The 57,671-nt window shown below is 51.6% G+C and carries 51 protein-coding genes (1 of these 51 running past the window's edge); 17 read left to right on the forward strand and 34 right to left on the reverse strand.

The genetic code is table 11. The features are described 5' to 3' along the window. The first annotated feature begins 179 nt into the window (after nucleotides 1-179). On the forward strand, nucleotides 180-1,865 hold the full coding sequence (locus tag J1781_RS15170; protein WP_129953605.1) for an NAD-dependent malic enzyme: 1,686 nt from the start codon (nucleotides 180-182) through the stop codon (nucleotides 1,863-1,865). Between the two features lie 49 nt (nucleotides 1,866-1,914). On the opposite strand, the gene J1781_RS15175 is transcribed toward J1781_RS15170, so the two are convergent. Further along, nucleotides 1,915-2,688 carry a DUF3750 domain-containing protein gene (locus J1781_RS15175; protein WP_217233824.1) on the reverse strand — a complete coding sequence of 258 codons (774 nt, stop codon included), beginning with the start codon at nucleotides 2,686-2,688 and terminating at the stop codon, nucleotides 1,915-1,917. A 348-nt stretch (nucleotides 2,689-3,036) separates the two neighbouring features. Here J1781_RS15175 and J1781_RS15180 point away from each other — a divergent pair, with 348 nt between their 5' ends. The 7 genes from J1781_RS15180 (at nucleotide 3,037) to mtr (ending at nucleotide 11,788) form a co-directional block, all read left to right on the forward strand. Beyond that, nucleotides 3,037-3,714, forward strand: a complete 678-nt coding sequence (locus tag J1781_RS15180) for an SDR family oxidoreductase (protein ID WP_217219138.1) — start codon at nucleotides 3,037-3,039, stop codon at nucleotides 3,712-3,714. Between the two features lie 87 nt (nucleotides 3,715-3,801). Continuing rightward, on the forward strand, nucleotides 3,802-4,404 hold the full coding sequence (locus J1781_RS15185) for a TetR/AcrR family transcriptional regulator (RefSeq protein ID WP_217233825.1): 603 nt from the start codon (nucleotides 3,802-3,804) through the stop codon (nucleotides 4,402-4,404). A gap of 73 nt (nucleotides 4,405-4,477) precedes the next feature. Next, nucleotides 4,478-5,401 (forward strand): alpha/beta fold hydrolase, encoded by a 924-nt coding sequence (locus J1781_RS15190; protein WP_217233826.1) that lies wholly within the window; start codon nucleotides 4,478-4,480, stop codon nucleotides 5,399-5,401. Between the two features lie 137 nt (nucleotides 5,402-5,538). Continuing rightward, entirely contained in the window at nucleotides 5,539-6,777 is a 1,239-nt protein-coding gene (locus J1781_RS15195; protein ID WP_217233827.1) for an MFS transporter, read from the forward strand. 287 nt (nucleotides 6,778-7,064) lie between these two features. Beyond that, complete coding sequence (locus J1781_RS15200; RefSeq protein WP_217219141.1) at nucleotides 7,065-8,798, forward strand: ABC-F family ATP-binding cassette domain-containing protein; 1,734 nt, start codon at nucleotides 7,065-7,067, stop codon at nucleotides 8,796-8,798. A 70-nt stretch (nucleotides 8,799-8,868) separates the two neighbouring features. Then, nucleotides 8,869-9,603, forward strand: coding sequence for a pirin family protein (locus tag J1781_RS15205; protein ID WP_129953612.1), 735 nt, complete (start codon nucleotides 8,869-8,871; stop codon nucleotides 9,601-9,603). A gap of 940 nt (nucleotides 9,604-10,543) precedes the next feature. Further along, nucleotides 10,544-11,788, forward strand: a complete 1,245-nt coding sequence (mtr, locus tag J1781_RS15210; RefSeq protein WP_217219701.1) for a tryptophan permease — start codon at nucleotides 10,544-10,546, stop codon at nucleotides 11,786-11,788. 199 nt (nucleotides 11,789-11,987) lie between these two features. Here mtr and J1781_RS15215 read toward each other — a convergent pair whose 3' ends face one another. Together J1781_RS15215 and J1781_RS15220 are read right to left on the reverse strand one after the other, a co-directional pair. Further along, on the reverse strand, nucleotides 11,988-13,310 hold the full coding sequence (locus J1781_RS15215) for a 6-phospho-alpha-glucosidase (protein WP_129953749.1): 1,323 nt from the start codon (nucleotides 13,308-13,310) through the stop codon (nucleotides 11,988-11,990). Beyond that, complete coding sequence (locus J1781_RS15220; protein ID WP_217233828.1) at nucleotides 13,310-14,959, reverse strand: alpha-glucoside-specific PTS transporter subunit IIBC; 1,650 nt, start codon at nucleotides 14,957-14,959, stop codon at nucleotides 13,310-13,312. The genes J1781_RS15215 and J1781_RS15220 overlap by 1 nt, the downstream gene beginning before the upstream one ends. Before the next feature lie 307 nt (nucleotides 14,960-15,266). On the opposite strand from J1781_RS15220, the gene J1781_RS15225 reads away from it, so the two are divergent. Next, nucleotides 15,267-15,971 carry a GntR family transcriptional regulator gene (locus J1781_RS15225; protein WP_217233829.1) on the forward strand — a complete coding sequence of 235 codons (705 nt, stop codon included), beginning with the start codon at nucleotides 15,267-15,269 and terminating at the stop codon, nucleotides 15,969-15,971. Between the two features lie 126 nt (nucleotides 15,972-16,097). Here J1781_RS15225 and J1781_RS15230 read toward each other — a convergent pair whose 3' ends face one another. Genes J1781_RS15230 through J1781_RS15250 form a run of 5 tightly spaced genes read right to left on the reverse strand, consistent with a single transcriptional unit; the run spans nucleotide 16,098 to nucleotide 20,162 of the window. After that, entirely contained in the window at nucleotides 16,098-16,685 is a 588-nt protein-coding gene (locus J1781_RS15230; protein ID WP_129953616.1) for a flavin reductase family protein, read from the reverse strand. Nucleotides 16,686-16,742: 57 nt separating this feature from the next. After that, nucleotides 16,743-17,597 (reverse strand): metal ABC transporter permease, encoded by an 855-nt coding sequence (locus J1781_RS15235; RefSeq protein WP_217219698.1) that lies wholly within the window; start codon nucleotides 17,595-17,597, stop codon nucleotides 16,743-16,745. Beyond that, nucleotides 17,594-18,448 (reverse strand): metal ABC transporter permease, encoded by an 855-nt coding sequence (locus J1781_RS15240; protein WP_129953618.1) that lies wholly within the window; start codon nucleotides 18,446-18,448, stop codon nucleotides 17,594-17,596. The genes J1781_RS15235 and J1781_RS15240 overlap by 4 nt, the downstream gene beginning before the upstream one ends. Further along, nucleotides 18,445-19,224 carry an ATP-binding cassette domain-containing protein gene (locus J1781_RS15245; RefSeq protein WP_129953619.1) on the reverse strand — a complete coding sequence of 260 codons (780 nt, stop codon included), beginning with the start codon at nucleotides 19,222-19,224 and terminating at the stop codon, nucleotides 18,445-18,447. Before J1781_RS15245 ends, J1781_RS15240 begins: the two co-directional genes overlap by 4 nt. Then, nucleotides 19,221-20,162: a metal ABC transporter substrate-binding protein gene (locus J1781_RS15250; protein ID WP_217233830.1), complete on the reverse strand. Its 942-nt coding sequence runs from the start codon at nucleotides 20,160-20,162 to the stop codon at nucleotides 19,221-19,223. The genes J1781_RS15245 and J1781_RS15250 overlap by 4 nt, the downstream gene beginning before the upstream one ends. A gap of 187 nt (nucleotides 20,163-20,349) precedes the next feature. On the opposite strand from J1781_RS15250, the gene mntR reads away from it, so the two are divergent. The 3 genes from mntR (at nucleotide 20,350) to J1781_RS15265 (ending at nucleotide 21,939) form a co-directional block, all read left to right on the forward strand. Then, a complete protein-coding gene (mntR, locus tag J1781_RS15255; protein WP_129953751.1) occupies nucleotides 20,350-20,793 on the forward strand; it encodes a manganese-binding transcriptional regulator MntR in 444 nt (147 codons plus the stop codon). A gap of 259 nt (nucleotides 20,794-21,052) precedes the next feature. Beyond that, the gene (locus tag J1781_RS15260; RefSeq protein WP_129953620.1) at nucleotides 21,053-21,385 is read left to right on the forward strand and encodes a hypothetical protein; all 333 of its coding nucleotides are present in this window, start codon (nucleotides 21,053-21,055) and stop codon (nucleotides 21,383-21,385) included. Nucleotides 21,386-21,399: 14 nt separating this feature from the next. Next, nucleotides 21,400-21,939 (forward strand): glycine zipper family protein, encoded by a 540-nt coding sequence (locus tag J1781_RS15265; RefSeq protein ID WP_217233831.1) that lies wholly within the window; start codon nucleotides 21,400-21,402, stop codon nucleotides 21,937-21,939. A gap of 62 nt (nucleotides 21,940-22,001) precedes the next feature. On the opposite strand, the gene J1781_RS15270 is transcribed toward J1781_RS15265, so the two are convergent. From J1781_RS15270 to J1781_RS15280, 3 genes are all read right to left on the reverse strand, one after another. Next, a complete protein-coding gene (locus J1781_RS15270; protein ID WP_129953622.1) occupies nucleotides 22,002-22,814 on the reverse strand; it encodes a Cof-type HAD-IIB family hydrolase in 813 nt (270 codons plus the stop codon). A gap of 116 nt (nucleotides 22,815-22,930) precedes the next feature. After that, nucleotides 22,931-24,103, reverse strand: a complete 1,173-nt coding sequence (locus tag J1781_RS15275) for an MFS transporter (RefSeq protein ID WP_129953623.1) — start codon at nucleotides 24,101-24,103, stop codon at nucleotides 22,931-22,933. Between the two features lie 87 nt (nucleotides 24,104-24,190). Beyond that, nucleotides 24,191-25,189 (reverse strand): ROK family protein, encoded by a 999-nt coding sequence (locus J1781_RS15280; protein WP_129953624.1) that lies wholly within the window; start codon nucleotides 25,187-25,189, stop codon nucleotides 24,191-24,193. Between the two features lie 46 nt (nucleotides 25,190-25,235). On the opposite strand from J1781_RS15280, the gene J1781_RS15285 reads away from it, so the two are divergent. After that, nucleotides 25,236-25,427, forward strand: a complete 192-nt coding sequence (locus J1781_RS15285) for a VOC family protein (protein ID WP_129953625.1) — start codon at nucleotides 25,236-25,238, stop codon at nucleotides 25,425-25,427. 14 nt (nucleotides 25,428-25,441) lie between these two features. On the opposite strand, the gene J1781_RS15290 is transcribed toward J1781_RS15285, so the two are convergent. Continuing rightward, nucleotides 25,442-26,329 carry a serine hydrolase domain-containing protein gene (locus J1781_RS15290; protein ID WP_217233832.1) on the reverse strand — a complete coding sequence of 296 codons (888 nt, stop codon included), beginning with the start codon at nucleotides 26,327-26,329 and terminating at the stop codon, nucleotides 25,442-25,444. 378 nt (nucleotides 26,330-26,707) lie between these two features. Here J1781_RS15290 and J1781_RS15295 point away from each other — a divergent pair, with 378 nt between their 5' ends. Further along, on the forward strand, nucleotides 26,708-27,589 hold the full coding sequence (locus J1781_RS15295) for a hypothetical protein (protein WP_217233833.1): 882 nt from the start codon (nucleotides 26,708-26,710) through the stop codon (nucleotides 27,587-27,589). Between the two features lie 45 nt (nucleotides 27,590-27,634). Here J1781_RS15295 and kup read toward each other — a convergent pair whose 3' ends face one another. The 19 genes from kup to tssB form a co-directional block, all read right to left on the reverse strand. Continuing rightward, nucleotides 27,635-29,509, reverse strand: coding sequence for a low affinity potassium transporter Kup (kup, locus tag J1781_RS15300; protein WP_129953628.1), 1,875 nt, complete (start codon nucleotides 29,507-29,509; stop codon nucleotides 27,635-27,637). 469 nt (nucleotides 29,510-29,978) lie between these two features. Further along, a complete protein-coding gene (locus J1781_RS15305) occupies nucleotides 29,979-30,449 on the reverse strand; it encodes a hypothetical protein (protein ID WP_217233834.1) in 471 nt (156 codons plus the stop codon). A 90-nt stretch (nucleotides 30,450-30,539) separates the two neighbouring features. Then, on the reverse strand, nucleotides 30,540-31,301 hold the full coding sequence (locus J1781_RS15310; protein WP_238483557.1) for a M35 family metalloendopeptidase: 762 nt from the start codon (nucleotides 31,299-31,301) through the stop codon (nucleotides 30,540-30,542). 158 nt (nucleotides 31,302-31,459) lie between these two features. After that, entirely contained in the window at nucleotides 31,460-32,794 is a 1,335-nt protein-coding gene (locus J1781_RS15315) for a VasL domain-containing protein (protein WP_129953630.1), read from the reverse strand. 20 nt (nucleotides 32,795-32,814) lie between these two features. Continuing rightward, entirely contained in the window at nucleotides 32,815-35,385 is a 2,571-nt protein-coding gene (gene tssH / locus J1781_RS15320) for a type VI secretion system ATPase TssH (RefSeq protein WP_129953631.1), read from the reverse strand. A 45-nt stretch (nucleotides 35,386-35,430) separates the two neighbouring features. After that, the gene (locus J1781_RS15325) at nucleotides 35,431-38,868 is read right to left on the reverse strand and encodes a type VI secretion system protein (RefSeq protein ID WP_217233835.1); all 3,438 of its coding nucleotides are present in this window, start codon (nucleotides 38,866-38,868) and stop codon (nucleotides 35,431-35,433) included. A 6-nt stretch (nucleotides 38,869-38,874) separates the two neighbouring features. Next, complete coding sequence (locus tag J1781_RS15330; RefSeq protein ID WP_217233836.1) at nucleotides 38,875-39,501, reverse strand: DotU family type IV/VI secretion system protein; 627 nt, start codon at nucleotides 39,499-39,501, stop codon at nucleotides 38,875-38,877. Then, the gene (tssK, locus tag J1781_RS15335) at nucleotides 39,498-40,892 is read right to left on the reverse strand and encodes a type VI secretion system baseplate subunit TssK (RefSeq protein WP_217138865.1); all 1,395 of its coding nucleotides are present in this window, start codon (nucleotides 40,890-40,892) and stop codon (nucleotides 39,498-39,500) included. Before tssK ends, J1781_RS15330 begins: the two co-directional genes overlap by 4 nt. After that, the gene (locus J1781_RS15340; RefSeq protein WP_238483115.1) at nucleotides 40,892-41,455 is read right to left on the reverse strand and encodes a type VI secretion lipoprotein TssJ; all 564 of its coding nucleotides are present in this window, start codon (nucleotides 41,453-41,455) and stop codon (nucleotides 40,892-40,894) included. The genes tssK and J1781_RS15340 overlap by 1 nt, the downstream gene beginning before the upstream one ends. A gap of 8 nt (nucleotides 41,456-41,463) precedes the next feature. Then, nucleotides 41,464-42,528 (reverse strand): type VI secretion system protein TssA, encoded by a 1,065-nt coding sequence (tssA, locus tag J1781_RS15345; protein WP_217233837.1) that lies wholly within the window; start codon nucleotides 42,526-42,528, stop codon nucleotides 41,464-41,466. A gap of 11 nt (nucleotides 42,529-42,539) precedes the next feature. Further along, nucleotides 42,540-42,839, reverse strand: coding sequence for a PAAR domain-containing contractile injection system baseplate protein (locus tag J1781_RS15350; RefSeq protein ID WP_217219099.1), 300 nt, complete (start codon nucleotides 42,837-42,839; stop codon nucleotides 42,540-42,542). After that, nucleotides 42,839-43,354, reverse strand: coding sequence for a DUF6931 family protein (locus J1781_RS15355; protein WP_217138861.1), 516 nt, complete (start codon nucleotides 43,352-43,354; stop codon nucleotides 42,839-42,841). The genes J1781_RS15350 and J1781_RS15355 overlap by 1 nt, the downstream gene beginning before the upstream one ends. 13 nt (nucleotides 43,355-43,367) lie before the next feature. Further along, nucleotides 43,368-45,281, reverse strand: a complete 1,914-nt coding sequence (locus J1781_RS15360; protein ID WP_217233838.1) for a type VI secretion system Vgr family protein — start codon at nucleotides 45,279-45,281, stop codon at nucleotides 43,368-43,370. Between the two features lie 2 nt (nucleotides 45,282-45,283). Then, nucleotides 45,284-46,231, reverse strand: coding sequence for a type VI secretion system baseplate subunit TssG (gene tssG / locus J1781_RS15365; protein WP_129953640.1), 948 nt, complete (start codon nucleotides 46,229-46,231; stop codon nucleotides 45,284-45,286). Then, the gene (gene tssF / locus J1781_RS15370; RefSeq protein ID WP_129990975.1) at nucleotides 46,222-48,024 is read right to left on the reverse strand and encodes a type VI secretion system baseplate subunit TssF; all 1,803 of its coding nucleotides are present in this window, start codon (nucleotides 48,022-48,024) and stop codon (nucleotides 46,222-46,224) included. Before tssF ends, tssG begins: the two co-directional genes overlap by 10 nt. A 12-nt stretch (nucleotides 48,025-48,036) precedes the next feature. Then, nucleotides 48,037-48,453, reverse strand: a complete 417-nt coding sequence (locus J1781_RS15375; protein ID WP_217219101.1) for a GPW/gp25 family protein — start codon at nucleotides 48,451-48,453, stop codon at nucleotides 48,037-48,039. Between the two features lie 52 nt (nucleotides 48,454-48,505). Continuing rightward, nucleotides 48,506-48,997, reverse strand: coding sequence for an Hcp family type VI secretion system effector (locus J1781_RS15380; RefSeq protein WP_217218677.1), 492 nt, complete (start codon nucleotides 48,995-48,997; stop codon nucleotides 48,506-48,508). 29 nt (nucleotides 48,998-49,026) lie between these two features. Further along, nucleotides 49,027-50,508 carry a type VI secretion system contractile sheath large subunit gene (tssC, locus tag J1781_RS15385; RefSeq protein WP_129953644.1) on the reverse strand — a complete coding sequence of 494 codons (1,482 nt, stop codon included), beginning with the start codon at nucleotides 50,506-50,508 and terminating at the stop codon, nucleotides 49,027-49,029. After that, nucleotides 50,505-50,984, reverse strand: a complete 480-nt coding sequence (gene tssB, locus J1781_RS15390; RefSeq protein WP_129953645.1) for a type VI secretion system contractile sheath small subunit — start codon at nucleotides 50,982-50,984, stop codon at nucleotides 50,505-50,507. The genes tssC and tssB overlap by 4 nt, the downstream gene beginning before the upstream one ends. Before the next feature lie 932 nt (nucleotides 50,985-51,916). Here tssB and mntP point away from each other — a divergent pair. After that, the gene (mntP, locus tag J1781_RS15395; protein WP_129953646.1) at nucleotides 51,917-52,492 is read left to right on the forward strand and encodes a manganese efflux pump MntP; all 576 of its coding nucleotides are present in this window, start codon (nucleotides 51,917-51,919) and stop codon (nucleotides 52,490-52,492) included. A 73-nt stretch (nucleotides 52,493-52,565) separates the two neighbouring features. On the opposite strand, the gene J1781_RS15400 is transcribed toward mntP, so the two are convergent. Beyond that, entirely contained in the window at nucleotides 52,566-53,486 is a 921-nt protein-coding gene (locus J1781_RS15400; protein ID WP_217138857.1) for a LysR substrate-binding domain-containing protein, read from the reverse strand. Between the two features lie 95 nt (nucleotides 53,487-53,581). On the opposite strand from J1781_RS15400, the gene J1781_RS15405 reads away from it, so the two are divergent. Then, a complete protein-coding gene (locus J1781_RS15405) occupies nucleotides 53,582-54,442 on the forward strand; it encodes an aldo/keto reductase family oxidoreductase (protein WP_129953648.1) in 861 nt (286 codons plus the stop codon). 102 nt (nucleotides 54,443-54,544) lie between these two features. Here J1781_RS15405 and J1781_RS15410 read toward each other — a convergent pair whose 3' ends face one another. Further along, a complete protein-coding gene (locus J1781_RS15410; RefSeq protein WP_217233839.1) occupies nucleotides 54,545-55,459 on the reverse strand; it encodes a LysR family transcriptional regulator in 915 nt (304 codons plus the stop codon). A gap of 118 nt (nucleotides 55,460-55,577) precedes the next feature. Between J1781_RS15410 and J1781_RS15415 the strand changes: the two genes are divergently transcribed. Further along, entirely contained in the window at nucleotides 55,578-56,021 is a 444-nt protein-coding gene (locus J1781_RS15415; protein ID WP_217219061.1) for an ester cyclase, read from the forward strand. 42 nt (nucleotides 56,022-56,063) lie between these two features. Here the strand turns inward: J1781_RS15415 and J1781_RS15420 are convergent, their stop codons facing one another. Beyond that, on the reverse strand, nucleotides 56,064-57,671 hold the 3' portion of the coding sequence (locus tag J1781_RS15420; RefSeq protein ID WP_336369457.1) for a mechanosensitive ion channel family protein. It continues 27 nt past the right edge of the window; the window shows 1,608 of its 1,635 coding nt (coding positions 28-1,635); its start codon lies off the right edge, out of view; the stop codon is at nucleotides 56,064-56,066.

A 57,671-nucleotide genomic window follows, 5' to 3' on the forward strand; every position in this document is an offset into this window, starting at 1 on the left:
CCTTGTCATGTTATAAAAAATAAAACAATAATTATTTATCCGCATCAGGCAGCTATGGCCATTACCTTTTTAATATTTATGCTGGTTTTGCTGGTTATAAGATTTTACTGTGAGGGGATCCGGCAACAGAAAATAACATGCCGGGAATTAACTGAGTTCAAATGTTCTAAGGCTTAAAAATGTTAAAAAAACGCCCGCTCTACACCCACTACACAGGTTCATTGTTACTCGAAAATCCGCTGCTCAACAAAGGTTCCGCCTTCAGCCGTGATGAACGTCTGGCACTTAATCTCAACGGGCTGTTGCCCAATCAGGTCGAAACCATCAGCGAACAGACCGACCGGGCATATTCCCAGTTTTGTGATTTTAAACGCGATATTTCCAGGCACGTTTATCTGCGTAATATCCAGGATACTAATGAAACATTGTTCTATAACCTGGTGAATTCACATCTGGAAGAAATGCTGCCGATTATCTACACCCCGACGGTCGGCGAAGCCTGTGAGCACTTTTCAGATATCTACCGCCGCGCGCGGGGTCTGTTCATCTCTTACCCTGACCGCGCTCATATCGACGAAATGCTGCAAAATTTCTCCAAAAACGACATCCGGGTGATCGTCGTCACTGACGGTGAGCGTATCCTTGGACTGGGCGATCAGGGGATTGGCGGTATGGGGATCCCTATCGGCAAGCTTTCGCTTTACACTTCCTGTGGGGGCATCAACCCGGCCAATACACTGCCAATCATGCTTGATGTCGGGACCAATAACGCCCGGCGACTCGATGACCCGCTGTACATGGGCTGGCGCCATCCGCGTATTACCGACGGCGAATATAATGAATTTATAGATATGTTCATTCAGGCGATAAAGACCCGTTGGCCGGATGTGCTCCTCCAGTTCGAAGACTTCGCACAGACCAATGCCATGCCACTTCTGGAGCGCTACCGTGAGGAGTTGTGCTGTTTCAATGATGATATTCAAGGCACCGCCGCGGTCACGCTGGGCTGTCTGATTGCTGCCAGTCATGCCGCAGGCACCCAACTGCGTGATCACCGTGTGACCTTCCTTGGCGCAGGCTCTGCCGGTTGCGGTATCGCTGAGAAAATCATCGCACAGATGGTGGCAGAGGGGGCGACAGAAGACGAAGCGCGTAGCCAGGTTTTCATGGTGGATCGCTTTGGCCTGCTGACAGATGACATGCCGAATTTGCTCGATTTTCAGCGCAAACTGGTGACAGATAAAGATAAAATCACTCACTGGAATGTGGATAGCCAGAATATCTCGTTGCAGGACGTGGTGCACCATTCCAAACCGACCATTCTGATTGGCGTGTCCGGGCAACCGGGATTATTTACCGAAGAGATTATCCGTGAGATGCACCACAACTGCCCTCACCCTATCATCATGCCGCTCTCGAACCCGACTTCCCGCGCAGAAGCACGGCCACAGGATGTCATCGCCTGGACTGAAGGTGCCGCGCTGATGGCGACAGGCAGCCCGTTCGCACCGGTACATTATCAGGATCACACTTACCCGATCCCGCAATGCAACAACGCTTACATTTTCCCGGGGCTGGGATTAGGCATTCTGGCTTGTGGAGCACGCCGTGTGACCGATGGCATGTTGCTGGCCGCCAGTCAGGCTCTGGCCAGCCTTTCTCCGCTGGCGACGACAGGCAAAGGCTCATTATTACCGGCTATTGCCGATATTCAGCATGTGTCTAAAGTCATTGCCGCAGAAGTTGCCCGCGTCGCACAACAGGAAGGCGTGGCGGCGAACGTTACAGAGGAGGAATTACAAAGCCGTCTTAATGCCGAGTTCTGGAAACCGGAATACCGGTCTTATAAGCATTCGTCATTCTGATGTATGTGTGGCCGGTATCTCCATGCCGGCCTGTTTCGTAATGACACCGTTAAAGTTCCGCTTTTCCCGGATTATCGAAACCTACACGCCCGACAAACGGCAAACGCAGTGCCGGATCCTTCACATCAATACCTAAATTCAATCCTAACACATTGATTTCCAGTCCCTCTTCCACACCGAGCGTCACGCCCAATACCCCCAGTAAAGAGACCTGCACGCCGCGCCCCGATGGCGGTAAACCGATCGGATTCGTGATCCCGCGGTAATCTTTGCCGATCGCATTGGAAGGAAGATCAAGCGCCAGCCCCGGCACTACGCGCCCGATGTGCGCCATAAAGGTATTGCTGTTTGGGCCCGGCCACGCATGATAGGTATGCGGATACGGATAGCTTTTGATTGCCGCTTCTATTTTTGGGATCATCATTTGCGCCTGCGCACCACGGTGATCAACCAGTATGCGTGGCTGCGAGCCAAACCAATATCCGTCTGCAATCGCGTAATTTCGGCGCACTACGTCAGTGCTGCCCCAGCTGATTACGTCATAGCGGGTAAATTCCGTCTCCCCTTCACGTTTATAAATTATCCACGGATGAACCGCCACCAGCCCGCGCCAGCCATAGGTCGGTGCGGCATAAATCTGGATAATGGCGATGTTTTTGAGTCTGGAGGGATCCGGGGCAATACCGGCCGAAGTGCGTCGTGCCGTTGACCAGCTCTGGCCGGCGGGTTCTGCCCGGGTTTGTGTCGCTTTGGCGTAGCTGTATCCGAAAGATAGCAATAAAACCAAAACAAACCCGAAACTTACCCATTTTATGGCGATCATACTTTTATTCACCTTTGACATGAGTTCGGAAGTTCACAACTGCACAACTGATTTACAGGACAACTTATATGTCCGAAGACACGCCGTAGCTGAAAGAATTATTTGTACCTCATTAATTCCCCCCTGTCGTGCTGTCATTCGTTGTAAAGGCATCGGTTTAAGCCAGACTCCGGCAAGGCGTGACGAATTTATCCAGTAAGCCACGTTATGTAATCCGGGCAAAATCAGACTCCAGCCCATTGTTGCACCCGCTATGCTGGCTCATACTGCCTGCAATACTGAAGAGATTTCGCGCATTAAATGGAAACAATAAATTCACATTAACGCATTGATTATTAAAGGATGAATATGACTGACTCTAAGAAGGCATTAATCATCGGCGCATCACGCGGTATCGGTCTGGGTGTGGTCGAGGTCCTCGCAAAACGCGGCTGGCAGGTGACCGCCACCACGCGTGATGCCGTTCCGGCCAAAACCCCGGCGTCTGTTGAATGGGTAAAACTGGATATTAATAAATCCGAAGCACGACAGGCGGTGAAAGACGCACTTTCAGACAGCCATTTTGATTTGATTTTTGTGAATGCAGGCATCTTTGGTCCGGATCATCAGCATATTCATCAGGCCAGCGATGAAGAAATTATTCAGCTGTTTTTGACTAATGCTATTTCCCCGGTCCGTTGCGCCGGTGAATTACTGCCTTTCCTGAACCACCGCACCGGTGTTCTGGCGCTGATGACCTCTGAACTGTCGAGCCTCAATGAAAATGAAGCGGCGACTTATTCGCTTTATTCCGCCAGTAAAGCCGCACTGAATATGCTGACCCGCGGGTTGTATCAACAGATCGAAAAACAAGAACTGACTCTGCTTTCCGTTCATCCGGGCTGGGTACAGACCGATATGGGCGGTGAAAATGCCACATTGACCATCACTGAAAGTGCCACCGGCATTGTCGATCAGTTCGAAGCCTGGCGCGGCAAAGGCGGCCATCATTTTGTTGAGTATTCAGGCCGTGAATTGCGCTGGTAAAAAGGGTTTGAGCTGACAAACGGCTTGATCGGTTTTTGTGTTAATGCCACCATTAGGAAATAAACGCTTCCTAATGGTGGTTTTTTTATGACATCTTCCTGCCCGAAGGATCGCGGTCGTCCGCGTGAATTTGATACTGAACTTGCACTGGATAACGCCATGACGGTGTTTCGTGAAAAAGGCTTTCATGCGGCATCCATCAGTGATCTGAGTCAGGCCATGAATCTGACTGCAGGCAGCATTTACAAAGCCTTCAGCGATAAGCGCACCCTGTTTCTCACTGTATTTGAACGCTACACCTCGCTGCGCAATACACAGTTACGCCAGCAAATTGAGCGTGTCGCCACCGGCCGTGAACGCATTGCCGAGGTGCTGCGCTTTTACCTGCGTTCTTCCCATGAAATTGAAGGCCGTCGCGGATGTCTCGTCGTCGGCAGTACCGTCGGATTACTCACGCTGGATGAAGAACTCGCCACACTGGTGCGTCAGGCCATTTTGCGCAACAAATTGTTCCTGGCCTCCCTCATTGAACGGAGCCAGCAGGACGGTTCTGTCCCGCCGGGCATTGATGCGCAGGCCGCCTCGTCCCTGATGTTATGGATCGTTTTAGGCATGCGTGTCGCCGGTAAAGTTGAAAACAATGAAGCGAGCGAAGCTACGCTGAAACTGGCACTAAAAATCCTCGATTAAAAATTTTTCCCCATTTAGGAATCAATCATTTCCTAATTATATTTTTAATCCACTGACGTTAAGGAAACTTATTATGACTGATATCGTCCCGTCCGCGGTGATAACTGCCGCGCCTTTTGCTGCCGCTGACCCTGCCCTTTCCGGTTTTACGCATCGTTACGCCACCGTCGACGGTGTACGGCTGCATTATGTCAGCGGCGGAAATCCGGAAGGCAATGTATTGTTGCTCCTGGCGGGTTTTCCACAAACCTGGTACGCGTGGCGCAATGTGATGAAATCGCTCGCAAAAGATTACTGGCTGGTGGCACCGGACCTGCCCGGACAGGGCGATTCGGACCGGCCGCAGACCGGTTACGACACACGCAGCCTGGCGCAGAAAACCCACGGATTAATGCAGCTTCTCGGTCACAAGCATTATTCGCTGGCAGCACATGATGTCGGTGCGTGGGTGGCGTATCCCTATGCCGCGATGTATGGCGGGGAAGTGCAGCGGCTTGCACTGCTGGACGCAGGGATCCCCGGGATCACGTTGCCGGACGCGCTGCCCGTTACACCTGACAAATCGTGGAAAACCTGGCATTTTGCTTTCCACACATTGCCTGATCTGCCTGAAGCGCTGATCGCCGGTAATGAACGGGTGTATCTCGACTGGTTTTTACGCCGTAAAACTGCCGCGCCGGATGCTTTTACTGACGACGATATCAGCGAATATCTGCGCACGTTCCTGAAAAGTGGCGGCCTGCGTGCCGGACTGGCGTATTACCGGTCAGTCACAGAATCGGCTGAACAGAACCGCGAACTGAACCGTCACGGAAAATTAAAAATGCCGGTACTGGCGGTCAGCGCCGACCAGGGGTCAATCCCGGACATGGCGATTCCCCTGCGCGCTTTCGCCGAAAATGTAACCGGCATCATCATCCCTCACAGCGGCCATTTCATTGCAGAAGAACAGCCGGGAGTTTTAGCGCGCGAATTGCATAGTTTCTTCACAATGTGAGATGAAGATTTGCTGAATTTTTTGTGATAAATATACAACTCAGATTGTTTGTTAATTATTTGTTCATAAAATAATTGCCGGGCTAACGAGTCGTTACCGACCGCAGACACGGCATCTTTCATATTCAGGGATTTGTCATGTCTGCTTCTTCCGTTAATTCGGATTCGCTGTTACAGCACCGTTCATTTGTGGCTTTCTGGATTGCCCGTGCCGCATCCAGCTTTGGTTTTCAGATGCTCTCCATTGTGGTGAGCTGGCAGATTTACTCGATCACCGGCCGCGCATTTGATCTCGGGCTGATCGGACTGGTGCAATTTTTACCCTCCGTTGCGCTGGCGCTGGTCGCCGGTCACGTGGCTGATCAGTTTGACCGCCGCCGCGTGGTGCTGCTCGGGCAAATCGCCGAATGGGTAGCGATTGGTGCACTGGCCTATCTGACACTGACGCATCATGTCAATGAAGTGATCGTGCTCAGCCTGATTTTTGTGATTTCCACCGCTAAAGCCATGGAAGCTCCGTCCTTGCAGTCGATGTTACCCGCACTGGTGCCACCGAATTTGCTGGCCCGCGCCATGGCCGCCACCAGCGTTTCCGGACAAGCTGCATCGATGGTCGGCCCGGCGCTCGGCGGCTTTTTGTATGTTGCGGGAGCGGGCGTGGCCTATAGCGTATGCGCCTGCCTGTACCTGTTATCTATCATGATGGTCAGCCGTTTACGCTATAAACAGGCTCCGCCGCGCCGTGTTCCGGCAACCTTCAAAACGTTGTTTGCGGGCATTGGCTTTATCCGCGCCCGACCGGATGTACTGGGTGTGATTTCGCTCGATCTGTTCGCCGTTTTACTCGGTGGCGCAACAGCTCTGCTGCCAATTTTCGCTCACGACATTCTGCATACCGGTCCGTGGGGATTAGGCCTATTGCGCGGCGCACCGGCGGTCGGCGGTTTGATCGTCGGGTTCTGGCTAAGCCACCGCGCACTCAACCGTAATGTCGGGAAGATTATGTTCGCTGCGGTTGCAGGGTTTGGTGCCGCCACGCTGGTCTTTGCGTTTTCCACCTCGCTCTGGTTATCAATGCTTGCACTGTTCGCTCTCGGCGGTTTCGACATGATCAGCATGGTGATCCGCGGCGCCCTGGTGCAGCTCGACACACCGGACGACATGCGCGGGCGCGTCAGTGCGGTGAATTCCATCTTCATCAATACCTCAAATCAACTCGGTGAATTTGAATCCGGTCTGCTGGCTGCCTGGGCAGGCGCGGTTCCCGCCGCAGCCATTGGCGGTATCGGCACGCTGATCGTGGTCGGATTGTGGATGACGTGGTTCCCGGGCCTGCGTCAACGGCAGAAACTGGAAAATGAGGTGCTCACACCGTAAACGCAGTGCGGGATTGTCAAAACTGGAATAATTCGATAATTCTCAATATAATCAGCTTATTCATTCATCAACGTTATATAAGGAGGATTGCCATGCTGACCCGTGAAGTTTTTTTAATTTCACTCGTTCTTAGCGATCGTCATTGCTCAGGCATTTCCGGCACCTTGCTGCGATAACCGGCTTGAGCGAAGCTAACTGACACCTTGAGTACTTCCCTCCGGCTTACCGGTTATCGTCCGCTTTTTTGACGATAGGCACTTTTGCGCCTGAAAACCTGAGTAAGCATCATGACAACTTTATTATCTGCACAATCTTTATCTTTCGATAATGCCTTTGGCCCGTTGCTGGCTGACATTTCCTTTGGCCTGAAAAAAGGCGACCGCATAGGTCTCATCGGCCATAACGGCTGCGGTAAAAGCACCCTACTGAAAATTCTCAGCGGCGAACTGGCGGCCTCCTCCGGCACTTCGACGCTGGCGAATCATTGCCTGATGGCGCGCGTCGAACAACAACTTCCTGCCGGACTCAATGATTGCACCCTGCTGGAATCGGTGCTTGATCATCTCCCCGGCGGCTTGCATCAGCCTGAAGTCTGGCAGGCGCAGGTGCTGCTTTCGAATCTTGGTTTTGACGAGAATGCCTGGGAACTGACGGCGGGCACGCTCAGCGGCGGCCAGCATACCCGACTGTTGCTGGCGAGGGCACTGATCCGCCAGCCAGATTTACTGCTGCTCGATGAACCGAGTAATCATCTGGATTTGCCGACATTACTGTGGCTGGAACAGTTTCTGAAAAACTGGACGGGCAGCTTCGTTCTGGTATCCCATGACCGCAGCCTGCTGGACAGCGTAACCAACGCCACCTGGATCCTGCGCGATAAAACGCTGCAATTTATCCGCCTGCCCTGTACTAAGGCACGACATGCGCTGGAAGAAAAAGACATGGCAGACGCGCTGCGCCGCAAGGCCGAACAAAAGGAAATTGACCGTGTGACGCTCAGCGCCAAACGTCTGGCTATATGGGGCAGCGTTTACGACAACGAAGGGCTGGCGCGTAAAGCCAAGCAAATGGAAAAACATGTGGTGCGCATGAAGGAAGATCAGACCGATGTCACCGCAGGCAGTCAGTGGAAACTGCGACTGACCGGAGAGGTGCTGGCGGCGGATCGCGTGCTGGCACTCTCTGACTTGCTGGTGCGGCCGGCAGCTGATGCACCCGTGCTGTTTACTCTTGATGAAATGCGGGTAAAAAGTGGCGACCGCATCGCGCTTGTCGGGCGTAACGGCTGCGGTAAATCATCCCTTCTGCACAGCGTATGGCAGGCTTTTATTCACCCGGAAACCGCGGTCAGTGGTGTGGTTTTCCACCCGCGTGTACGGATAGGGTATTACGATCAAAACCAGCATCAGTTGCAGGATAACGATTCGCTTTCTGCTGCACTGGCACGTTTCGCGCCGCTGACCGAAGAACAGCGAAAAATGGCGCTGATCGGGGCGGGATTTCCGTATATCCGTCATCAGCAAAAAGTGAGCACACTTAGCGGTGGCGAACGGTCACGTCTGCTATTTATCGGCCTGACGCTGGCAAACTATTCCCTTTTGTTACTTGATGAGCCGACCAATCATCTCGATCTGGAAGGCAAAGAGGAACTGGCAGAAACGCTGAAAACCTTCAGCGGTGCAGTGCTGATGGTTTCCCATGACAGGACGTTGATCGAGCAAAGTTGTAACCGCTTCTGGCTGATAGATCAGCAGCGTCTGGAAGAATGGCATTCACCCGCACCGGTGTATGCCATCCTGGCGGGCAGCGCTCCGCCTGCCCACACGCCGGTGTCTGAAGTTATGCGGGCAGACGTGGCGATTCAGGATGCAGAAGAGGAACAACTGCTGACGCGACTGACGGATCTGGAAAATAAACTGGAAAATGACCTGGCGCGAAAGCCAAAGCACCAGAAACCGGAACTGCAACGCCAGTGGCAACAACAGATTGCTGAACTGAATGCGTTGCTGGATCTGCTTTAAAGACCTATGTTAAGCAACAGAATATTTATTTTTACTGACACAATGCATACCTGTTCCTGCCGGAGATATTATGTTTAACGTTTTACGTGCTGAACCTAAAACCACTTTCGAATACGGTCCGTTCCGCATCCGCCGTATGCGTCCCGGGAAAATAGTGCCAGAAAATAGCGATGAGGCGTTCGGGCCGCTAAGTGTTATCGATCATGCCAATCTGGAACTGGGTACGCTGGTGAAAATGCATGAGCATACCAACGATGAAATTTTCAGCTATATGTGGCGCGGGTCGATGGTACATGAAGATTCTGCCGGTCATCGTGTCTCGCTTTCGCCGAAAAAACTGATGATGATGAATGCCGGAGAAAGCTTCTGGCATGAGGAATCCACGCCGCTGGTACCGGCTGAAATGTTGCAGATTTTTATTCGTCCGCGCAAGGCAGACCTCGAAGGCCGCGTGCAGTTTATGGAGCGCCCGGACGGCGTTAAGCAAAACGAATGGACGCTGCTGGCCGCGCCGGAAGGGATTGAATCTCCGCTTGAAATCCGACAGGCGGTCTATATTTATGATATCCGTATGGATGAAAACAGTACCACGGAGATTCCGGCACATGCGGGATTTGCACAATGGTTGTATGTCATGGATGGCGAAATCAGCATTGCGGACGTCAGTCTGTCAAAAGGTGATGCGATCAGCGATGAGGAAAGTGCGTTGCCTGCCGCCTCGGCAAAACGAGAGACTACCCTGGTCTGTTTCCTCGTTTGCCTGGGTGCGGAAGCCATTCTGGAAGGGGCAATCAGCGGGAAGTAAAGAAATCTGATACTTAAAATATAAAAGCCCCAGTCGTTAAACCGGGGCTTTTAAGGTACTACCAAATTAATATTTAACATTCATCAACTTAATTGCATATTACAACTTCTAAAGATGCACATATTTTCACAGGATATATTTTGAAGCCAGGTAACGCTATCCTCCTATAATTTTGTGGAATAACATCGATATCCTGTTCATTTCATCCATACCGGTTTTCAGTCGGGATAAATGAGTACATCACCCTCGCGATATATACTCTTTGATGCGTGACCTTACTTTCGTCGCGACATTCTCGATTTCAGACTTAACGTACCCAAATCGCGAACATTACTCTGACTAACAAGGCGTTACATCATCGCGTTTTCTTCCACATCATGCGATCGTACAGCTGTACTGCGTGGCCTTAAAGCATCATCTCACGGATTTTAATTAAATCCGGTATTGAATCACCCAAACTAAAATACTTCGTGGCCTTTATCGCATCTCGTTACTGGCAAGTTTATCAACTTGCTAAATGCACCGCGAAATAAAATTTTCATTCCATTTCTCTCTGGTGCTGAGTTCTAATTTACTCGCTAAAAATCGTCTGTCAACCCTGTATTTACGAACAGGTTTTTTAAGACGTGCCATATAAGAAAACATAATGCAATCTGTGACCTATACCAAAGATTTTGATGAGGCATGCAACCAAAAAGTCGAATTTAAATAATCTCGTGTAAACATCTACCGCCCTCCCCGGCATGCTGACCGCCATATCATCCACCTTGTATCAGTAAACTAGTTCAACAGTGTACTTCTCCCTGTAAATCCACTATATTGCTGCGCTCAGGGCCTTAATCGCAGCACAAATGCGCGATATCCGGTCACTTTTCATACCACATCTTTTACAGCAATTCATTTGACGAATCGTGATAAAAGCCACGCGAGGATACGCACTATGGCGACGCTTTCCGTGACCACCCCGCAACATTCTGTATGGGGCGGCGCAATGATTATCGGTGGAACTATCATCGGTGCAGGGATGTTTTCTTTGCCGGTGGTGATGTCCGGGGCCTGGTTTTTCTGGTCAGTGGCTGCACTGATTGTTACCTGGTTCTGTATGCTGCACTCCGGCCTGATGATCCTCGAAGCGAATCTTAACTATCCGACAGGTTCGAGTTTTCATACTGTCACCGGCGATTTGCTGGGGAAAAACTGGAACCGGCTGAATGGCATCACTATCGCTTTCGTGCTGTATATTCTGACTTACGCGTATATTTCTGCCAGCGGCTCAGTGATTCAGCATACGTTGCGGGAGATGTCAGTGAGCTTTTCGCCCCGTCTTGGCGGACTGCTGACCGCGCTGGCGGTTGCCTTCATTGTCTGGATCAGCACCCGTGCGGTGAGCCGCATGACCGCCATTGTGCTGGGTGCCAAAATCATTGCTTTCTTCCTGACATTTGGCAGCCTGCTGTGGCACATCAAACCGGTAAATTTGCTAAACAGCGTTGAGCTGAACCCAAGTTACGCGCCGTATGTGCTGGCGACGCTGCCGTTTTGCCTGGCCTCGTTTGGCTATCACGGCAACGTACCGAGTCTGATGAAGTATTACGGTAAAAACCCGCATATCATCAAAAAATGCCTGTTGCTGGGCACGCTGATGGCGCTTGGGTTATATGTCATCTGGATGCTGGGCACGATGGGTAACATTCCGCGCCCGGCATTTATTGATATAGCCGAACGTGGTGGCAACATTGATGTACTGGTGCAATCGCTGAGTCAGATCCTCAACAGCGCAGGGCTGGATTTGCTGCTGACGATTTTTTCCAACTTCGCCGTAGCCTGTTCATTCCTGGGCGTTACACTGGGATTATTTGACTATCTGGCTGACCTTTTCAAATTCGACGACAGCCGTACCGGCCGTTTTAAAACCGCGCTGGTCACCTTTGTGCCGCCGGTCATTGGCGGCGTGATCTACCCGGATGGTTTCATTTACGCGATTGGTTTTGCCGGTCTCGCCGCCACAGTCTGGGCAGTGATTGTTCCGGCCCTGATGGCGCGGGCATCACGGCAGCGTTTCGGCAGCCCGCTCTACCGCGTGTGGGGCGGCAATAAAATGATTGTGCTCGTGCTGCTGTTCGGCATGATAAATGCGGTGGTGCATATATTATCGAGTGTAAATATGCTGCCAGTGTATCGTTAAGGCGGTCTGAATTTGCGGACTTACCGGCCCCTGAATAGCACGCTAACCGCTAAAGTAATCAGGATTCCGCAGTGAAATGGTGGTGACAAATAACGTCTGTCAGGCTGAATACGGGTGTGCTGACGGCATTTTGACTGCGAATTGCAAATAAAAATGGCGCTCCCCGAAGGTGGCGCCATTCACTAAAGCAATCCTTCTGCTATTTCAGGTCAGGCCAGTAGTCTTTATTGGCTGCGATCAGATCATCGAGAATGGCTTTGGCTACGGACGCACTTGGCACGGTTTTCGACAGCGTGATCGCCTGCCACAGTTTCAGGTAGGATTTTTCAACCCACGCTTCAACCACCAGTTTTTCGACAGCCACCTGCTGGCTCATCAGACCCTGCTGGAACAACGGGATTTTACCGACCGTCAGCGGTTCCGGACCGTTGCTGCCGACCAGGCACGGAATTTCCACCATCGCTTCCGGGTCAATATTGTTGATAGCTCCCTGATTCGGCACAATCAGCAACATTCTTTCCTGCGTATTGAAGGCGATGGCCGTCGCCAGATCAACGATGTAAGAAGCATGTTCGTCAATTTCAAGTTCACCAGCGGAGGACTCCCCCGCTTTGGTAATGGCGGCACAAGAGCTGAACACATGTTTTTCACGATGCTCCATCACCTCATTAGCACGGGTGTGTTCAGGATTGGAATGTGCTACCACGTAATCAGGGAACAGGTAATATTTCAGGTACGTATTCGGGAAAGTGGAAGGATCCAGCGCCCAGACATCTTTGGCTTTGGCAAAAGTATCATTCCAGCTGGCTTCTACGCCCGGTTCATCGGCAGAGGGCACATAGCCGTATTTTGCCACATGTTCGCGGATTTTAGGCATCAGATCGTTGCCATGTGCGTCTTCAACCAATGTCCACCAGCCGAAGTGATTCAGACCGTAATAACGTACACGCATCTCTTTGCGGGATTTAAGCCCTGCAATCTGCGCCATGCGCCCTTCAATGCCGATTGGCATATCGCAAATGTTAAGGATCTTAGCGTGCGGACGTAATCTGCGCGTCGCTTCCGCCACGATGGCCGCCGGATTCGAATAATTGAGCATCCACGCGTCCGGCGAGTATTTCTCCATATAATCGACGATTTCCAGCACACCGCCGATAGAGCGCATACCATAGGCAATCCCGCCCGGCCCGCAGGTTTCCTGCCCCACAACACCATGGCGAAGGGGGATTTTTTCGTCCTTTTCACGCATCGGATATTTACCGACCCGGATATGTGCCATGACGAAATCCACATCGGTAAATGCCGTTTTCGGGTCAGTGGTATAGCTGAATTCTATCTCCGGAGCCTGCTCCCTGAGGATCACTTTGCACGCTTCGGCGATAGTCTCCTGACGTGCGCCGTCGTTGTCATAAAACTTGATGGCCCGCAGCGGGAAGCGTTCCTGATGCTGCAATAACATCAACACAATACCCGGCGTAAATGTGCTGCCACCGCCTGCCACAACCACTGAAAATTTCTTCATCATACTGCCTCCGTAATGGATGTTTCTGTCGGGGAACGCGCCCCGGATAAGGATGATTTTGCGAGAGCCTCCTGGCTCATCAGCGTTTCTATCTGGTCCCGCACCTGCGGAACGTGCAGACCCACGATGATCTGAATGGCGTTGCCGCGCCGCACTACACCGTGTGCACCGAGGGCTTTGAAGATGTCATCACTTTGCGTCAGCGCCATATCTTCGAGAGTGATACGCAACCGTGTCGCGCAATTGTTGAGGTCAAGAATGTTGCTGTTGCCGCCGAGGGCCTGCAGATAACCCGCAGCCTGGCCTTGTAGGGAAGACGGCACCGGCGGCTCGCCTGCCGGATTTTTCTTTGCCTGATAATCGGCTTTGCTGTAGAGCTTGATTTCGCTGTCTTCACGTCCCGGCGTTTTCAGGTTTAAACGCAGGATCAGCGTGCGGAACACCAGGAACCAGACACCGGTGAACACCAGACCGATACCGATCTGGGTGAACATCATCGAGGCATGATTGTGATACATCGGGATCCAGTTTTGCGGCAGGAACTGATCCAGCAGACCACCGCCCATATTGCCGACAACGCCCGCCATGAACATCAGCGTGGCAACGGTGGCGGCAAGGAGCGCGTGAACGGCAAACAGCAGCGGTGAGATAAACAGAAAGGTGAATTCCAGTGGCTCGGTAATACCGACCAGCACTGCGGTCAGCGCCGCCGGGATCAATAGCCCCGCGACCTTGACGCGATTTTCCGGCGCGGCTGTGGCATAGATCGCCATCGCAATACCCACCGAGCCAAAAACTTTAGAGTTACCATGCAGCGCAAAACCGCCTTGCGGGAATAACGTTTTCAGCGGCTCAGTGCTCTGGCTGAATGCCTGCAGATGCTCTGCCCAGTAAACCTGGATCCCACCCTCGACCGCTGCCGGACCGAAAACAAACGGACCGTAGACGAAGTGATGCAAGCCGGTCGGGATCAGAATACGTTCAAGGAAGGTGTAGACCCATACGCCGAGCGAACCGGACACCAGCATAAAATGTTGCATCGAGAGAATACCTGTCTGCACTTTTGGCCATACCAGCAGGGTCAGCCATGCGCAGGGTATCATTAGCAGAAAGCCGACAATGACCACGAATGAACTGCCCTGAAAAATACCGAGAAAGACAGGAAGTTGTTTATCAAAAAAATGATTGTGCAGCGAAGTGACAATCCCGGAAATAACTATCGCCCCAATAATACTGGTATCAAGGGTTTTAATTCCGGCAATCATCGCCAGACCACTTTGCCCCCCGGGCTCAAGATTAAAATTAACACCGAAATAATTTCCCCAGGTTAATCCCATAGCATTAATTAAATAATTCCAGGTCATAAAACTGACCAGTGCCGCCAGGCAGGCGCGGCCTTGTGCATGTTTCGCCAGCCCGATAGGCAGACCGACTGCGAAGATCAGCGGCATGTTGCGGAATACTGTCCATCCTCCTTCTTCAATAATATGAATAATTTGTGCAAAGAGATTATCCGGTTCGGAGAGCGTTTCGCCGACGAACATCGGATTCTGAAGCATAATCGCGATACCCACGACCATTCCTGCGAATGGAAACAATAGGACAGGTGTAAACATCGCACCGCCAAAACGTTGAATTTGACTGAGCATATATATTCCTTATATTACTTCCGGATCAGAGTTTATTATTGGAACACTTTCAGACATGTTTTTATTTTCTGATCAGAGAGTAGGAATAATGAAAAATAACTTCGCAGAGTGATTAATCATTTCGTGATCGCATTCATGCTTTTTCTGCCGATCAAGTGGTCTACTTTTGAGGCAATTTCCAGACACGCCAAATGACGGGGCAAGGACAATCTGAGTCCGGGGCATAAGAAACCGAGAATTTACAGGGCAGTAACCGGTTTTACGGACGCAGTTATAAGGATTCACTCATCGATAAAGAGGTCTGCCAGTGATCTACAAAATGCTCGCTGAACGTCTGAGAATTCGCATCAATTCTGTCGATTTTAATATCGGCGACGCATTACCCAGTGAAAAAAAGCTGGCCGCCGAATTGGGTGTCTCGCGAATGACACTGCGAAAAGCGGTGGATTTGCTGATCGAATGGAAACTGGTACGTCGCTGTCATGGCAGCGGAACCTTCGTTGCACAGAAAGATGTCCAGCATGAAACCCGTGGGCTGATGGGTTTCTCAGAGCTGATGAAACAACTGGGTCGTCCGACGGTGAGTGAGGTATTGGAGTTTAAGATCATGGGCGCGCCACCAGCCATCGCCAGCCAGCTGCGGATGAAAACTGACGAACGTATTTATTATTCACGCCGCCTGCGCTCGGTCGGGGGAAAACCGCTGGTACTCGAAGACAGCTACATGCCAGGCCGGTTATTTAGCAATCTTTCAGTGGCACATCTGGAAGGCTCAAAATTTTCGTATATTGAAGATGAATGCCATATCTGTATCGCGGGGAATTACGAAAGCTTCAGCCCGGTTCTTGCGGACAGCACTGTCGCCACCTTATTACACGTCGACGAAGGCACGCCGTTGCTGCGCCTGACATCGCTGTCCTACAGCGACACCGGTGATTACATCAACTACTCTGTGATGATCAGAAACGCCAACGAATACCATGTGGATTACCATTTGCAGCGTAATAAATAGCGCTCAGAACGGGCACGGCTGGCATAAAACATCGGCACATTTTTCGGCTCAGAACCAAAAATACCTTCCGGCCCGTTCAGTTCGAAATCTCCGGCTTCGCCGTGCCCATCCTTAACTTTTTAACTTTTACTTCAAATCAGTCTTCGCGTTCAGCGGTTCACCGGTGGCGTAGAACTGACCACCGGCAATGTAATGCAGGCTGCGCAGGGAAGACCCGGCATCTTCGAAATGCCAGTGGCCGTCTTTGAAGACCCGGGTATCGGCCCATGCACCGACAATCTCGCCGATGAATAAATCATGTGCCTGCTGGTTGTGCGGTTCAGGGATTACCCGGCAGGCCAGCCACGCGGTGCACCCCGCGACAAACGGTAAATCGCCGTGATCTTCCATGCGGAATAACCGGGTACCGCAATGTTGCAGTTTATCCGGATCAGTTCTCAATGTGCGATTACCCAGATCGTAAGTCATCTGCAACTGCGCGACGGTCGGTACCTGAATCACAAAATAGCCGCTTTCTTCGATAAGCTCGCGTGTGCGCGCAATTTTGTCGATCACCACCATCAGTTTCGCCGGTTTGAAATCCAGCCCGCATACCCAGGAGGCAGACATGACGTTATCCACACCCTCATGATGGGCAGAAACCAGCGCGGTCGCGCCGTGGTTGATCAGGCGGTAAGCTTTTTCCAGTTCGACAGGGGCAAATTGAGGTGTCATCAGAATCTCTCAAAAAAGGAATGTGGCGTGCAGCATGGCAAACCTGCCGGAACGCGACTATGCATTCGGTGCGCCCTGACGCGGTTTTATCGATTTATGCAATAAATTCACCGACAGCGCCAGCAGAAAAATCATCGCCTGCGCCAGCACGATCGTCGGGCCGGTCGCTGCATCAATATAGAAACTGATAAAGGTGCCTGAGATCGCTGCCATAAGTGACGCTGTCACAGAAACCATCAGCATTTTTGATAACGTCTTACACAGCATAAACGCCGTAATACCTGGGGTGATCAGCATCGCCACCACCAGCACGACGCCGACGGCCTGCAACGCCGCAACGATGGTCAGTGCCAGCATACACAACAGCGCGTAATGATAAACACGCACCGGTAACCCGATGACTTTCGCCTGAACGGGATCAAAGCAAAACAGCATCAGATCTTTAAATTTGAGAATAATCGCCAGCGTGACGACAGCGGCGATGATCAGGGTTTGCAGCATTTCACTGTCGGTTACACCCAGCACATTGCCGAACAAAATATGGCTGAGATGCTGTTCAGTATTCACCCGTGAGAACAGCACCAGACCGGCAGCAAACATGCCGGAAAAGACAATCCCCATGACTGAATCTTCTTTTACCCGACAATGTTCTTTAATAAAACCCGTCGCTACGGCGCAAAACAGACCGGAACCGAATGCGCCGAACACCAACGGAATTCCTGCAAGATACGCCAGCACCACACCGGGAAGCACTGCATGAGAAATGGCATCCCCCATCAGAGACCAACCTTTGAGCACCAGAAAACAGGAAAATATCGCGCAGACGATACTGGTGGCCGCAGCCGTCAGCAGCGCGCGTTGCATAAAATCAAAGCTCAGCGGTTCCGTCAACACATCAAACCAGGACATCATGCGCGGCTCCGGTTTTTAATACGAAAATGGTTAATCAGCCAGCCGTGTTTCGGCGCAAACAAGAACGCCAGCAAAAAAACAGTCGTTTGCAGGCAGACAATTACCCCGCCGGTGGCACCATCGAGGAAATAACTCAGCCATGCCCCGGCGGCACTGGTCACCGCACCGATAAATACAGAAATAATCAGCAGATGTGAGAAACGATCCGACAGCAGATAGGCCGTTGCGCCTGGCGTGATCACCATGGCGATCACTAAAATCGCACCGACGGTTTGCAACGCTGCCACGCTGCACGCACTGAATAGGGTGAAGAAAATCACTTTCAGCCACAGCGGTGAAAGGCCGATAGAAACAGCATGCGCCTCATCGAAAAACACCGCCAGCAAGTCGCGCCAGATAACACACAGCACCAGCAGCGAAACGCCAACAATAATCTGTACCTGCAAAATATCGGTGTCATCAATCCCTAAGATATTGCCGAACAGAATCGACTGCACGTTGACTGCTGTCGGGTTAAGCGAGACCAGTAACAGGCCGAGGGCAAAAAACGTGGAGAACACGAAACCGATGATAGCGTCTTCCCGCAGTTTGGTGAAATGGCGCAGCAGAGTCATGGAAAGCGCGGCCAGAATGCCGGTGCCGAACGCGCCGATGGCATAGGGAAAGCCCAGCGCATAAGCACCCGCGACACCGGGTACCACCGAATGTGATAGTGCATCGCCCATCAGCGACCAACCTTTGAGCATCAGATATGCCGATAAAAATGCGCATACCGCGCCGACACCTGCACTCACCCAGATAGCTTTTACCATGTAGTTATACTGAAACGGCTCAAGCAGCAGTTCGGTCATACCACCCGCCTCACCGGTTCCTGCGGCACTAAATAGCCAATATTGCGCAATGCGCCGCCAAAGGTATTTTCGAGATTCTGATGAGTAAAGGTGGTTTCCAGAGGACCGGAAGCCATTACCGTGCGGTTAATGAGTACCACACGGTCGCAGAAATCCGGCACGCTGGCGATATTATGCGTCGACACCAGGATCAGATGCCCTTCCTCACGCAGTTGTCGCAGTAATTCGATGATGGCGTTTTCAGTTTTGATATCCACGCCGGTAAACGGCTCATCAAGCAACATCACCCGCCCCTGTTGCGCCAGTGCACGCGCCAGAAAAACGCGTTTTTTCTGACCGCCGGAAAGTTCACCAATCTGGCGATGCGCAAGTTCCGTCAGCCCGACACGCGCCAGTGCGGAAGCGGCCTGTTTTTTATCTTCCTGCGAGGGAATACGCAAAAATGACATTTTGCCATAGCGTCCCATCATCACCACATCCCGCACCAGCACCGGAAAATTCCAGTCCACGTCTTCGGACTGCGGCACATACGCGATCAGGTTTTGTTTCAGCGCTGTAGCCACACTGAGACCATCAAGCGTCACCCGTCCGTGCGTGGGGCGGATAATCCCCATGATGGTTTTAAACAGCGTGGATTTACCGCTACCATTCACGCCCAGCAGCGCACAAACAGATCCGCCGCGCAGCGTGAACGAGGCATTTTCAATCGCGGTATGCCCGTTATTGTAGGTCACCGAAATATCATCAACATGGAGATGCAGCGCGTCGTCAGTCATTGTCCGAACCCTTTTGCGATGGTGCCTGCCGTGACTTTCAGCAAATCAATGTAGGTCGGCACCGGGCCCCCAGCGGCAGACAGGGAATCGACATACAACACGCCGCCATATTTGGCCCCCGTTTCTTTGCTGACCTGCCGGGCCGGTTTGTCCGAGATGGTACTTTCACTGAAGAGCACCGGAATATTTTGCTGACGCACCAGATCGATGATTTTTTTCACCTGCTGCGGCGTACCCTGCTCATCGGCGTTAATCGGCCACAGATAAGCCTCGTTCAATCCATAATCTTTTGCCAGATAACTGAACGCGCCTTCACTGGTCACCAGCCAGCGCTGACCGGCCGGGATTTTCGCCAGACGTTCGCGCAGCGGTGAATCGAGCAGGCTGATTTTTTCGGCGTAATTTTTGGCATTGCGGTTATAAACGGCGGCGTTATCCGGGTCATATTTCACCAGCGCTGCGCGGATATTTTCGATATAAATCAGTGCATTTTTCGCGGACATCCAGGCATGAGGGTTTGGATTTCCGACATACGGCCCTTCCTGAATAGGCAGCGGTGCGATACCGTCCGTGACAGTCACCGAAGGTACATTTTTGATATTCGCGAAGAAACGACCGAACCAGCGTTCGAGATTAAAGCCGTTCCACAGAATCAGATCCGCAGACTGTGTTTTCACAATGTCGCGTGGCGTTGGCTGATAGTCATGGATTTCCGCACCAGGTTTGGTGATTGATTCTACCGTGGCGGCATCACCGGCAACATTCTGTGCAATATCCTGAATCACCGTGAAGGTGGTAACGACGGTAAACTTCTTTTTATCTTTTCCGGCCGCCTGCACATTCCCGCTAATCAGCGCCACAATCATACCAACCAGCATGAGCCGCAAACGAAACGGTGAATAGCTGAATAATTTTAAGATGCGTCGTCCTTTTTCCATGAAATTTCCCCTGTCGCTCTGCGCATTAATCGCCGGTTTATTATTCAGGTATAGCACAGGCTATACTCCATAGCCAAGGCAAAGTTTTCAGAAATTGGTAGATGTGTGCACTTGGTTTACAATGCCGGAGTTGTCGTGATGTCCGCGGCGGCGGTAAAAACCGTTGAGCAAGAAAGAGGCAGGCGTAGTGAAAGAAAAAAAAATAAATCCATTACTGGATGTGGAAGAACACGCTCAGGGTTTTTTACAGGTGCGCGAGGCGCATCGCCGGGAATTAATGGACGATTACGTTGAGCTGATTTCAGACTTAATTCGTGAATTTGGCGAAGCACGTCAGGTCGATTTGGCCGCGCGTCTGGGGGTTTCACAGCCCACCGTTGCAAAAACGCTCAAACGACTGGCCAATGCCGGACTGGTCCATCAGTTGCCCTATCGCGGTACCTTCCTGACGCCTGAAGGTGAGCGGCTGGCAGCAGAAAACCGTGAGCGTCATAACGTCGTAGAGGCATTTTTTATCGCACTTGGAATCAGCCACGAAACCGCCCGCCTCGATGCAGAAGGCGTTGAGCATCACGTCAGCGATGAAACGCTTGAAGCGTTCAGACGTTTTACTGCCGGAAAAAAAATCTGATCTCACCGTACATCCTATCCGCCGCCAGGTTCGTTTTTTGACCGGATCTGGTGGTTTTCCCCCGTATTCCCGCGCCTCCTGGTTTAATCGTAAAGCAATCTTTCCATAGGAATTTTTTGTACACAATTGCTGGCGTTACCTTGTCAGAATCCCCCTGATCTCCCGCCAACCTTTTCCCTCAGCTCAGCGTACCTTTATCCTCAGGAGTGATGGCATTTATGCCCCTCCCTGTATCCGGTCATTGCGCTTCGAGGTTTTTATGAAAAGGCTCTTATTGCTGATGTTGACTGCCGGCACCCTGATGTCTGCCAGTTTCGCATCGTTTGCCTACGGCTACTACGGGCATGGGTATTATCACGGTGGGTATGGAGGCCCGCGTATTATTGTCGGTATCCCCTGGGGACCGCCCCCTCCGGTGTATTACGGGCCGCCGCCGGTGGTCTACGTCACGCCTGCACAACCGCAGACGTATGTTGAGAAAACCCCTGACTATGCCTATTACTGCCAGAATCCTGCGGGCTACTATCCGCACGTGCAGCGCTGCCCGCGCGGCTGGATGAAGGTCGTTGTAGGTGATTCCGCACCGCGTTAACAGGTAATAATTTCATGAACAGGTTCACTCCGCTGGCGGTTATTACCCTGGCTGCAGCGCTTTCAGGCTGCGTATCTTCTCCCACCCGGCCCGGTGTGATGGTGTTACCCGGTACCGGCAAAGATTATCAACAGTTCCGTATGGATGAAATGGCCTGCCGGAGTGACGCCTACAGCAGTGTTAACGGCGGCGCGCAAACGGCTAATAATAACGCGGTCAATACTGCCGCAGCGGGCACCGTTGTGGGTGCGGCGGCAGGGGCTCTGTTAGGCGCAGCGTCTCATCAGGCCGGAGCGGGCGCGCTGGTTGGCGCAGGCAGCGGTTTACTGCTCGGCAGTGCCATGGGCAGTAACGGCGCAGGCGTCAGCAGTGGCAATTTGCAGGACCAGTACGATACGGTGTACACCCAATGTATGTACGCCAAAGGCAATAAAGTGCCGGTCGATGCCCGCTATGATTATGGTTTGCAATCTCACACGCAGCCAGAGGTGCCACCGGACTACTATCCGGCACAGACAGGCAACAACGACGTTCCGCCGGATTATGTACCTTAAGTTTTTGCCTAATCAGAAAGGCTGCCCGCTGCATGGCAGCCTTTTGTTCCCTTTCCAGCCGTTCAGGCAAACGGCGCACGGCCATTAAGTACATCATCGATAACTTTCAGCACACCTTCTTCGCTGTTTGATGGTGCCGTGTATTTTGCGGCCGCTTTGGCCGGTGCAGAGGCGTTTTCCATTGCAAAACCAAATCCGCAATAGCTGAGCATTTCGAGATCATTACCGCTGTCGCCGAAAGCCAGCACTTCCTCATCGCGGATGCCATAGATTCTCTGGATTTTTTGCAGGCCGCAGGCTTTGTGATTCCCGCTGATGATAAGATCCACCGAGCCGTGTCCGCTGGTAACCGGTGCAACAATATTACCCAGATGGCGGGTAATTTCGCCCATCAGCGGGTAAACGTCATCCTCCCTATAGCTCAGCGCGAATTTGAAAATTGTGTCGCTGATTTCGGCATAATCGCTCACATTGCTCAGACGGTGATAGTAACGACGCATCCGGCGGATAAAGGCTTCGTCGGTGCCGTTCAGCACATACGCGCCATTTCTGCCACAGACGATAGTGTTAATGCCGGGTGTCCGGCTGATCCAGTGTAAAACGTCAGCGACCTGTTCAGGTTCGAGTTTGCCGCAGTAAATTTCTTCTTTTTTGTCGACGACATACCCCCCGCCTTCCGCAACGTAGGCAATCTGTTCATCGATATCATCGAAGAAAGATTTCAGCTGGTAATACTGATTGCCGCTGGCTACCACAAACTTGATTTCGCGTGCCAGCAGTTGCTGATATTGCTCGCGAAAACGGGTTTTATTATATTCGTGTTGCGGGTTCAGAAAGGTGCCATCCATATCTACGGCAATAAGTTTTACGGGCATTGCAGTTCCTTACAGGGTCGGATGTTTATCAGTCAAAGTAAAAGATGGCTGGCGGGGTTCAGGCGCCAGCTGGCAAATTTGCCACTCAGTTCTAAATCTTCAGTCTTAAAAAATAATCAATATTTCAGTTTGTATGCGCCGAACGTAATGATAAGGAACGCAGCCGCCACGGCTGAAAATGCCACATACAGACTGGATAAATGCGCGATAAAACCAATCAGCGCCGGCCCGCCCAGCACGCCGAGATACCCGAGCGTCGCGACCATCGCCACAGACATATTTACCGGCATCACTTTCTCCTGACCGGCGAGCGTAATCAGCACCGGAACGATATTTGCCGCCCCGATACCGACCAGCGCAAAACCGCATAATGGCAGGATCCAGCCCGGTAACAGTACCACCATCAGGTAACCTGCGATCCCCAGAATACCGCCTGCCACCAGTATGCGTTTACGCCCCAATGCGCTGACAATCACATCGCCGGTCAGGCGCATCAGCGACATCGCGACAGCAAACACCGCAAAACCCCAGCCCGCGTGTTCCAGCGCCAGCCCGCGTTCACGGGTCAGAAACACGCCGCCCCAGTCGAGCACCGCGCCTTCGGCCATAAAGCAAATCATCGCCATCACGGCCATCAGCACGAGACGAAAATTCGGCCTCGCTTTGGGTTTGCCCTCAGCCCCTTCTTCCTCATGCGCGCCAAACGGTAACATGCCGCGAAAAGACCAGGCGGTCACGATGACAACCAGCGCCACGGCAAAAAACGTGCTGCCGAGCGGCGTGATGCCCGCACTGAGCAATAACGCGCCGCCACCGGCTCCGGCGATCCCGCCGACGCTCCACAGGCAGTGAAAGCCGGACATCAGCGGTTTATCCGCGGCCTGTTCGACCAGCGTTCCCTGCACATTGACCGCGACATCCGCCAGGCCAATACCCATACCGAAAATAAACAGGCTCAGCGCCAGCAGCCAGATATCACTAAAAACCGCCAGCACCGGTAACATCAGGCAATACAACACCACAGCGGCTACAATGACCGCACGGCAGCCGAACCGGCCAATAATCCGCCCGGAACCGAGCATCGACAACAGTGATCCGGCGCCCAGGCACAGCAGCAGTAAGCCGAGATCACCCGCTTCGGAATGCGTACGCAGTTGCGCATAAGGCACCAGCGCTGCCCACAACCCCATCGCCATACCGGTAACAAAAAAAATCGCCCGCGTAGCGATGCGTCGGGCAGGGCTTCCGGCATGCGAGTTCAGACTTTCTATTTCAGATGACAGTGACATCAGATTCTCCCGGCAAGAAATTAGTTATTAAAAGTCTTTTAATAACTACTCAGTATAGAGATGCCTGCAAAACAAAGTCAATGCGGATCACTCGCCGAAAGCGACGTGCAAATTATAATTATGCAAGGTCAGTTCAGTGATGCCTCGCAGATAATCCTGACGCATGGAAGGCCGGTAAATCAGCTCAGGCATATGTTGAACAGGAATATACTGCCGGCAAAGTTCAGCCAGCTGCGGCATCAGCGCGGTGCTGATTTTAGGGCCGGATAGCGCAATGGTAGCCGGGTTGATAATTGCCGTCAGTGACACAATCACTTTGGCCATTTCCTCCGCGACCGGCAGCGTGTTCATGTGTTCAAACGGCAGATTGGAGACCTCACCGGCAAACTGGCTCGCGCCCTGCAACACCTGGCCATTAATCACCATTCCACATCCGAGACACGGGACATCCGGTTTAAAAACGTAGGCCACCGGCGCGGTAACGCCCGCACAACTGCTGCGGTAAAATCCCCAGGCGGTGTAGTTCATGTCATTATCAACCTGTACGTACAGACCAAGCCGCTCACGCAACTGTTGCTCAATGGCAACGCCAGCAAACGCAGTGATATCACAGGTTGCAACGGTGCCTTTCACCACTACACCCGGCAATCCTACGCCCAGCGCTTTGATATTCGGGTAATCTGCCAGCAGGGATTCGATCTGCTGATAAAACCTTGCCAGCGTCAGCGGCAAAAAGCGTACCTCGCCCTGAGCCAGGCTTTCACCTGTGGCTGAATTTACCGACCAGATAATCTGCGCTGCCGCATCACTGCCCTGCGCGTACAGGCTCAGTACGGAAAAGAAATCCGGGTTATATGCATAGCGCTGCGCCGGACGCCCGCCACGTGAAACCTCCATTTCCAGCGCCATGACTTCATGACGCAGACTCAGTTCATTAAGCACCGCGCCACATGTCGCAATACTCAGTCCGGTGGCAACCGCCAAATCCGCTTTTGTCGCCGAGCCCAGTGATTTCAATGCATTAGTGACCATCACCACATTATTGATCTTCATTTCACGGGTAGTACGGTTGAGCGGAGTAAACATATTGCCTCGGGGATACGGGTAAGAATGAGGGGTAATTTAGCACAAAGTGGAGGCGGCCTTACTGGCAACGTCACGTCAGGCTGTAGACCGGATCTATGCATACGCGATTGCCCATGGCGCAACGGACGAAGGGGCACCGGGTTTACGCCCGCATTACCATGCGGATTATTATGGCGCGTATTTCCGCGATGCCGATGGTAATAAACTGTGTATTTACAGTCATGAACCCCAGGTATGAATACCCTCCCCACTTTATCTGACGTTTTGCACAAGTCTGACGAGTTCTGTCTCGGCTTCCCCTTCGTCATGTCCGTCAGTAAAGCAGGCGCCGCTCACCGGTTCGCTGAGATCGGGGAAATGATAGACCGCATTGACACACGACGGGCCGCCGCCGGAGTGACCGGCTGAGCGCCCGGCCTTTCCCATAGCGCCCTTCATCAATCCGAGCGCGTAGCCGCATGCCGTCCACGGCCGGCCCTCAAGAGCGCCCCCGAGCGGATATGTCACCCGCATTTCGGCAAGCCATGCGGCGCTGAGGAGTTTTCCGGTGAATAAGTCGTGCAATAATCGGGCGGCGTCCCGCACATTCCCTGCCAGACAGCCATGATACACCCAGCCCGGATGGTACTTTCCGGCAGCCTCACAGTGTAGTTGGGCAAATTGTTCGCGTGTGGTGACAAAAGAAATGCTGTTAAGCCCGAGTGGTGTTGAGATAATCTCTGCGACAAGTTGCGCAAGATCCAGGCCAGACGCGGCTTCAATCTGCTCACGTACCAGCATGTAACCTACATTGGAATAGGACCAGCCTTCGCCGGGTGCAAACAGCATACCCTGAGCCAGGGCGGCACTGAGCAATGTTTGACGATCCCAGGGTTGCTCACCGGCGGCGACGGCGTCGTGATAGGCTTTCAGCGTGCCGTAATCCGGCAATCCGGCTGTGTGGTTAAGCAGTTGCCGCAGCGTATACGCTGCACCGTCGACAGGGCTGTCAGGTTGCAAGATACCGCGTTCACAAAGCTTCAGTGCGCAAATCGCTATCGCGGTTTTGGTGAAACTCCAGTAAGGGAAGCGGGCGTCAAAATTTCCTTCCCCCCTTTCTTCCCCCGAGGCTGAAATACAATAAGAATGGAATTTATGCATGACTAACCTCATCACAAGAAAGAAAGCAGGCAGGCACCCGGTGAAAATTAATGCCTTCGGCGTAACTGTTATTTTATGCTCTTGATTTACATGAAAATACCCAATTCAACGAAGCGCTTCAACCGAAAGTTCTCCTTCAGGTGACCTCTGTAAGGTCTTTTCCAATGGTTTTTACTGTCTGGCGGGGCAAAATTCAGCATACCGGTTATGATGAGGGCGGGCGAAGTTAACCGCGTTGGGCGGAGATGATCAGTGATTTCGTCAGTAAAACGGATAACGGACTCCTCTGAGTTCCCGGCATGCGCATTCATCTCTGACCGCAGATCGGGTATATTGATACGCAGATCACAAAAATCCCTTAAAGGAAGACGTCGCATTATGAGTTATCGTTTCACCCTGGTTGCCGTGGCAGCTGTTTTAACCCTGACAGGATGTGCAAAATCGAAAACCGCCGATCAGGCACCGGCTTTCGATTTTGGCTCCACACGGGTGACCGTAACGCACATCCCGACGAAAACCGATGATGGTACCAAACTGTATGTGACCATTGATGGTAAAGATGCCGGTGCTCTTGGAATTGGTGAGAGCATGGAAGTACAACTTCCTGAGGGTAAACATAAAGTTGGCGGTTATGCGCGTTCACTGATTGGCCGCGTGACCATTTCGCCTGTCGACGTTGCAACATCCCGGGATGCGATAAGCCACGTGACCTATTCTGTTGCAAACCTTAAACCTACCTTCCTCGTCCGTGCCTCAACACCGGTTCCTAAGCCTAAATCAGAATCGATTCCGGCAGAACCCGTTCCGAGCATGCCGAAACAAATTGAAGATCCTGTCACAGCAGAACAGACGCAAGCCGCAACGCCTGCTGCGCCGGTAACCCCTCAGCAAACGCAAGCCGCAACACCTGCTGCACCGGTAACAACTCAGCAAACGCAAGCGGCAACGCCTGCCGCGCCGGTGACAACTCAGCAAACGCAAGCGGCAACGCCTGCCGCGCCGGTGACAACTCAGCAAACGCAAGCGGCAACGCCTGCCGCGCCGGTGACAACTCAGCAAACGCAAGCCGCAACGCCTGCCGCGCCGGTGACAACTCAGCAAACGCAAGCCGCAACGCCTGCTGCGCCGGTGACAACTCAGCAAACCCAAACGCCGCAAGTTACCGAACTGACACCGACCACTCAGTCGCAGACATCACAAGCAACGCAAGGTTCTGCAACGCCTGTCATCACTGATCTTACTTCTACTCCTCAAGCTTAACCCGGTTTCTACTGCCGGTGCCTGATGCACCGGTGGTGACTTTCCTCAGAATTTCACTACCGCACCCAGTTCAATCACCCGGTTTGGCGGAATATGATAATGTTCCGGCGCGCGTAGTGAGTTTCGCTGCAATACCTGGAACAGTTTTCCGCGCGCCTTCAGGTACCACGGACGCGGTTCACCAAGAATAAACGTGTCACGCGACATGAAAAATGAGGTTTCATTCATGTTGCTTTTAAGCCCTTCCAGTCCGCAGCGATAAAGGATATCTGTCACATTCGGCTTCTCCCTCCAGCCATAACGGGCAATAACCCGCCAGAATGCCGGTGAAAGTTGCTCGATAATGACCCGCTGGACGTTATGCACATAGGGTACATCTTCCGTTACGATGGTCAGCAGCACCACGCGCTCATGCAGAATCTTGTTGTGTTTGAGGTTGTGCAGCAACACCAGCGGCACTTCATATTGCCCGCGCGACATGACTACAGCCGTTCCCGGCACCCGTTGTGGCGGCGATTTTTCAAGTGAGGTAATCAGCGCCTCCAGCGCTTCCGGATCCTGACGCAGGCGGCGCAACAACCGCGAACGTTCCGTTTTCCAGGTCAGCATAATCACCAGAATAGCCACACCAATTGTTACCGGCAGCCAGCCCCCCGAGAAAAGTTTGCTCAGGTTGGCAGCAAACAACGGCACATCAATCAGCAGCATCGCCATAATCACCAGGCCACCTGCCCAACGTTTCCATCCCCAATTTTTGATCATCACAATGCCGATCAACACAGACGTGATCACCATCGTACCGGTGACTACAATGCCATACGCCGAGGCGAGGTTGCTGGAATGCCGGAAGCTGACGATCGCAATCAGTACGGCGAAATACAGCAGCCAGTTGACAACCGGAATGTAGATCTGACCGGACTCCACATCCGAGGTGTAAATAATGCGCATAGGAGGCAAATAGCCCATGCGCACAGCCTGACGCGTCAGGGAGAACACCCCCGAAATCACCGCCTGTGAGGCAATAACGGTCGCCAGCGTGGCCAGCACTAATAGCGGAACGAGCGCCCAGTCAGGTGCCAGCAGGAAAAACGGATTCTTAATGGTCTCAGGCTCGCTGAGTAATAACGCACCCTGCCCGAAATAATTCATCACCAGCGAGGGCCCGACCAGTATAAACCAGGCGATGCGGATGGGTTTCTTACCAAAATGCCCCATATCTGCATAAAGCGCTTCGCCGCCGGTAACTGAAAGCACCACCATACCGAGCGCGAAAAAAGAGACTGTTTTAAATTCCACAAAGAAATGCATCGCCCAGTAAGGATTGAGCGCCTGCAATACTTGCGGATTATGCACGATCCCGCTGATACCCAGCGCCCCGAGGGTGAGAAACCATATAACCATCACCGGAGCGAAAATTTTCCCTACGCTGCCGGTACCATTTTTCTGAATAAAAAACAGCAGCGTCAGGACGGCAATGGAAAATGGAATGATAAAGCGGTCTAATGACGGCTCAATAATTTCCAGCCCTTCAATAGCCGAAAGCACCGAGATGGCGGGCGTGATAACACCATCACCATAGAAAAAGCTGCCGCCAACCAGCCCGATAAACATAATGAAGGGGATCCAACGCGGATTGAGATTGCGGATCGCCAGTGCCATCAGGGTCAGGATCCCGCCCTCACCGCCATTGTCGGCGCGCATCACAAAACTGATGTATTTGACGGAAACCACCAGCATCAGCAGCCAGAAAATTAAGGACAAAAAACCGAAGAGAGAGCTTTGTGTCATGGTAATGCCCGCCTGTCCGGTCAGGCATTCACGTAGGGTATACAACGGGCTGGTACCAATATCGCCATACACGACACCGATACAAGCCACTGTTACAGTCAGCAGCGATGATTTATTTTTTGTTTGCTTCATGAGTGGCTTCACAATTTCCGGGGACGACGTTGGTCGTCCCACCAAAAGAGTATAGCTGCTTCGCGGGAGGATCTCAGGCCCAATATGAAACGGTTACATTCATTATTGTCTTATATATCAGGTATTCACTTACAAACATGGCCTACATGTCTACAGACTACCAGGACTCTATCTGCGTGCGGGGTTTTGGATAATATCTCGGTATAAACCTTTCACAGGTTCAGTTAATAACTTATTAATTGATGAGGTCCCCAGAGCGGCTTCTTTTTTCATAAGGGATGCGTAAGCGCGCAGATCAGCGTTCGAAGCAAGATCCCGTCTCATACATTTGAGAATAATGGTGTTGGATTGCCGGGTCATTTCATAGCCGAAACTGAGCAACCCTAATATTTCTCTGGCTGTTACGATATGGTAAGCGCATTCATAATTCCACAAATTCCCGGGCGATAGATAAGACATAAGATGAAAATCAGCATATCTGTGTATTCCCCCCCAACACCCAGGCATCATTAACAGTGGCGACCCACTTATCCATGACCAAAACATTTCCCCGGGTATGTTTAGCCCATAAATTATCACCTTTAGCTATACAATACTTTGCCAAAATCTCAGGTTTCCATAAATCACTGGCTCTGCCAATACGCATTGAACCGTAGGTGAATTTTGATTTTTTATATACCTGCCAGCAGTACCCGGCTAATTTATTAAAGTTGTTATCCTTACCCATCCCATAAGGATAAGATGCTTTCAGATGCGGATGAACTTCAGCATTTTCCTCCCATGAAAACATATTCTCCTTGGTTTTAAGACCAAGACTTTCAAGGTCCCGCATAATCGTTACCTGATTAAATATTTTCAATAAACTTAACCTTATCTCATTAATAATATTCGTAACGTAGATGACATAATCATTCCCTAACAGATAAGCAGCATTCAGCAAATCTATCGTCCGGGGTATTAATACCCCGTCCAGATCAGCACGGAAAACATCCGAAATATTCCAACTTTTTATTTTTAACCAAACTACAGATCAAATCACCATATGCCCACCAATAACACGTAACGCATGAGATTTTCTTGTGAGTTCAGGGCTGTTTATTCTTGGGTTTTGGCCGGGTTCCATACGGTGGAATGCTAATATTTTATTACTTCCGGATTCCCAGTATAAACTATATGCTTTTTTATGTGCGGGTAAATTACTTTCAGAATAATATATCAGCAATATAATTCTTGACAGAGTTTCAGCATTATTCAGAGGAACGCTGTTTTTTCCTCTGGCATAAGTATGCAGTTCTTTAACCGACCACGGAGTGAACAAACCCGGTGCCTGCTTATCCATACAGATAGAATAGGCATAATCTTCAGTATTAAGGATCAGATGACTCAACTCATGAATAACTGTTGCCGAAATATCATCAACATGCATGCGACCGGTACGTATATAAGACAAGGCGATATATTTTTTATTGATACCATTCTTGAAATCTTTTGCATCAGTAGCTTTAACGTACCCGATCGTATCTCCTCCGGACTCATACAATTCTTCTGCAAGATCAAAGTGTTCTGGTGATAAATTCGCCATCTTTCTTTTAATCTTATCCACCGAATGGATCAGTTTTTTCACTGTGGCAGAACTATCTTCATTCAATAATTCTTTTAAGATTTTTTTGGTGTCATCTGATAATTTACTTCTTCCCAGTGCCTTGAGAGCAATATAAATCTGCTGTTTAGCATTGATAATGATAAAGGGTAAAAGGGTTTTCAATCTTTCTTCAGCTGGATGCATCATCATATCCTTATTGATAGCATTGTAAGACAAACTTCTGGTTTAACTGGCGTAGTGGCATGGCATTGCTTATAAAGTTACCCTTGGAAAAATAACTTGTTACCTGTTTTCCGTGAAAAATAATGCGCAGGGAAGTAAATAAAAAAATGTCAATAATCAGGCCATTATTTAACTCCGAAACGGTACGCATTCAATGCATCAACTCTTTGTGTAAATTGTTTTAACAAGGCCGGATTCACTTCCCGATGATTTTCCTTATCCTGCCCGATCGTCCACAATAGTGTTTCCGCGCTGGTACCATTGCGTTGCAAATCCTGACGAATTTGATATACCGCCGTTTTCAACTCCGATACGGTCATATATTGACTGTGCTTCTTTTCAGCATTCAGCAGCCGGGCTTCAAGTTCATCAAGATGTTTGTTAGCCAGCACATAACCATCGAGCGCCGGAATATCACCTGCTTTTTCCTGTAAAGTACGACGCCATTGCGCGCTGTATTCATTATCCGGATACACCTTTTCCAGATGGTCGGATAATATCTCGCCCTGACGCAGCAGCATATCTGCGGGTTGCTCACTGATCCACGACAGAACCGGTGCGGCATGGGCTAACACCGCCTCTTTTTGTGCATTCAGGTCAGATGCAGGAGCATTCTCCCAGGCATCATTCAACTGACGTTCACTATGTTGTAACGCCATTAAGGGCAAACTCAGCTTTTCACTCAAGCTTAGTGTTTGTGATGAAGACCAGAGCGCTACTGCCACGACACAAACCGCTATACCCGCCGCCATTCCCCCCGATGCCCACAATAACGGACGCGGACGCGGTTCAGGAGCCAGTTGTATTTCTGGTGGTTCGGCAGCGGATATCATGTCGGCCACCGCCTGCGTTGCTTTCTTCTCATTGACGGGTTGCGGTGTATTTTCCTCCGCAACCGGCAAGATTTTCGCCACTTTGGGTGGAACAGGATACGGCACGGAACGGCAGCGGACTTGCAGGAAATAATGCAGGTTATTGAGTGAATCATGGCTGCGTGACTGCAGGTTTTTTGACTGACTGCACAAAACACCAATGCTTCTCTCTACCTGACGCATCTCACCACTGTTTTCCGGCCCGTACTCCAGCGTATAGATATGTGTCGCCACATTGGCATTGAACCAGTCGATCAGTTGCTGACGCTGTTGAACGGCAGTCACCGGCGGCCAGCAACGCTGGCTGTTGTGAGTAAACGCCGTTGACAGCAGTTCGAGCGCCAGCGCCAGTCCTTTCCAGCTTTTAAGTCGCAGACTGATGAGACAAAACCACATGCCGCTTTGCAGATCATAACCATATTCATGAAAAAGCTGAAAACAACGCTCTTCCAGCAGATGCCAGTCCAGTTTTGCCGGCAGATTTCCGCTCAGATGGCTCAGCTCACTGCTCAGCAACAGAAACGATTTGCTGAGACGCGGATCATGGCCGTTAATTTTTAACGCGCGTAAATTCACCCTGTTTTTCATGATTATCCTCTTCCTGCCGTTCAGACAGGTTGTTTAGCCACTGAATTTTTCGCGGCAGGCTGTCTGGACAATGTGAGCTGACCTTTACTGACGCCAAGTTGCAGGCGGATATCGGCTTTACTCTCAACCGCCAGTAAACGGTCGGTGAGGAGTGGCAGTAACTCCCGGTTCAGCACGGCATCAATTTCGCGGGCCCCGCTTTGCTCGACCTGGCAACGGCTGGCGATGAAATCCACCACTTTTTCGCTGTAGCTCAGGGAGGAGTTACCTTCACCCGCACGGCTGAAACGTTTACACACTTTATCGATTTTGAGACGGATGATTTTTGCCAGTGTTTCACCCACGACAGGCAGATAAGGGATCAGTTGCAGGCGTCCCATCAGTGCAGGACGGAAATATTGATCGAATTCAGGCCGCAGGAGTGCCGTCAGTGCTTTCTGATCGTTGTTTCCGGCAGCGCAGGCAGCCATCACCCGATCGCTTGCCAGATTACTGGTCAGAATAATCAAGGTATTACGGAAATTGATCAGTTGGCCTTCGGCGTCTTCCATCACACCTTTATCAAATACCTGATAGAAAATTTCCATCACATCCGGATGGGCTTTCTCCACCTCATCGAGCAGGACTACACTGTACGGCCGACGACGTACCGCCTCGGTCAGCACTCCGCCCTGTCCATAACCCACATACCCGGGCGGGGAACCTTTCAGGCCAGACACTGAATGAGCTTCCTGATATTCAGACATATTGATGGTAATTAAACTTTGCTCACCGCCGAAAAGCAGTTCCGACAAGGCCAGCGCCGTTTCTGTTTTGCCAACGCCGGAAGGCCCGGCCAGCATAAAGACGCCGGTGGGCTTAACCGGATCCGCGAGATTGGCGCGACCGATGCGGATTTGCTGCGCAATATCCGCTAATGCATGGGATTGCCCGATCACCCGGCTCTCCAGACGTGCGACCAGATCGCCGAGTTGTTGCTGTTCTTTTTCCATCATCCGGCCCAGCGGGATGCCGGTCCATCCGGCAATCACATCTGCGACACAGGTCGCATCCACACAGTCATACACCAGCGCCTGATCTTTATGCATCTCAGCGAGTTGTGCGCGCAATGCGGCAATCTGCGTCACATCCTCAATACGATTAATCTGCGCCACGATGTGTTGTTGCTGATGCCAGACCGGCAGCAATGCCTCCAGATTTTGCGTCAGTTCGCTTTCCCGCTGATCCAGCCATTTTATCCGCGGGTGGTTATCGCCCTCTTTCAGCAGACTTTCCCGTTCAGTGTGAATGTTGCTGATCATCGCATTGAGATCTTCGATCTCTTTGGGCTCATGGCACTGAGAAATCGCCACACGGGCGCAGGCAGTATCCAGCAGGCTTATGGATTTGTCCGGCAACTGGCGGCCAGAAATATAACGGCTGGAGAGACGAACAGCAGCCACCAGCGCGCTTTCGAGGATCTGTACGCCATGATGTTTGCTGAGTGCCGGTTTCAGCGACCGCAGCATAGCGGTGGCGGTCTCTTCATCAGGTTCTGCCACTTTGATCACCTGAAAACGACGCGCCAGCGCGGCATCCTTCTCAAAGTATTTTTTGTATTCAGCCCAGGTGGTAGCTGCCACCACGCGCATTTCCCCGCGCGCCAGCGCCGGTTTAAGCAGGTTTGCGGCATCATTTTGCCCTGCCTGACCGCCAGCGCCAATCAGCGTATGCGCCTCATCAATAAACAGAATAACCGCAGACGGGTACTCTTTTACTTCACGCAGCAAGGTTTGCAGACGGTTTTCAAATTCGCCTTTTACGCTGGCACCGGCCTGCAGCAATCCCATATCCAGCGACAAAATTTCCATTTCCCTCAACGCTTGCGGTACGGTGCCGTCCACAATCCGTTGCGCCAGTCCTTCAACCAGAGCTGTTTTTCCCACGCCCGGTTCACCCGTCAGCACAGGATTGTTCTGGCGGCGGCGTAACAGCACGTCGATCAATTGACGAATTTCCTGCTCTCGCCCCAGCGCAGGGTCCAGCGCCGAATGACGCGCCTCTTCAGTCAGGTTTCGGGTGAATTTCATCACCGCTGAATCAGCGGTGTGACGGGGCGCAGCAGGATGATTCGTGGCCTGTTCCGGTCTGCAGGCATCATGCAACAACCGGTCAGCACGTTCAGCCTGACACAGTAGTGCCTGTTGTAAGGCGGGTGACAGGGGGTTCTGATTGTCTTTTTCACTGGTAATCAGGCTACCCAGTAAGGCCTGTACCGGCAGTTCTGTTTGCTGCCAACAGGCACTGGCATGCAGCCAGGACTTCTCCAGATGTTCGACCAGCAATTCTGACAATACCGGACTACGGGTATTGCCGCTACGCAGATGATTGAGGCTGATTTTCAGCGCATCAATCAGCGTATCGCCACGCAGGCCCGCATCCAGGCAGAGTTGCTCAATCAGCGCAGGATTACGGGTCACCAGTGCAAGCAGTAAATGCTCAATGTCTACCTCGTGATGCGTACGGCTGACGGCAAGGCTGATCGCAGCGTCAAGGCACTCACGGGCTTCGACATTCATTTTCTCAACAATCTTCTTCAGGTAATTACCCATAAATAATCCCGTTTAATTTTTACAATCGTGCCCTGAATCAGGCATTCAGTGACATTCGGTGATACGGACAGGCAGTTGTGAGAACGCGCTCTTCAATGCCGTTGGTCGTTTTTTTTCCGCTTTTCTGCTGCTGGCCTCCTGCTGAGCCTGGGCATTAACATTCAGCGCCTGACTGAGTGCCAGCCACTGTTGCCAGCGTTCCTGGAGGGCGTTCTGTGGACCGGACTGATAACGCACCATGACTTCCCTGATGCCCAGAACTGCCAGTTGCGCGGATTCATCAGGAAAATCCTCCGCTTTAAAGCGGCGTTGCCCGTCTGAAATATCGTGCAGAAAATCCGGCCAGGCGGCGTCTCCGAAATATTCATAAGTCAGGTCAAAACCGGGGAAATTGATCATCAGTGTGGCGCGGCTACAGTGACCAGGACGCCAGCGGAATGTCGCCTGCTCGCTGAAGTTCATGCTGTTTAGCTTCCACTGCTGCTCATCACAAAACAGCGTCAGGCGGGTGCCCACCGGCATCAGTCGTGCTCCGCCCGGAATGGTGGCTGGCAGGCTTTTGAGGGTCAGTTCCAGCGGTTTAGCTTCCAGTTCCGCCATCTGTGACTCCAGATCGGTTTGTTCATCTTTCAGCGAGGCCAGTGCATCGTCATTGCGGGTATTTTCACGTTCAGGCATCGCCAGCACATCATCCGGACGCAGAACATGATTGACCATTCGCAGAAATTCCGGCGTCAGCCCCGGCGTCTGTCCGTTAAACTCGCCTGCTTTTGGCCCGTTGTCTTCAACCACCAGCACACTTTTTGCCGGCCCGCGGATAAAATCAGACAGGTATTGCCATGCCAGATCCTGTTGCTCCTCATATTCCAGACGGCTGGCGTTATTTTCCATCGGCCATAGCACCCGGCTTTTCCACTGTTGCTCAAGCCAGCAGGCAGAACGCTGCATAGCATGTGCAACCAGCCAGTGTGCATCGTTCTGATAGAGCGTCCAGACCGCGTTGGTGGCAAAATCGTCCCGTTCAGCAGATAAGCTTTTACGCAGCACGTTGAAACGGCTGTCCAGCAGTTGTAAAGGATTGCTGTCTCCCGCCGCACCGGTCTGGAACAACCCGCGGGTCAGGCGATCGCTGCTTTTCGGAGTGGCAAATACATCCGAAACCGCCGCATTCAGGCTGGTTTTCCAGGCACTCCAGTTTTTCACATTGAGATCGGAAAGCACCGGTGTCAGCGTTTTGCTGTCGGTTTTCAGCAACACTGAAATTTTCTTCTGAATGAATTGCTGGATTTTGCTGATGTGCGGAACCCGCGCGCCCTGTGCCGACATGGTTTGTAACTGATTCAACCGGCGTAGCTCGCGCAACCATAGCGCGGCATCCTGAGTGCTGATATCCCCGAGTTGTTCATTCACATAACGGGCAAATTTCATCGACGGGCTGTTACCCTGGTCGATTGCAATCAACGCGGTTTGCCACTGTTCACTGGTCAGCACAGGGGCGGCTTGCCGGTTCATCGCCAGCATCAACGTCATCCATTGCGTCTGACGCAGGTCAGGCAAGCGCTGTTCAAAGGCTGCCAGTTCAGGCATCGGAACCTGCTCACCCCCTGCACGGCGGATATCCTCCAGCCAGCCCTGAATTTGCGCAGTGCCCTGCAGGGTCCACAGACCGCTGACCTGCGTTATGTCCTCAGAAGAGGGCAGGAAATCCGTCACACTCACCGGCATCAGATCGTCTGAAGGGGCTATCAGCCATGCCATCTGTGGATCACTGTTGACCAGACGGCCCAGCAATTCACGCAATACCGTCAGTTGCTGGCCCCCTTCCGGCAGCTGTAGCAGCGCCCGTTGCAGCACCACGTCCTGCTGATGTGATAAAGGCACCGTCGCCCCCGTCATGCTGAGCGCCGCCGGAACCGGTGCCTGTTTCATCAGCTCACTGACGGGCTGTTTTTCCCACATGGCCTGTTTGGTGATAAGCGTCCTTGCCAGGTCCAGAATCATTACGCGTTTTTGCTGTGGAACGGCATCTGTAAACTGCCGCTGGTAATTATCGGCTATCTCATTCAGATTCACTTTATCGCGTACAGATGCAGCAAGAATGCTGGCCTCAAGCTGCGCATGACGATGGTTGAGAACGGGGACAAAAGGAAAATATTTCAGCGGATGCGTATGCCAGTTTTCGATGTTCTCAAGCTGCTGAACCTGCGCCGCGACATCCATTTGTGCCGGCGTACCCTCAGTAAGGCAACGGGTGAAATAACCACCAATCAGCAGATAAGTGATCGCCAGCGCACTGAATGTCATCGCGCCCCATTTGTGCAGATAACGACGGCCAAAACCGACAGGTTCAATTTCACGCTGACGGCTGAGTGCTGGCAATAACCGCGTCATCAGGTCATGGATAAAGAAAGCCTGACGTGAAGCACTGTTTTTGCTGACGGGTTCGGTGGCAGTAAACCAGATGCCACCCAGCGCCGCGGGTTGAAAATAAACGTCCGGCTCACACAAGGCAGCCAGGTAACGTTGCAGTGCGGGTTGCAATTGGGGCAGTTGCTCCGGAAAATCCATCAGCGCCAACGTGTCGCCATCCGGTTCACCGCCGGAAAGCATGCTGACACGGACTTTATCCAGCCCGTCTTTCACACAGGTAAACAGCGGGTCCAGCAAGGCCGGATCTTTCCCATCGACGATAGGGGAATAGCGCCAGTAGTAACCGAGCGGTTGCTCCCGCTGTGCGGCGGAAAGTTTATGGGCCCAGTTGCTGAAACCCGGTACCCGATCACAGCAGGTGATAAACAGGTATACCGGCAGGCGGCGTCTGACTTTACTGACCAGAGGTTCAATCTGCGTACGGATATGCCGCGCATGCAGATGCAGTTCGGCGTCATCTTTTTCGAGCAACTCACTGACCGACACACACACCACGATGCCAGCTGGCGCCGGCAGGCGGGCACACCAGTTCACCAGACGTAACCAGCCTCGCTCGAAGGCTGGCGTTTTACTCAGAAAATGGCTGGAGAGATCGAGAAAACCCACAGAGCGAAAAAACCACCAGCGTAAGGTCCGTGTCGGTACCACCAGGGAGCTTTCAGGCTCATTGGAAAACAGCGGCAATCCTGCCCCGGCCATCAGCGTCGTTTTACCGCTTCGTCCGCCAGTCAGTACAAACCAGGGGAGCGGTTGTTTGCGTCTTCTGATGCGCTTAATGACTGCAGCACCGGTTTTCCAGTGTTCGAATAAAACATATTCCAGCCGGGTGAGTTTAAATTTTGACTTCAGGGAGGAGATATATTTTACCTGGGCAATACCGGAAACCGAACCCCAGATAAACCGGGAAAATAAAACGACGAGAATCAATATCAGCCAGAGTATTAATGCATGCAAAAGAGTCTGTCCCAAAGCAACAGACATTACGACGCAAACAATAAATAACAGGCACAGAAATAGTGTCCATGCGACAAAGGAAAGTAATTTTTTAAACATAGTGGTTTACCTGGAAAATATTCCTAAGCCGGTGGACAAAATCACTAAATAGGTGATCACAGGCAGTGAGAGCAACAAACCCTTACGCTGGCGGAGCTTTTTCACTATCGTTTTATTTTTATCATCGCCGCCAGCCTCCTGTTCAACCAGCAAGGCATCGTTCGGCCACTGTCGCCAGGCTTGCGGCAAGCACTGCCGCTCATCTTCGATGCGTTGCTGCAAAAGCTGTGCATCCTGTGCGGTATATTTTCCGTGGAAGCCCATCAGCAGACAAAACAGATACACCATTCTCAGTGGAATATTGTTTTTATCCGTTCCATCCAGCCTTTCGAAAAATGCTTCGCCCCCCACAGAAATATCAAAATAATATTTCTGCAGCAGATTGCTTCGCCATTCTTTCACCCAGTCCGCGCGGGATCGTAGTACCCGCTCATCCACCCAAAGCACCACCGCGAAATAAGCATCCTGACATTCTGCGGATTCATGATGACGTTCTGACTCAAGCAGCGCCTGTTGTAATAAGGAAATGCTTTTTTCGCGAAATGCACTGTAATCCGGATATTCCTGCGGATTAATAAAAAATGCCGTCACATAACGAAACAACGGTAAATAACAATTCAGCAAACTCATCATGAGGGCACCACAAATATAATCTGTACCTGAAGATCTTCCGGCATATCAGGCCAGTAGAAGGAAATTTTGCTGTGCTGGCGGGCTTTGTTCCACAATTCACTGTCCTGCTCGACCAGGAAATAATGTGAATCGCTGCGGTTTGGCACACCACGCGGAGGCTGTGGACAATGTATTACCGGAATGCCCGGAAGAGCATGCTGGATCAGCAGTTCAATCATTTTTGGCGAGGCCAGTTTGATACCGCCCGGATTTTTGATCTGACGATTTTCCATCGGCATATTGGCAGAACGTAACAGCAGCAGTACTGATTCGGCATTTTTACTCTGCGCACTGTCAAAGCTGCCGGTGAACACGCCCTGAAGATCGTTTTCCAGCGTGATGTACGTGTTATCTTCAAGTACCAGACTGTTCAGCAGGGTGATCAGCGTCTTACGGGCACTCTCGAAACAATCCAGCAATTGATGATGATTGTAGGTTTGCAGCGAATTTTCGCCGTCATGCCACTCTCCCAGAAAGGAGCAGCTGTCATTGAATGAGGAGAGTTCGCCGACAAGCTGGCATAACATATTGTAGATATGCCACGGATGAACCTGACGCGCCTGACAGAAATTTTTCAGTTGCGGTAGCACCCGGTTAAGGGAGCGCATAGCTAACAATTGTGTTACCTGATCGCCACGGTCGGCATCGCTGACCAGCCGCTCTGAGCGTTTGTATTCTTCAAGCTTTCTGGCCCGCGCACTCAGTTCAAAATAAATAGTGTCTATCAGCTTGCCGAGGCTGAATGATCCAAAAAGCGTCACGGAGGGTGGCGAGAATGTCGGATCGAGGGACACCCTTTCGTTTTCATAACGCAGCCGGGTGAGAGGAATGCATTCGCAATCAACAGCATCATCTTTTTCAACGTCCGTCAGCAATCTGACGTTGTAGCACAGGCGGGCCACTGCAGCGTCCGGCGCATGATCATAGACGTCTTTCATCACCCGCTCTTCGCTGGTATTGATCCAACGCGTGACAGCACGATCATGCTCTCTTTCCAATGTGGTGACATTGCTGTGCAGCGGATCGAAACGGCGCAAAGCCAGCCATAGGGTCAGAGGCTGATCGCGCTGTTTCCAGAAATCACGGAAGTTACGTTGTTCAACGCGGCTATTACCGGGCTGTGACAGCAAGGTACCACCGGGCAAAATACAACGGAACTGCTCGACACTGATGACATAATCGCTCAGTGCTGCTTCATTGATGCTGACCTCAATCAGCCCGTAATTATAAGGCTGCGCCAGACGCAAATGCTCCGCGAGGTTCCATTCATAATGCAGGTCAATTGACTGAAAATGCTGCGGTTGCAGATAAAGCCCGGAATGCCAGTAGATCTGCTGTTGTTCTGGATACATTATTTTTTCTCTCCGGCTACGGGGATATCTGAACTGACAATGCTTTCACTGCCTAAGGTGACGGAGAGCGTGACCGGCGCTAAATGCGCATGCCAGACGGGTTCCCACCAGCCTGTGCTTTCCACATCCACCGGCACCTCTGTGCTGACCATGTGTTTCTTCACCGGAAACGGATAATAGCCCGCAACCAGCGCCACATTGCGGGTATCCCGGGCGCGATCGATATGCAACGTGTTGGTTTGTCCCGGCATCATGACGTAACGATCCACCTGCAAAACATCGCCTTCACTGCCTGCACCGGCAAACAAACTTTTCAGTGTTGCAGGGTTATCCAGCATCTTATCCAGCGTCGGTTTATCCTTAGCTTGTAGCAGTAATACCGTACAGCTGTTGGCCATATCATTCAGGCTGTTCAGCCCGGGTTCAGCCCGCAGTTGCAGGGTAATAGCGCCGCTGGCGAAAGGCGCAGCCACTTCGCTGATCGCCTTCTGTTGGCTTTGCCCATCATCTGATGTACAACCTGCCAGCAGCATGACGCCGAGCACCAGCCCGGTCAGTCTCATTTTCCCCCTCATTCTCTGCCGTGCCCTTTCAGTACGTTGTTGATATCACGCATGCTGCTGTCATCCTGCAACATCTCTTCCAGCCATTCGGTCAACGTCATGGCAGCCCAACGCGCCGCTCGCTCCATCAGGAAAGGGACGGGGCTTGACGGTTCGGTCTGACGAAAAAAATGGGCAATGGTCAGCATCTGACTGATGGCCAGATCCCGTGACATCGTTTGTTTCTGAGTGTTATTCATGAGTGAACTGACGCCAGTATTCTGTTCATCTTCTTCCGGCGTTAATACGTTAAGAGTCATCACATCGTCATAAGCCGGTGCTGCACGGTCAAACAGACGTTTCAGATACTCCTGAATTTCAGCGGTTGCGCTGCGCAACTGCCCCATCGCCAGAGAATCTGCCTGCGGATTCAGCTGACCATAGAGGACCTCAAACGTATCCAGCGTGGTCACCAGTCGGGCTAATACCTCGTTTTGCGCGGCGACTTTCTGCGGATCCAGTGTCGCGGCCCAGCGGTTGAAGGTATCCATAGAGAAATCATCGTCACCGCCCCGTTCGGCAGCGCTGTCTGGTTTCATCGTCACCCGGTGTTCATAGGCGAGCACCTTACGCCAGTGATCGAGCGTGCTTTCCGGCTGCCCAAACAGAGGATGACAATGCAGCATCTGCGCCAGCTGACGGTCCACACGATTGAGCATGCCATGGCGGATCATCACGCCGTCTTCATCCAGCTCCGGCCAGCCCTTTTGCCAGTAAGTTTGCATAAACGCTATCAGGAAACCGATACCGTCCAGCAAGCCGCTGATCCCATGTTGCTGTCCAAGGCCTTCGGTCAGCCAGCAGGCGACCTGCAAATCCTTGCTTTCTTTCTGTAACACTTGCGAGCTTAAGCGGATGACTTTGCTCCAGTCGGCTTTACGCAATTGAGTAGCCCATTCTCCCTGCGGCAAATAATCAGGATCGCTTTCCCGCGCCTCACGGATTTCGTTATAGATCGGCTCATATTCCATATTGCGGCCAGCGGGCTGTTCGTCACTGACCGGGGCGAGCAATGGCTCAAAATTCATTATCATTTCAATACACTCTATGAAATCAGTACGGTCGGACAACCCGCAACAAGGGTTCCGCCATGCGCGGTGCTGTCGCCCATCCTCGCGGCAGGTTTATTGCCAATCAGCACTTTCGTGCTGCCCATGACAACCGTATCCGGTGGTCCTACGCATACAGCCATCGATCCCAGGGTCGCGGCGGGCATGCCTCCGATAAACACCGTGGGCGTACCGGGTGTGGTAACCGGCCCGCCAACGTGTGGGATCGGGGGGAGGCCGGGGGTCACCATCGGGCAAACATGCATATCACCAACGCGGGCAGCGGGCTTTCCCATCAGTCACCTCCCCGGGTAGCGTGCCACTCAGAAAGCAAATTCTGAGCGCCCTTCAGGGGGGCGTCTTCTCCCGCTATCCCTACACTGAGCAATTTCAGCGCGCAATGGAGCATCAGGTGAGATAAATGAGGTTCGGGATACACCGCCTCGAACTCTGCCGGGGTCATGCTGCCTTGCATCCAGAACACGGATAAGCCGAGCGCACCAACCGGGGTATCAAAACCGAGCAGCTCTGCCTGCTGGAAAATACGGAAACGCCGGTCATCCTCAGGCTCTGCCAGCCACTGATGGATTTCACTGGCGCATTGCCGCACCGCAGGTTCCTGAGATTCAGGGCGACTCAGCGCTTGTTGCAGCGTCCACGCCAGCAGTTTCTTCTGTGCAACATCAGCAACCACGCTTGCCAGCGCATCTTCCCAACGGCCTGCCATCATCAGCTGCGCGGCATTTTCTGCGCCGTTTTGCAGCGGGTTGTAAGCAGCAAGCGCTTCCGGCGTGAGCAATTTCTCTTTCATGTTATTCATTTCCTCAGCCAATCTTCGTCACGCCGCCCTTGATCTGGGTCATACCACTCCCCTGAACAGTGACCATCGCGCCTTTAAGTTCTGCCGTCCCCTTCCCTTCAATTTTGATCGTGGTGCCGCTCAGCGTAATGCCGGAAGGAGAAAGGGTGATTTTGCTGCTACCGACTTTTAATTCGATAGACTGGGTGGATTCAATGACGCAAGCTTTGTCCGCTTTGACCGTACTGCCACCGCCACTGATTTTTAGCTGATGGTTACCACTGGTCAGGCTTTCCTGCAGATTGCCTTTAATGTCCAGGGCATAATCACCCTGTTTAAGCGTCAGGCTTTCATTACCTTTGGTTAACTCGGTAGTACGGTTCTCACCAATGGTTTTGGTGACGTTTTTGGTAATACACGTGGTGACGTCGTTTTTCACCGTCAGCAGCAAATCTTTTTGTGAGGTAATGATCAGACGCTCTTCGCCTTTTTTATCGTCGAAACGCAATTCATGCCCTTCTTCAACATTACCGTTGAGGGAACTGCGTGAAACGAATCCGGCATGATTTTTCTCCTCAGGCAGGCTCAGCGGGGGTTTATTCTGTCCGTTGTATACCGAGCCGGTCACCAGGGGATAATCAGGGTTGCCATGCACAAAGCTGACGGTAACCTCACTGTTGACGCGAGGCAGGAACATGGCACCAAATCGCCCGCCTGCCCACGGCTGTGAAACCCGCACCCAGCAGGAACTGCCATCGTCATGTTTGTTTTCACGATCCCACGGGAACTGAATTTTAATGCGGCCATATTCATCCGTGTGGACCTCTTCTGATTCAGGCCCGACCACGATGGCAGTCAGAATGCCGGCGATTTCAGGTTTTCTGGTGAGGCACGGCGGACGCCAGGAAAGGTTGTCCTTCAGTACCGTGAGCGTGTAGCCAAAATCAGGTTGCCCGTCATCAATGTTGCTCGATGCATGCATATGAACCGATTTGATAAGGTAGTGTCCCTGACAAGAAGGATGTCCGCTCAGAAGGAATTTATCGCCGCAACTTAACCACCACACGCTGGCCTCGGCGTGGAATTGTTGGTTATCTGCCTCGAGTTGCTCCATCTTCAGCCGGGCTTCTGATTGCAGTAATTCGCGTTTTTCATGACCGTGCGCATCAACATAGCTGACACCCGGCACGGAATATTCCGCCGCCGCGGCTTTCGATTCGCCTTCAACACGGGTCGCCTGCACCATGTTAAAACCATTGAGCATCACGGAAGAGGCCGCCAGTGAAGAACATGCCACCCAGTTCAGGATACCCACGCCATTGCCTCGCCCTTGCAGTGGCATAAAGGGCAATTCTGCCGTTTTGCCCGACTGATGGCTGGACGGGTGATCCGCCAGTACCAAGGTGTGCTGCCCTGCATCATGCTGGAAGAAGTAATAGATGCCTTCCTGTTCGAGAAGACGGCTGATGAAGTCGAAATCAGATTCTCGATATTGGATGCAGTATTCGCGCGGCTGGTAAGTCTCCCGCAGGCGTAAATCAATGTGGCTGATGTTGTGCTGGCGCAGCAGTTTGCAGACTAAATCCGGTACGGTAATATTCTGGAAAACTGCCAGATTACGCCCGAGACGCAGTAACGCCATACGCGGTTCCAGCGTACCGATGAAGGTGCTGATGCCATCGATATTATTGTCTTCTTTAATCTGTGTCAGCACACCGTGCACGTAGCGCTTTTGGTTACCACGGCCAATCTCACAGGCCATTTCATGCCCCAAAAAACGTCCCATCTGCGGGGTGATTAACGACGTGCGAAACTGAATCTGATAACTGAAGGTCTCGGAGAACTGTTCATCACCTTCGATATGCATCAGAGCCAGTGAACTGGCGGTATCGCCAATGAAACGGATAAACCGGTTGTCTTGCCCTAGTGTTTTCGACATTTTTATTTTCCTTCCCGGAAGACGGGTAAACGAATTTTATGCTGGTCTGTGTCCCCGGAAGGCCCGAGACAAATATCCAGCCCGAGTTGCCCGTTTCCCAGCAGGGTAGCGACGTTCGTTGTATTTTCGATCAGCAGCTCAATATCAAAATCCAGACCCTGACCCACGTATTCACGCAAATGTGACCACAGATTTTGATAGTGCTTTCCCTTAGGCAAAAAAAGGCCGGCGTTCTTCATCGGCACCGGTCCGAGCGTCACCGTAAAATGTGATTGCCGGTCCCAATACACGCTGCCGATCATAGGGGCAACGGCCAGCGTTTGTGACGGTTCTCCCAGCCGGCAACACAGGCTGGGATCCATAACCTGCCATCCGCCGGTGAAAGGCGTGACTTTCGCCGCCACGGAAAAACGGTGTTTTAACCAGGTTTCAACGTTGAGCATTGAGCGCACTGAATGTGCAAATAAATCAGCAAACTGCTCCTGTTGCAGGGAAGGTGTGCTGTTTGCCACGCCCGATAATGCACGGATGGCCTGACTCAGTGGCCGTGTTGCACTGAATTCCGCCATGGCGTAATAATGATATTTCTGCCAGGCGAGGTAGCGCAGGCTGTGCAGCCGGTGGTTAAAAATGTCCAGAAAAGCTTTGGCCGTTTTGTCCCCATGGCGGTAATAGCGGTCAATCATCCACTCGGTGTAAACCGTCGGTAACGCGCCCAGTGCCCCCGTCAGCCCGTGAGCCGCCACTTCCACTTGCCAGCGCTGCTGCTCAAGCGGGGTGACCGACGTAATATCGCCTTTCGGCGCATCCAGCGAGAGCGGGGAAATGAAATAAATCTGCTCTTCCAGAACCCGTTTGCTGTCTTCTCCCTGTGCTCTGGTCAGCTTGCGTAACAACAGACGCACCTGTTGGAAAAAGTTATGTGGACTGAGGATATTGCTTAGATCCATGACAGCCTTCCTGCACGCACAGGCCATGTCCGTGCAATGTCCCCCGGTGAGTCAATGCAGGTGACTACCCGTGTGAAACTGTTGACCGGTGCATACAACGCCAGAAAACAATCGATAAAGCGACACAGGAGAAAATACTCAACTTCTTCGGCCGCTTCGCTGGCAAAGGTAATACGGATCTCTATTCCCCGTGCCATGGAACGGGGATCCGAAGGCGCCAGCCGGGTAATGACCGGGGTAGTCTCAACATGCAGGATCAGGTTGATCAGGCGGGTAATGCCCGGATTATCGACAAAGTTGTACAGCGCCAGTGATTCCCTGAGTACACGGGCACCTTCGGGTCCACTGATCAGCATATGGTTGAGTGAAAGCTGAGAAATCAAACGCCAGCGCGTAGCTTGTTTCGCCGGCGGCCTGACCGGCAGCGTCGGGCGTGTCAGCGCAATAATTTTCATGCCTGCAATCGGCAGTTCTGATTCGAAATCCCCCTCAGGATCGCCGTTGCGCATGGCACCGGGAATATCGCGATTGGTGCAGGTCAGGTTCATGCTGACAATGTCGCAGCCGGGCGCTAACGGACGTTCTCCCCGGTCAGAAAAAGCGATAAATAGCGAGGTCGTGACGCCATCATTGTGCATGGTTTCACGTCGCATACATTGCCAGAACAAGCCGGTTTCACCGTCACTGGCTGAATGGTCTAAACCAAACAACGGATAGATGGGCCGGGACTGTGTTTCATTACCCTGCTTGCGCATTGCCGACACGCTGTCTACAGACCAGACTTCCATCGCATCCTGATGACGAATATCAGGGATAACCGGATATTCTGCCGTTTCGTGATCGGGCGAAATCGGCTCGGCCCGGTGGGCGAAAAGATTGACAACAGGCGTACAGTTGAGCAGAAACAGGCTTTCATTCACCGCACCGGCTATTTTTTCCAGCTGGCGCGCTATCATGCAGCGGTTAAATTTCACCACCAGTGAAAGCTCGCTCTGACTGCCCGCCACCATGCCAGCGGGCAACGGCATATCAATAAAATGAAATTTTTGCGGGAAGAAAAAATAGTCCTGTAACAGGCTGTGAGTGGGTGAAACCCGTGAATCGCCTGCAAGCAGACCTTCATTTTCACCGAAACCCACGGCGCGAATAGCGTGCGGTGACAGTGTATAACTCTCCCCCTGCTGGAAAAGTGTCAGTGACTCAACTTCACTGCACAACAAGGTATAAAGGATATTTACGATTCGGCTGGCACCACTGAGATGTAACCTCAGAGAATCTGCCGACACTGTGGCACCCGGCCAGACTGACAACTGAATTTTCAGACCCCAGCTCATGTCATCGGCATCCAGATGCAGACTGACTTTATGCAGGCTGACAGGCTGAAGGGTAACCGGATACGTGGTGCGGAAATGGCAAACTTGCCCGTTCACCGGACGGGAATATAATGTCGTTCCGGCATCGATGCGGTTACTGGCTGTCAGCGCGCTGATTTTACTGTCCGGCTGCATCTGTACAACGCAAACCGAGGGAAAAGGACGCAGAAATTGCGGAGCCAATACCGTCAGTAACGCATCAGTTACTTCCGGCATATCCTCATCGAGACGTTGCTGAATCTGTGCGGTGACCAGCGCAAAGGACTCAATAATTCGTTCAATATGCGGATCTTCTGATGTGCCTTCTGACATTCCTAAGCGTCTGGCGACTTTTGGAAAATGACGGGCGAATGCCTTTCCCTGCGTTTTGAGGTAAGCGAGTTCATTTTGATAATAAGAAATTAATTTTTTCGCCAACATTATGAATACTCGTTAATCACGCAGAGAGAATTGACTGATGACATCGTCCCACACCAGACGAAAGCGAACCTCACCATTGAATGTTTCAGCATCAATAATGAATGAGCAAAGACTTCCCTTTTCTTCCCCGGGTGTCACGCAGACATTTTTCAATCTTGGTTCAAAGCGCCGTAATGCCATTTCGATACGTGATTGAATAATGGCATTACGCTCAAGACGGGGCGTATCACTGGAAAAAGCGTCATTGATTCCATAATTAAGGATCGATTCATTAACCAGTGGAATATTATCAATGTGGTAACTTCGGGGGCGCGAAGACAAAAGCAGCAATATTTCATCAATGAATGTGCTGTTTTTGTCTTCTGCCTCAGTAAAGTCATTTTGATCTTTTGGGTTATTGTCAGATAATAGCTGTAATAAGCTTTTCATCAATAAGCCTTAATCCAGTGCACGCCTGCGGTGTGCACTGTTGTTTTAAAAATTACAGTTTGGTATTTTCAACCAAGTTCCAGCCCACAGGGCCTTGTTTGCTGGTTTTGCCATCTGGCTCAACCATATTGGTTTCAAATGACATCTGACCAAATACAAAGCTCAGATTCTCACTCGGTATGTCCCCGGCTGAATAAGCATTGAAATTGTAGCTACTCAGTACACAGTTTTTATAGGTCAGTTTGACAGCTTCAACTGGCTTAGAACCCTGGAAGGATACCTTAACCACAGTGATTTGCTTAATATTACTGCCTTCCGCCACCATATTGGATAACTGAGTAGATGTCGTATCCATTACTTTTGAAAATAAGATCGCATCAAAATTCACACCATCGCTGTTTACCTGACCGCTGGCATTATCAATTTTAGCCGCGCAGTAAACACCGAAAGTCATATTCTCAATGGCGATCCAACCTTCATAACCTTTATTACTTACTGTGCCTTTGATACCTTCAATTTGCATAAAAAGCGATTCAGTAGCCATTATATATCCTTATTTTTACGATTAATTATTTATGCACCCGTTGATGCAGGAAGTTCCGCTACCAGACGCAGCGACATGCTGAGCCCTTCAAGCTGGAAATGCGGTTTTAAATACGCCACGGCGCGATAACTGCCCGGAGAACCTGGTACATCAACAACTTCGACCACAGCCTCACGTAACGGATGGCTTGCTTTAATCGTTGGTCCCACATTATCTGAACCCACAACATATTGGTTGATCCAGTTTTGCAGGAAATTCTGGCATTCAGATTTGGACATAAAGCTGCCCACTTTATCGCGCACGATGGATTTTAAATAATGAGCAAAACGCGACGTTGTCATAATATATTGCAACTGACTTGACAATTTGGCGTTGGCATTCGCCAGTTCAGAATCATATTTACGCGGTTTATTAGCGGATTGCACAGCGAAGAACGCCGCATAATCTGTACCTTTGCAATAAATGAGGGGAATAAAACCCAGCTCAGCTAATTCTTTTTCGCGGCGGTCAGAAATCGCCACTTCTGTCGGGCATTGCATGATTTTTTCGCCGGTCTGCGAAATATAGTTATAAGCTGGCAGTGATTTCACCAAACCGCCGCCTTCAACACCGCGGATTGCAGCACACCAGCCGTATTCTTCAAATGCCTCGACCATACGGCCGGCCAAATCATAAGCCGCGTTTACCCACAAATAGCTGGCGCCATCATTATTTTCGTCAATTTTTTCTTCAAAATTAAACGCATCTATGGATACAGTTTTTGCCCCATAAGGCAGACGACCAATGACGCGTGGCAGCGTTAAGCCAACATAACGTGAATCGTCACTCTGGCGGAAGGATTTCCAGCGGGCATAGTCAGAGGTTTCGAACAATTTACTCAGGTCACGCGGACGCGGCATTTCCGAGAAGGAACCCATAGCAAACATGCCAGGATTCGCGGCACTGAGGAATGGTGCGTGAGCAGCAGCAGCCACATGTGAAATCTGCTCCAACAGCTGGACATCTTCCGGCATGCAGTCGAATTCAAAATCGCCCACAAACGCTGAATAAGGATCACCGCCAAAGGTACCGTATTCGCTTTCATAAATACTTTTGAATAATGAGGACTGATCGAAGTCGGAAGCAGATTTAAAATCACGCAGTAACTCTTTCTTCGTGCAGTTAAAGACCCGCACTTTGGTATTTTCCGTGACGCTGCTTTGCACAAGTTTATGCAGCCCACGCCAGGAAGATTCCATACGTTGGAATTCAGGAGCCTGAATAATTTTACTGACCTGGGAAGACAGCAATTCATCGATGGCGGCAATACGGGCTTCGATGCTACCGACCAAATCATTGGAAACAATGACCGCCCCTGATGCCACCTCTGTAAGAAGATTATCCAGCTGACTTTTTACTTTATTCCGATCGGATTCCCGGCGGATAGCCTGAGTATTATCGATAATCTGATCAAGATAATCACCGGACTGCTCAGCCTGAGCTGTGGCATTCATGACCTGGATATCACTCATTCTGCATCTCCTTTAACAGGTTCTGCGTCTTTCGCCATCCCCTCTAATAACTCCACCAACTGTTCTTTCAGGCGATCATTGCTGGCAGTTCTGTTGCGCAAATCACTCAGTTGCTCACGCAATTCAAGAAGTTTGCGCAACGGTTCAACCTGCATCACCACGTTTTCAGGAGAGAAGTCATCCATAGAGTTGAATTCCAGCGCAATAGCCATCTGGCCTTCTTTTTCGGGTAAAGTACTTTCAACCAGCATTTCCACCGCCGGTTTCATTCCTTCCATAACATTATTAAAGTTGTCTTTATCAATGTGCGTGAAACGGCGGTCGCGCAGAGGCATGTCATCATTAGCAAAATTCCCGATAACCCCCATGACCAGAGGTAATTCTTTTTTCGCTTCAGCACCGCCAACTTCCACGTCGTACGTAATTTGAACGCGAGGGGGACGCGCCTTGCTCAGTTTATATTGTGTATTGCTCACGGATAAATCACCATAATGTTGAAAGAGAGAGTTAATATGGGCGTGATAATAAACAGTAATTATTGGATTTCACATGGCCGATTGCTTACTAATACATTCACTTTTGCTAAAGCTTTTTATTTTCACTTTAAAAAACAAACAAATACAGCATAGCATTCATTATTTTCATAAGGGTAATAAAAGAGTTTCACGGTATTTTATTTTGGTAAATATAAAAATGAATACACGTTTTTTTTTATAAAAACAAAAAAAATCGTCAAATATTAAATGATAATCATTGTTACATTTCATTTTTTTACATTGCCTGTTAAAAATACATTCTTAAACAAAGCGTATGTAGGATGAACTGTAGAGATAATTGATTTCAATCCATACGAGGGATCCGAAAACCTCACAGCCAGTGCCTTTACAGACCTGGGCTTATCCCTCTGCACAGAGGCAGATATGGATAAATTTCTGTATTGATCAGCCAGATAGTGTTTTGTAGCTGGCAGGTATAAGCAGCATATGCTCAGCGCCAGTGCCGTTTATACCCCCCGCACTTGGGGAGAGCTGAATGATTTTATGAACACCCGGTGTTACGGCTGATGACAGTGAACCTGAACTCTTTCAGTCATTTGCCAGTGCTGAGTAGCCGCCGGTGAAGTTCAGCGTGGTGACTTTTATTTCTTTCATATCATGAGTCAGTCAGATTCTTTGTATAAACCCCACTCATTCTGTATTGCTATGATGATTGATGTTTTTGCTACTTCGCGTTGCCATTTTTATCAGCTTGCGGTTATTTCAATCAAATATAGCCTATGCTAACTTTCTTAACCAAGACTATAACACATTGAAAATAAAGGTTTTTCTATTTTTAGTTTTGTGGCAAACTGCGCATCTCAACGAATAACCCGCCTTTTTTGTTCCCGAAGGCCTGACTGGTCCGTTTTATGCAACTTTATACCATTCTCATTCTGGCGTTCGGTATGTCCATGGATGCCTTCGCTGCGGCAATTGGCAAAGGTGCCTCTCTGCACCGGCCACCGCTGAAAGAGGCATTACGCACCGGGCTTATTTTTGGCGTGATTGAAGCCATCACCCCGGTGATCGGATGGGGAATCGGTCTGGCGGCCAGTCAGTTTATTATGAGTTGGGATCACTGGGTCGCATTCACCCTGTTGCTGATCCTCGGTATCCGCATGATTGTGGAAGCCTTCAGGAAAGATAAAGCGGTAGAAGATACACTGGCACCACGCCGTCATGGTTTCTGGCTGCTGGTCACGACAGCCGTCGCAACCAGTCTGGATGCCATGGCCGTCGGAGTCGGTCTGGCTTTCCTTCAGGTGAATATTCTGGTGATGGCACTGACTATCGGTGCCGCCACCACTATTATGGCAACATCCGGTATGCTGCTTGGCCGGTTCCTCGGTGCCGCAATGGGCAAATGGGCCGAAATTCTGGGTGGCGTGGTGCTGATCGGTATCGGTACATCCATTCTTGTGGAGCATCTTGGCCTGCTGGGCTGAGATTTTCAGACATAAAAAGAGGATTTTGTATCCTCTTGATCATTGGATGTTTTCTTTCTTTTCCCTGCCCCTGTTAAACAGAAAAATCCCGGTTCAGATTATCTTCACGCACAAAATCGATAAACGCCTGTAACGGCGCAGGGATAAGGCGCCTGTCATTGTAGTAAAGATACGGCCCGGAAAACGACAGCCACCACGGTTGCAAGATAGCCTCCAGTTTGCCGCTGGCAATGGCAGGCCGCAGCCATTCTTCAAACAGGTAGATAATGCCAGTACCCGCCACCGCCGTTTCCAGCGCCAGATCCATCGCGCCGCCGACACTGACCACCAGCGGGCCGTTCACCTGCACACTGAGGCTTTCCCCCTCATGTTCGAATTCCCAGTCCGGCATGATCCCGCTGGCATAGCGACCACGCAGGCACCGGTGCTGTATTAGCTCCTGCGGATGCGATGGCCTGCCATGCGTATTGAGATAATCCGGGGAGGCCGCCGCAGCGTAACGCTGACGGCGCGGCCCGATAGGGATAGCCACCATGTCCAGTTCAAGGCGTTCGTCATAACGGATCCCCGCATCACAACCGTCACGAAATACATCCTGTACATTACTTTCGGCAATGATTTCCAACTGAATATCCGGATAACGCCGCAGAAACTCCGGCACCAGCGCAGGCAAAACCAGCCGGGTTGCACTAACCGGCACATTCAGACGCAGCGTGCCACCGGGCGTATTGCGATAACGGTTGAGAGCGTCAAGTGCCGCATCCACCTCTTTCATGGCCGGAATTAGCCGCTCGAGCAATGCTCTGCCCGCTTCAGTCAGCACCACTGCACGCGTGGTACGGTGAAACAGACGGATGCCGAGCTGCTGTTCAGCACGGCGCACCGCATCGCTCAACCGGGATGCATTGCTGCCCGTGACGCGTGCCGCCTCACGAAATCCCCCCGCTTTCGCCACTTCTACTACTGCATGCAACAGCGCGATATCCATCGGCATTGTGCGTCACTCCGTACAGTTTGTCCTGATTTCACCGGATAGTTGCACAAGCTGAGTGCGGCTACAATCGATGAACACCCACACAGGAGAATTCCATGACACAACCCTCAATGACTTACCGCCTCGGCGACAGAGAAGTGGCGCGCTTAGGTTACGGTGCAATGCAACTGGCTGGCCCCGGCGTTTTTGGCCCGGTCAGCAATGAAGCACGGGGCATACAGGTGCTGCGTGATGCCGTGGCTTCGGGTGTTAATCACATCGATACCAGCGATTTTTATGGCCCGCATGAAACCAATAAGCTGATCAAAAAAGCCCTCCATCCTTATCCCGATAATCTGCGCATCGTGACCAAAGTGGGTGCGCGACGCGATGAAAAAGGCGGCTGGTTACCGGCTTTCAGCCCGCAGGAACTGACGCAGGCGGTGGAAGATAACCTGCGCAATCTCGGGCTGGAGGTGATGGACGTGGTGAATCTGCGCAGCATGCTCGATGTCCATCAGCCGAAAGAAGGATCGCTGGAACCGCAGCTGGAAGCACTGATCAGGCTCCGGGAACGCGGTCTGATCCGCCATATTGGCCTGAGCAATGTGACGGCAAAACAGGTCGCCGATGCACAGAAAATGACGACCATCGCCTGTGTTCAGAATATGTATAATCTGGCGAACCGTCACGACGATGCGCTGATCGACAGTCTGGCGGAACAGGAGATTGCTTATGTACCGTTCTTCCCGCTGGGCGGTTTTTCGCCTTTGCAGTCAGCGCGGCTTGATGAAGTCGCGGCACAATTGCAGGCAACACCCATGCAGGTGGCGCTGGCCTGGCTGCTGAAACGCTCGCCGAACATTTTGCTGATCCCCGGCACCTCATCACCGCAACATTTGCAGGAAAATCTGGCCAGTGCGAAGGTAACTTTGTCAGATGAGGTAATGGAAACCCTGAACGGAATGGCGGGTTAGACGTCACGCGTCCCCTGCGCATTATGCAGGGGACGTTTTTCGGGATGGCTGAATCTGCGCCGTCGTATTAACGGTCAGATTATGTCAACGGTATCCGGCTGTTCACTGCAATTCGCGGGCCTGTGCACAGATAAGTTTCCTCAGCCATTTCTGCGCATTACTGTCATCCGAACGCCGGTGCCATAACAGATAAAACGGGATTTCCGGCAGCGCTACCGGCGGCGGCGTCATCACGATATTTTGATGTTTCCCGCTGACTATCACACTGCGTTTCAATACGGTTGCAACATATCCCGTCTGCTGCACAACACCGGCAACACCCGCCATGGTCGGCAGCGTCAGGCGGAGTTCCCGTGTCAGCCCCATTTTTCTGAGCTGTTCATCGACCAGACCATAATGATTTCCTTCCGGCGAGACCAGAATATGGCTCATTGCCAGATAAGTTTCTAACGTCATGCCGTCGCGAGCCGCATCATTGTCGCGGCGGATCAGTGTGACAAATTCATCACTGAACAGAGGCAGTGACAAGATGCGGTTTTCCGGCCGGGTCGGGGGAATACCGATCACCAGATCCACCTCACCGGCATCCAGCATCGACACGGACGCATCGCGGTCGGTAAATGTCCGCACATGCAGCGCCACACCGGGTGCCTGTTCGCTGATCGTCCGCATAATGCCGGGCAGCAGCACCATCAGCGGGTATTCAGACGTACCCAGCGTAAAGGACATTTTTCTGTTCTCCGGCGCAAAATTGTCGTCCGGAGCCAGCAGATTACTCAGTTCGTTAAGCGCTTTTGACACGTGTAAACTGATCTCTTTTGCCCTGGCGGTAGGCAACAAACCGGAAGCACTGCGAATAAACAGCGGATCTGCAAAATGCGTTCGCAGGCGCGACAATGCCGCGCTCATCGCCGGCTGACTGACCGCCGCTTTGCTGGCGGCACGGGTCACATTCCGCTCTTCCATCAGCGCATCAAACGCGACCAACAGATTCAGGTCGAGGCCCTTAAAATCCATAAAACGTATATTCCTCTATATGCTTTTCTTATTTCAATTATGACTGATACAAATGGGATACTCGCTGCGTGCACCACATTAACCCTATAAAAATGCATTCAGCCAGAGGAATTTAGCGATGTCAGACAATAACGAGATGGCAAATCGACTTATAGCGGAACGTAAGGCAGTTGAAAAAATCTATCAGGCTTTCAGCCTGCATAATCCGGACTTAATGGATGAGGCAGTTACCCCGGACTGGAAAGATATTCCCCTCGCCCCCGGACAGGCTCCCGGCCCTGAAGGGCTGAAACCCATCATCAGGGGATTTATTGAAGCTTTTCCGGACGTGAAGATCACCCTTCACGATCTCCTTCAGACGCCGGGGAAGATTGCCGTGCGTGCAGAAATTACCGGCACACATAACGGCAACTTTATGGGCATCGAGCCTACAGGCAAATTTGTCAGCATCCGGTTGCATGAATTCCATGAGCTGAATGGCGAACGCATCACCACCACCTGGCATCTGGAAGACTGGTTTGGCGCGTTCATGCAACTCGGCCAGTTCCCGCCGCAGGGTTAAAAACGGACAATTCGCCGCACGGGCTGACCGGTCCCCTCTCTTTCATTTCGGATTATCCGGCGGCGAGGCCGGTGCGGCGAACCAGTTGTCCTGAGTCACCATGACGGCTGTTTCCGGCTGATTGACAAAATTCGGCGACATAATCTGCACATTAAATTCGTTGAAGACGTCCTGAATATGGCTGTGTAATTCGCTTCTTACTGTGGCAAGGGATTCGCCCGGACGGAGATGCACCTGCAGTTCATAGGCGATATACCAGTCCATCAGACTGAGCTGGCGTACCAGCGGTTTATGCTGAAGATCAATACCCTGCGTACGGCTGGCGGCCAGCTCCAGCATGGCGTGCACCTGCCGCCAGGGCGTGTCATAACCGATGGTGACACGGGTTGTCAGGTTGACACCGCCCCCCGGATTTTGTGCGCTGAGATTGGTGATTTTGCCACTGACCACCACAGCATTCGGCACGGTGACAACGTAACTTTCACGGGTGATAATTTTGGTCGCCAGCATGCCGATTTCACTCACCAGTCCTTCGTTATCGCCGATGCGGATCACATCGCCTTTACGCAGCGCCCGGGAATAAATCAGCACCAGTCCGCTCATCGCATGGTTCATCACGCCGGCAGATCCCAACGTCAGCATCAGGCCAAAGAATACGCTGACACCTTTGAAGGCCAGTGAGTTTGCGCCAGGCAAAAACGGATAGGCCGCAGACAGCGCAAACAGCCAGACCATGACAGAAATCAGTTTTCGAGTCGCGCCCACCGTTTCAGGGTGCAGGCCGGGCACCTGCGTTTTTCGGGTCTCAACCCGTTTTAACAGTATTTTTAGCAGCTTGAGAATAAACGCCGTAATGAGGAAAATGATTGCCACGATCATCAAGCCCGGGAACGCCGACACAATCGCCAGAGCGATTTTTTGCACCACATCGACTGACCAGTCACCCAGCGATTCCCCCCAGATACGCGTCCACGGATATAAACGGAACAACCAGCTCAGCCAGAGATAAAACGCCACGATGCTCAGAAAAATTATCAAAATGGCGTATAAATGCACTTCAACCGCACCCAGCAAACTGCGCCACCGGTACGGGATCCACCCTTTCTTCAGCAAAATCCTTGCCGTGAAATACGCTTTCACTTTAGCCCAGGATGTAAACGCCGCGTAGTACAGCAGAATAAGCACAGCGGTACCCGCAACCACTTTGAGTGTCGCGATCGCCAGATACGAGGAAGAATACTGCTCTGCCAGCGAGGTGCGTTGTGTGTTGAAGCGCGCCAGCACACGCTGCGCGGCCTGATCGAGCGTCAGGTCATCGCCTTCATCCAGATCACTTTCCGACAGCAACATCAGCGGCTTACCATTGATTACAAACAACCGCCCCTGCTGACCATAACGTTGCACAGACAGGATCTGCACCGGATGGCGGATGTCCTCCCCGTTCAGCGAACGCAGCGTATTACGGATACGCAACACACGCTCTTCCGGCGTGGACAAGCCGAACGTTGCCTGCAACATCACAACCGGCTGATGAAAAATAAACACAGTGCGGGCTTTTTCCTGATCAGACGGCATCTGCCGGGGTTCAGCTGCCTGCAGATGAAAGGAGCCAAAAAATGCCAGCCACGCCAGCAAAACGCACAGTCTGCC

The sequence above is a fragment of the Rahnella perminowiae genome, assembly GCF_019049695.1.
Taxonomy (GTDB): Bacteria; Pseudomonadota; Gammaproteobacteria; order Enterobacterales; family Enterobacteriaceae; genus Rahnella; species Rahnella perminowiae.

Coding starts and splice junctions, on each gene's coding strand:
- J1781_RS15170 (WP_129953605.1), top strand. CDS start 180: ATGTTAAAAAAACGCCCGCTCTACACCCACTACACAGGTTCATTGTTA.
- J1781_RS15175 (WP_217233824.1), bottom strand. CDS start 2,688: ATGATCGCCATAAAATGGGTAAGTTTCGGGTTTGTTTTGGTTTTATTG.
- J1781_RS15180 (WP_217219138.1), top strand. CDS start 3,037: ATGACTGACTCTAAGAAGGCATTAATCATCGGCGCATCACGCGGTATC.
- J1781_RS15185 (WP_217233825.1), top strand. CDS start 3,802: ATGACATCTTCCTGCCCGAAGGATCGCGGTCGTCCGCGTGAATTTGAT.
- J1781_RS15190 (WP_217233826.1), top strand. CDS start 4,478: ATGACTGATATCGTCCCGTCCGCGGTGATAACTGCCGCGCCTTTTGCT.
- J1781_RS15195 (WP_217233827.1), top strand. CDS start 5,539: ATGTCTGCTTCTTCCGTTAATTCGGATTCGCTGTTACAGCACCGTTCA.
- J1781_RS15200 (WP_217219141.1), top strand. CDS start 7,065: ATGACAACTTTATTATCTGCACAATCTTTATCTTTCGATAATGCCTTT.
- J1781_RS15205 (WP_129953612.1), top strand. CDS start 8,869: ATGTTTAACGTTTTACGTGCTGAACCTAAAACCACTTTCGAATACGGT.
- mtr (WP_217219701.1), top strand. CDS start 10,544: ATGGCGACGCTTTCCGTGACCACCCCGCAACATTCTGTATGGGGCGGC.
- J1781_RS15215 (WP_129953749.1), bottom strand. CDS start 13,310: ATGAAGAAATTTTCAGTGGTTGTGGCAGGCGGTGGCAGCACATTTACG.
- J1781_RS15220 (WP_217233828.1), bottom strand. CDS start 14,959: ATGCTCAGTCAAATTCAACGTTTTGGCGGTGCGATGTTTACACCTGTC.
- J1781_RS15230 (WP_129953616.1), bottom strand. CDS start 16,685: ATGACACCTCAATTTGCCCCTGTCGAACTGGAAAAAGCTTACCGCCTG.
- J1781_RS15235 (WP_217219698.1), bottom strand. CDS start 17,597: ATGATGTCCTGGTTTGATGTGTTGACGGAACCGCTGAGCTTTGATTTT.
- J1781_RS15240 (WP_129953618.1), bottom strand. CDS start 18,448: ATGACCGAACTGCTGCTTGAGCCGTTTCAGTATAACTACATGGTAAAA.
- J1781_RS15245 (WP_129953619.1), bottom strand. CDS start 19,224: ATGACTGACGACGCGCTGCATCTCCATGTTGATGATATTTCGGTGACC.
- J1781_RS15250 (WP_217233830.1), bottom strand. CDS start 20,162: ATGGAAAAAGGACGACGCATCTTAAAATTATTCAGCTATTCACCGTTT.
- J1781_RS15260 (WP_129953620.1), top strand. CDS start 21,053: ATGAAAAGGCTCTTATTGCTGATGTTGACTGCCGGCACCCTGATGTCT.
- J1781_RS15265 (WP_217233831.1), top strand. CDS start 21,400: ATGAACAGGTTCACTCCGCTGGCGGTTATTACCCTGGCTGCAGCGCTT.
- J1781_RS15270 (WP_129953622.1), bottom strand. CDS start 22,814: ATGCCCGTAAAACTTATTGCCGTAGATATGGATGGCACCTTTCTGAAC.
- J1781_RS15275 (WP_129953623.1), bottom strand. CDS start 24,103: ATGTCACTGTCATCTGAAATAGAAAGTCTGAACTCGCATGCCGGAAGC.
- J1781_RS15280 (WP_129953624.1), bottom strand. CDS start 25,189: ATGTTTACTCCGCTCAACCGTACTACCCGTGAAATGAAGATCAATAAT.
- J1781_RS15290 (WP_217233832.1), bottom strand. CDS start 26,329: ATGCATAAATTCCATTCTTATTGTATTTCAGCCTCGGGGGAAGAAAGG.
- J1781_RS15295 (WP_217233833.1), top strand. CDS start 26,708: ATGAGTTATCGTTTCACCCTGGTTGCCGTGGCAGCTGTTTTAACCCTG.
- kup (WP_129953628.1), bottom strand. CDS start 29,509: ATGAAGCAAACAAAAAATAAATCATCGCTGCTGACTGTAACAGTGGCT.
- J1781_RS15310 (WP_238483557.1), bottom strand. CDS start 31,301: ATGATGATGCATCCAGCTGAAGAAAGATTGAAAACCCTTTTACCCTTT.
- J1781_RS15315 (WP_129953630.1), bottom strand. CDS start 32,794: ATGAAAAACAGGGTGAATTTACGCGCGTTAAAAATTAACGGCCATGAT.
- tssH (WP_129953631.1), bottom strand. CDS start 35,385: ATGGGTAATTACCTGAAGAAGATTGTTGAGAAAATGAATGTCGAAGCC.
- J1781_RS15325 (WP_217233835.1), bottom strand. CDS start 38,868: ATGTTTAAAAAATTACTTTCCTTTGTCGCATGGACACTATTTCTGTGC.
- J1781_RS15330 (WP_217233836.1), bottom strand. CDS start 39,501: ATGATGAGTTTGCTGAATTGTTATTTACCGTTGTTTCGTTATGTGACG.
- tssK (WP_217138865.1), bottom strand. CDS start 40,892: ATGTATCCAGAACAACAGCAGATCTACTGGCATTCCGGGCTTTATCTG.
- J1781_RS15340 (WP_238483115.1), bottom strand. CDS start 41,455: ATGAGACTGACCGGGCTGGTGCTCGGCGTCATGCTGCTGGCAGGTTGT.
- tssA (WP_217233837.1), bottom strand. CDS start 42,528: ATGATAATGAATTTTGAGCCATTGCTCGCCCCGGTCAGTGACGAACAG.
- J1781_RS15350 (WP_217219099.1), bottom strand. CDS start 42,839: ATGGGAAAGCCCGCTGCCCGCGTTGGTGATATGCATGTTTGCCCGATG.
- J1781_RS15355 (WP_217138861.1), bottom strand. CDS start 43,354: ATGAAAGAGAAATTGCTCACGCCGGAAGCGCTTGCTGCTTACAACCCG.
- J1781_RS15360 (WP_217233838.1), bottom strand. CDS start 45,281: ATGTCGAAAACACTAGGGCAAGACAACCGGTTTATCCGTTTCATTGGC.
- tssG (WP_129953640.1), bottom strand. CDS start 46,231: ATGGATCTAAGCAATATCCTCAGTCCACATAACTTTTTCCAACAGGTG.
- tssF (WP_129990975.1), bottom strand. CDS start 48,024: ATGTTGGCGAAAAAATTAATTTCTTATTATCAAAATGAACTCGCTTAC.
- J1781_RS15375 (WP_217219101.1), bottom strand. CDS start 48,453: ATGAAAAGCTTATTACAGCTATTATCTGACAATAACCCAAAAGATCAA.
- J1781_RS15380 (WP_217218677.1), bottom strand. CDS start 48,997: ATGGCTACTGAATCGCTTTTTATGCAAATTGAAGGTATCAAAGGCACA.
- tssC (WP_129953644.1), bottom strand. CDS start 50,508: ATGAGTGATATCCAGGTCATGAATGCCACAGCTCAGGCTGAGCAGTCC.
- mntP (WP_129953646.1), top strand. CDS start 51,917: ATGCAACTTTATACCATTCTCATTCTGGCGTTCGGTATGTCCATGGAT.
- J1781_RS15400 (WP_217138857.1), bottom strand. CDS start 53,486: ATGCCGATGGATATCGCGCTGTTGCATGCAGTAGTAGAAGTGGCGAAA.
- J1781_RS15405 (WP_129953648.1), top strand. CDS start 53,582: ATGACACAACCCTCAATGACTTACCGCCTCGGCGACAGAGAAGTGGCG.
- J1781_RS15410 (WP_217233839.1), bottom strand. CDS start 55,459: ATGGATTTTAAGGGCCTCGACCTGAATCTGTTGGTCGCGTTTGATGCG.
- J1781_RS15415 (WP_217219061.1), top strand. CDS start 55,578: ATGTCAGACAATAACGAGATGGCAAATCGACTTATAGCGGAACGTAAG.